Origin of the sequence: Hymenobacter cavernae (genome assembly GCF_014641455.1) — a bacterium.
Classification (GTDB): Bacteria; Bacteroidota; Bacteroidia; order Cytophagales; family Hymenobacteraceae; genus Hymenobacter; species Hymenobacter cavernae.
This window is the reverse complement of the sequence record NZ_BMHT01000002.1, coordinates 855,974-913,644: the sequence shown is the minus strand read 5'-3', so window position 1 is coordinate 913,644 and position 57,671 is coordinate 855,974. Positions and strand designations below refer to the sequence as shown.

The 57,671-nt window shown below is 54.6% G+C and carries 37 protein-coding genes (2 of these 37 running past the window's edge); 20 read left to right on the top strand and 17 right to left on the bottom strand.

The features are described from left to right. The 5 genes from IEX74_RS08110 to IEX74_RS08085 form a co-directional block, all read right to left on the bottom strand. Positions 1-1,355, bottom strand: partial view of a tagaturonate reductase gene (locus tag IEX74_RS08110; RefSeq protein ID WP_188812915.1) — the 5' portion only. The gene continues 169 nt to the left of window position 1, outside the view; only the first 1,355 of its 1,524 coding nucleotides appear in the window; the start codon lies at positions 1,353-1,355; its stop codon lies off the left edge, out of view. Positions 1,356-1,381: 26 nt separating this feature from the next. After that, positions 1,382-3,439, bottom strand: a complete 2,058-nt coding sequence (pelA, locus tag IEX74_RS23160; RefSeq protein WP_229755152.1) for a pectate lyase — start codon at positions 3,437-3,439, stop codon at positions 1,382-1,384. A gap of 25 nt (positions 3,440-3,464) precedes the next feature. Further along, on the bottom strand, positions 3,465-3,806 hold the full coding sequence (locus tag IEX74_RS08095; RefSeq protein WP_188812913.1) for a cupin domain-containing protein: 342 nt from the start codon (positions 3,804-3,806) through the stop codon (positions 3,465-3,467). An 85-nt stretch (positions 3,807-3,891) separates the two neighbouring features. Next, positions 3,892-5,772: a RagB/SusD family nutrient uptake outer membrane protein gene (locus tag IEX74_RS08090; RefSeq protein ID WP_188812910.1), complete on the bottom strand. Its 1,881-nt coding sequence runs from the start codon at positions 5,770-5,772 to the stop codon at positions 3,892-3,894. A gap of 26 nt (positions 5,773-5,798) precedes the next feature. Then, positions 5,799-9,086 carry a SusC/RagA family TonB-linked outer membrane protein gene (locus IEX74_RS08085; RefSeq protein ID WP_188812908.1) on the bottom strand — a complete coding sequence of 1,096 codons (3,288 nt, stop codon included), beginning with the start codon at positions 9,084-9,086 and terminating at the stop codon, positions 5,799-5,801. Positions 9,087-9,645: 559 nt separating this feature from the next. Here IEX74_RS08085 and IEX74_RS08080 point away from each other — a divergent pair. Then, on the top strand, positions 9,646-10,692 hold the full coding sequence (locus IEX74_RS08080) for a LacI family DNA-binding transcriptional regulator (protein WP_188812906.1): 1,047 nt from the start codon (positions 9,646-9,648) through the stop codon (positions 10,690-10,692). A 99-nt stretch (positions 10,693-10,791) separates the two neighbouring features. On the opposite strand, the gene IEX74_RS08075 is transcribed toward IEX74_RS08080, so the two are convergent. Further along, positions 10,792-12,741 carry a glycoside hydrolase family 88/105 protein gene (locus IEX74_RS08075; RefSeq protein ID WP_188812904.1) on the bottom strand — a complete coding sequence of 650 codons (1,950 nt, stop codon included), beginning with the start codon at positions 12,739-12,741 and terminating at the stop codon, positions 10,792-10,794. A gap of 105 nt (positions 12,742-12,846) precedes the next feature. Further along, complete coding sequence (locus IEX74_RS08070; protein WP_229755151.1) at positions 12,847-14,508, bottom strand: glycoside hydrolase family 28 protein; 1,662 nt, start codon at positions 14,506-14,508, stop codon at positions 12,847-12,849. Between the two features lie 435 nt (positions 14,509-14,943). Here IEX74_RS08070 and IEX74_RS08065 point away from each other — a divergent pair, with 435 nt between their 5' ends. The 5 genes from IEX74_RS08065 to IEX74_RS08045 all read left to right on the top strand — a co-directional run bounded on the left by IEX74_RS08065 (position 14,944) and on the right by IEX74_RS08045 (position 20,827). After that, complete coding sequence (locus IEX74_RS08065) at positions 14,944-16,788, top strand: ABC transporter ATP-binding protein (protein WP_188812902.1); 1,845 nt, start codon at positions 14,944-14,946, stop codon at positions 16,786-16,788. Between the two features lie 100 nt (positions 16,789-16,888). After that, positions 16,889-17,404, top strand: a complete 516-nt coding sequence (locus tag IEX74_RS08060; protein ID WP_188812900.1) for a hypothetical protein — start codon at positions 16,889-16,891, stop codon at positions 17,402-17,404. 10 nt (positions 17,405-17,414) lie between these two features. Further along, the gene (gene lpcA / locus IEX74_RS08055; RefSeq protein WP_229755150.1) at positions 17,415-18,008 is read left to right on the top strand and encodes a D-sedoheptulose 7-phosphate isomerase; all 594 of its coding nucleotides are present in this window, start codon (positions 17,415-17,417) and stop codon (positions 18,006-18,008) included. A 119-nt stretch (positions 18,009-18,127) separates the two neighbouring features. Further along, entirely contained in the window at positions 18,128-19,666 is a 1,539-nt protein-coding gene (locus IEX74_RS08050; protein ID WP_188812896.1) for a YifB family Mg chelatase-like AAA ATPase, read from the top strand. Positions 19,667-19,792: 126 nt separating this feature from the next. Next, a complete protein-coding gene (locus IEX74_RS08045) occupies positions 19,793-20,827 on the top strand; it encodes a quinone-dependent dihydroorotate dehydrogenase (protein WP_188812894.1) in 1,035 nt (344 codons plus the stop codon). A 39-nt stretch (positions 20,828-20,866) separates the two neighbouring features. On the opposite strand, the gene IEX74_RS08040 is transcribed toward IEX74_RS08045, so the two are convergent. Then, positions 20,867-21,997, bottom strand: coding sequence for an acyloxyacyl hydrolase (locus IEX74_RS08040; protein ID WP_188812892.1), 1,131 nt, complete (start codon positions 21,995-21,997; stop codon positions 20,867-20,869). A 267-nt stretch (positions 21,998-22,264) separates the two neighbouring features. On the opposite strand from IEX74_RS08040, the gene IEX74_RS08035 reads away from it, so the two are divergent. The 5 genes from IEX74_RS08035 (at position 22,265) to IEX74_RS08015 (ending at position 26,039) form a co-directional block, all read left to right on the top strand. Beyond that, a complete protein-coding gene (locus IEX74_RS08035; protein ID WP_188812890.1) occupies positions 22,265-23,008 on the top strand; it encodes a porin family protein in 744 nt (247 codons plus the stop codon). A gap of 335 nt (positions 23,009-23,343) precedes the next feature. Continuing rightward, positions 23,344-24,099, top strand: a complete 756-nt coding sequence (locus tag IEX74_RS08030) for a porin family protein (RefSeq protein ID WP_188812888.1) — start codon at positions 23,344-23,346, stop codon at positions 24,097-24,099. A gap of 139 nt (positions 24,100-24,238) precedes the next feature. After that, a complete protein-coding gene (locus IEX74_RS08025; RefSeq protein ID WP_188812886.1) occupies positions 24,239-24,901 on the top strand; it encodes a porin family protein in 663 nt (220 codons plus the stop codon). A gap of 256 nt (positions 24,902-25,157) precedes the next feature. Beyond that, positions 25,158-25,313 (top strand): hypothetical protein, encoded by a 156-nt coding sequence (locus IEX74_RS08020; RefSeq protein ID WP_188812884.1) that lies wholly within the window; start codon positions 25,158-25,160, stop codon positions 25,311-25,313. A 51-nt stretch (positions 25,314-25,364) separates the two neighbouring features. Beyond that, positions 25,365-26,039, top strand: a complete 675-nt coding sequence (locus IEX74_RS08015; RefSeq protein ID WP_188812882.1) for a porin family protein — start codon at positions 25,365-25,367, stop codon at positions 26,037-26,039. Between the two features lie 40 nt (positions 26,040-26,079). On the opposite strand, the gene IEX74_RS08010 is transcribed toward IEX74_RS08015, so the two are convergent. From IEX74_RS08010 to IEX74_RS07995, 4 genes are all read right to left on the bottom strand, one after another. Beyond that, positions 26,080-27,444 carry a dipeptidase gene (locus IEX74_RS08010; RefSeq protein ID WP_188812880.1) on the bottom strand — a complete coding sequence of 455 codons (1,365 nt, stop codon included), beginning with the start codon at positions 27,442-27,444 and terminating at the stop codon, positions 26,080-26,082. A gap of 160 nt (positions 27,445-27,604) precedes the next feature. Then, complete coding sequence (locus IEX74_RS23155; RefSeq protein WP_229755149.1) at positions 27,605-28,156, bottom strand: hypothetical protein; 552 nt, start codon at positions 28,154-28,156, stop codon at positions 27,605-27,607. 393 nt (positions 28,157-28,549) lie between these two features. Beyond that, the gene (gene plsY / locus IEX74_RS08000) at positions 28,550-29,188 is read right to left on the bottom strand and encodes a glycerol-3-phosphate 1-O-acyltransferase PlsY (RefSeq protein WP_188812877.1); all 639 of its coding nucleotides are present in this window, start codon (positions 29,186-29,188) and stop codon (positions 28,550-28,552) included. Between the two features lie 147 nt (positions 29,189-29,335). Beyond that, positions 29,336-34,732, bottom strand: coding sequence for a hypothetical protein (locus IEX74_RS07995; RefSeq protein WP_188812876.1), 5,397 nt, complete (start codon positions 34,730-34,732; stop codon positions 29,336-29,338). Between the two features lie 338 nt (positions 34,733-35,070). On the opposite strand from IEX74_RS07995, the gene IEX74_RS07990 reads away from it, so the two are divergent. Beyond that, on the top strand, positions 35,071-35,430 hold the full coding sequence (locus IEX74_RS07990) for a winged helix-turn-helix domain-containing protein (RefSeq protein WP_188812874.1): 360 nt from the start codon (positions 35,071-35,073) through the stop codon (positions 35,428-35,430). An 88-nt stretch (positions 35,431-35,518) separates the two neighbouring features. Beyond that, on the top strand, positions 35,519-38,134 hold the full coding sequence (locus tag IEX74_RS07985) for a TonB-dependent receptor (RefSeq protein WP_188812872.1): 2,616 nt from the start codon (positions 35,519-35,521) through the stop codon (positions 38,132-38,134). Positions 38,135-38,146: 12 nt separating this feature from the next. Here the strand turns inward: IEX74_RS07985 and IEX74_RS07980 are convergent, their stop codons facing one another. Next, positions 38,147-39,139 (bottom strand): LacI family DNA-binding transcriptional regulator, encoded by a 993-nt coding sequence (locus IEX74_RS07980; protein ID WP_229755148.1) that lies wholly within the window; start codon positions 39,137-39,139, stop codon positions 38,147-38,149. A 262-nt stretch (positions 39,140-39,401) separates the two neighbouring features. Between IEX74_RS07980 and IEX74_RS07975 the strand changes: the two genes are divergently transcribed. Then, a complete protein-coding gene (locus IEX74_RS07975; RefSeq protein WP_188812868.1) occupies positions 39,402-41,534 on the top strand; it encodes a beta-galactosidase in 2,133 nt (710 codons plus the stop codon). Between the two features lie 126 nt (positions 41,535-41,660). On the opposite strand, the gene IEX74_RS07970 is transcribed toward IEX74_RS07975, so the two are convergent. From IEX74_RS07970 to IEX74_RS07960, 3 genes are all read right to left on the bottom strand, one after another. After that, positions 41,661-43,337 (bottom strand): sodium:solute symporter family transporter, encoded by a 1,677-nt coding sequence (locus tag IEX74_RS07970; RefSeq protein ID WP_188812866.1) that lies wholly within the window; start codon positions 43,335-43,337, stop codon positions 41,661-41,663. A 142-nt stretch (positions 43,338-43,479) separates the two neighbouring features. Then, complete coding sequence (locus tag IEX74_RS07965) at positions 43,480-44,694, bottom strand: aldose epimerase family protein (RefSeq protein WP_308421115.1); 1,215 nt, start codon at positions 44,692-44,694, stop codon at positions 43,480-43,482. A 511-nt stretch (positions 44,695-45,205) separates the two neighbouring features. Next, positions 45,206-45,826, bottom strand: a complete 621-nt coding sequence (locus IEX74_RS07960; protein WP_188812864.1) for a 3'-5' exonuclease family protein — start codon at positions 45,824-45,826, stop codon at positions 45,206-45,208. Between the two features lie 446 nt (positions 45,827-46,272). Here IEX74_RS07960 and IEX74_RS07955 point away from each other — a divergent pair, with 446 nt between their 5' ends. The 6 genes from IEX74_RS07955 (at position 46,273) to IEX74_RS07930 (ending at position 55,865) form a co-directional block, all read left to right on the top strand. Then, entirely contained in the window at positions 46,273-47,025 is a 753-nt protein-coding gene (locus IEX74_RS07955) for a hypothetical protein (RefSeq protein ID WP_188812861.1), read from the top strand. Positions 47,026-47,075: 50 nt separating this feature from the next. Then, on the top strand, positions 47,076-49,850 hold the full coding sequence (locus tag IEX74_RS07950; protein ID WP_188812859.1) for a TonB-dependent receptor: 2,775 nt from the start codon (positions 47,076-47,078) through the stop codon (positions 49,848-49,850). Then, a complete protein-coding gene (locus IEX74_RS07945) occupies positions 49,851-51,035 on the top strand; it encodes a DUF4249 domain-containing protein (RefSeq protein WP_188812857.1) in 1,185 nt (394 codons plus the stop codon). A gap of 92 nt (positions 51,036-51,127) precedes the next feature. Further along, positions 51,128-52,237: a DUF4249 domain-containing protein gene (locus IEX74_RS07940; RefSeq protein ID WP_229755147.1), complete on the top strand. Its 1,110-nt coding sequence runs from the start codon at positions 51,128-51,130 to the stop codon at positions 52,235-52,237. 17 nt (positions 52,238-52,254) lie between these two features. Continuing rightward, positions 52,255-53,415 (top strand): DUF4249 domain-containing protein, encoded by a 1,161-nt coding sequence (locus IEX74_RS07935; protein ID WP_188812853.1) that lies wholly within the window; start codon positions 52,255-52,257, stop codon positions 53,413-53,415. A 62-nt stretch (positions 53,416-53,477) separates the two neighbouring features. Beyond that, a complete protein-coding gene (locus tag IEX74_RS07930; protein ID WP_188812851.1) occupies positions 53,478-55,865 on the top strand; it encodes a hypothetical protein in 2,388 nt (795 codons plus the stop codon). 79 nt (positions 55,866-55,944) lie between these two features. Here the strand turns inward: IEX74_RS07930 and IEX74_RS07925 are convergent, their stop codons facing one another. Continuing rightward, positions 55,945-57,671, bottom strand: the 3' portion of a protein-coding gene (locus IEX74_RS07925; protein WP_188812849.1) for a T9SS type A sorting domain-containing protein. Its footprint extends 832 nt past the window's final position; only the last 1,727 of its 2,559 coding nucleotides appear in the window; its start codon lies beyond the right edge, outside the window — the gene reads right to left on this strand; its stop codon occupies positions 55,945-55,947.

Here is a 57,671-nt window from a genome sequence, read left to right as displayed (position 1 = left end):
GAGTTGAGGCGCGCCCAAAGGTCAGCAAAATAGCCCGCCTTTTCATCCTGAATAGGATACTCGGCCCCGTTCGCCTGGCCATACCACATATTGTCGCGCTGCTCAGTACCTTTCATAAATAGCAGATAGGCCGCAAAACCTAGGGCCATGCACTCCGGCACCGCATTGAAGCGCTTGTAGTAGTGCATCAGAGTAGGAATATTGCGCATCTGCATCTTCATGGTGTATTGCATGGTGATGGCAATCCAGCGGTGCTCCACGAAGGGGTTGCGGAAACGGTCCATCACCTGCAAGCCAAAGCGTTGCGCCACTTTTTCATCCACCGGATACGGAATACCAGGCAGCAAATCAGCTAACATCAGATTGCTGATAAAAGTACCCAACGTGTCATCTTCCATGGCAGCGCGCACCGCTTCGAAGCCGCTCAGGAAAGCTAGGCCACAGCTTAGCGTGTGCGTGCCGTTGAGCAAACGCAACTTCAGCTCGCGAAACAGATTGATGTCTGGCTGCACCACAACCCCCTTATCGACCTCCTGAAACGACAAGATTGATTTCACCCGCTCATCGCCCTGAATGGCCCACAGCAGGAAAGCCTCCGACATCGTCAGCAGGTCGTCTTCGTAACCTAGCTGCTCGGTGATGGTGCGGTAGGTAGCGGCATCGGGCTTACCCGGTACAATGCGGTCGACCAGCGAGTTACAGCAGGTATTGGCAGCTTCCAGCCAATCCATAAACTCGCTTTCGAGCCCATTGCGGTGCGCAAGCTCCAGCAGGATAGCCTCCAACTTGCTGCCGTTTTCGGGAATAAGCTCCGTCGGCACGATAACCAAGCCCTTCGACTTATCGCCTTTAAAAGCCTGAAAGCGAGCATACAGGAAAGCGAGGAGCTTGCCGGGAAACGATTGTGGCGGCGCCTGATGAATATCGTCGGGCACGAGCTGAATGCCGACCTCCGTGGTATTAGAAATTACAACCTGCAAATCGGGGTTAGCCGCGCACTTCAGGATTTCATTCCACTGGCTTTTCGCCGATAGCACACGGCTAATAGACGAGCAAACGACATTTTCATTTATGGTTTGTCCATCTTCGATACCCCGGATGCAAACCGTGTACATGCCATCCTGCCGATTAAAGGCCTCAATATCGCCTCCGTCGGTCGATTTCACCACAACGATGCGGCCGTTGAAAATACCTTGGCGGTTGGCCTTGTCAATGAGAAAGTCCGGCAAGCCGCGCAGTAGTACGCCGGTACCGAACTGAATTACTTTTTCGGGCAGGTCGAATAGTTTTTCCTCCGGCAATGCCACGGGCGCCTCGGTTAGGCTAGCCTCAAGAGAGCGAGATAAGTGCTTCATTTTGTGATCTTACGCTTGTGCTTTGGTTATAATTTACTGCTGCCTTTTCCCCATTTTTGCTGCCAGGCCGGATAATCTTTGGTCAGCAGTTTCTCGGGCCAGGTACCTAGGTAGAGATAGCCGGCGCGCCGTTCATTCTCTATTTCGGCTAAAGTATTTTTCTTTTCCGAATTCCGCCCCACATAGATGGGTTTGTTGGTTTCCAGATCATAGAAGCGGGCCCAAATGGTAGAACCTGCTTCGGGTACCATCACTCGGTCGCGCCCCGTGGGCTGACTTGGGTCTTTGATGTCTTTGACGGTATAGCCTGAAATCTTCACTTCATTGAGCCACGCCACTGCGCTGTCAATCGATTTTCGGACCTCTGTTGAGGGATTATCAACATCTATCAGAAACTTCACAATCTCCACGGTTTCATCGCCGCTGAGGGAAGCTAGCTCAAAAGCGCGTGCTTTAGCTGGTAGGAGCGTTTTCTCATCATGCTGCGCACACCAAGCAGTGAGCTTACCATTCTGCATGTACTGTGTCTTTAGAATGCAATCAATGCCACGCTCCACCGCTAGCTTTGCCTGCGGTACCAATGCCTGATCAACCAGCGTAAAATCACCTTTTTGCTCCACTAGGTCGCGCAAAATCTGCAAAGCGCGTAGCATCGCGTTGTCGTTGTAGGTGATCTGGTGCCGGTATAAACTGTGATCAGGATAGTATTGCGGAAAGCCGCCATTCGGGTACTGCATCTTCAACAGGTAGCGAATTCCGTTTTCCGCCGCGTTGCGGTAAGTCATGTTGCCGGTGCGATGAGCCGCCGCCAGTAAATAGCGGATTTCGCGGGTGGTAGCGTTGTTGTCGATGGTGGCATCGGGATGGCTCGACTCTTTACGGGCATTCACTTTTTCAGCCACACTAAGCGTATGCTCATAGCTTACTTTTACCCCATCAATGGCTTTAGGCCAACCGCCCACACCGCGCTGAAAGATTAACATGCGCTCGGCAACTGAATCTTTAACTACTGCCACGGGAACAGGAGCAGCTAGGGCTACTGCTTTCTTGTCAATATTCCAGCGGCCGCCAAATGTCCAGTTCGCCGTGATTTGCTTAGGGCTAGGTGCATCAGCCGCTGTAGCTAGGTTGTCTTTGTGCCACGCATAATCCCCGCCTTTGCGGCGGCAATTATAGTAGTACACGCGTCTTCCCCAAAGCGGAGTTCCGGGCCCGGACTTCGCCTGGTAAATATCAGCGTCGGCCATGTTCTTCGGGAAGCGGCAGTTAATTAAGTACAACTGAGACTCCCGATGAAAGCGACCTAGCTTGAAGTTGTCATCACCTTCGAAGGTGCAGTTCTTCAATACCGTCTTTTCGTCTTTGTTGCCCGAGCCATCGTGCCAAATAGCGGCCTCTTGGCTGTGGCAGATAAAGCGGCAGTTCTCTGCGTAAGCCCAGCCACGCGGGCAATAAAAATCGACGCCTCCTTCCATGGTGCAGTCGATGAAGTAATACAAGCCGGCTTCCACGTCCCAGGGGCTTACCGTGTCGCCACCTAGGGCCCGAAACGTACAATGGCGAACAATGAGGCGGATCGTGCCCGGCATCGTCCGAAGCGCCATTTGGTGCCCAGTCTTGCTGATCATTTTTTTACCGCCGGAAGCGGTCGGGCAATCGATAGTTACTTCACCCGTTGCGTCAAAGCCGTAGCTGTTAATGACGGACAGGTTTTCCAGTGTCACATCGGGGCTGTTGCGCATGTTCAGCGTCGCCACACCCCAGTCATTGGCGTGCGACTGGGGGTCGCAGTACCAGGCGTCGCGCGCTTGTGCATTGGTTAAAATTACCCCTTTTTCGCTTTCTCCTTTAAGAGCTAGGTTGTTTTTACCATCAATAAACACCTTCTCGCGGTAGGTGCCATTCTTGATGAAGATGGTCCGCAACTGCGTCGATTGAGCGGGCAAGCTGTTAACGGCTTCCTGAATAGTCCGGAATGCACCCGAACCATCCGATGCCACAATAACTTGTTGAGCCTGAGCAATGGGAGAAGCTCCCACTGTCAGGCTCAACGACAAGATCAATAAATACCAAAATCGCTTCATGCGTGAGGCCAGTAAGGCTAATAGGTTACACGAAATCTTCGCGCATGGGCGTGAATACATCTAATAATACACCTGCTTCCTGACAAAATACTCCGTGCCAGACGTTGGACGGTGCATAGAAAGTGTCACCAGCTTTCAGTGCTCGTTGCTCATCACCGACTACCACTTCAAAAACGCCACTCTCAACGTAGCTCATCTGGGTATGCACATGCTGGTGCAAGGCTCCAACGCTACCAGCTTCAAAAGACACTTTCACCAGCATCAGGCTAGCCTCGTAGGTAAGCACCTTGCGCCGGATACCCTCGCCTACGGTTTGCCAGGGTTGCGCATCGTCTTGCAGAAAGAAGTCGGTTGAAGCAGGAGTCATGAGAAATAAAGTTTCGAACTGTTACTGACTGAGCTACGGAATATTGCCAATGGCAATATTCCGTAGCTCAGTCCAGCTGTTTGCTTTAGTAGCCTTCGTTTTGTACCAGCGCCGGATCGGAGCTGAGCGTAGCCTGCGGAATAGGCAGCAACTCTTTGCCCTTGCCAGGCACGTATTCGGCAGCCAGACCCGAAGCAACACTTATGACCTGAGTTGCCGTTGGAGTAAGTTTGTACACCGTATTTACAGGCTTTGTGTTCGCAACATATTGTGCATCAATCGCCTGCCGCCAGTTCACGCGCGTAGTACCGCTAGGTGCAGTCGTGTTAGTGGGTGAAGGCCGGAAGAATGAGCGGCTCCACTGTAAGGGGCTGGCACTAGGCGTCCGATAGTACATATACAGCGGTACATTCTGGTACGGTGCTTCGCCTTTGGCCATCTTCTCGATGTTGGCTTTCACTTCGGTCAGCTTGGCATCCAACAGGTTCCAACGCAACAGGTCGTACTTACGAATTCCTTCACTACCGAACTCTAGGTAACGTTCGTTCACCAGAGTCTTGAAGAAGTCTTCTTTGCCGCTCAGGTTGAAGCCTGCTTGCGTCAGAGTCAGCATAGCTCGGCTACGGTTTCCGGCGTAAGCACGAGTGCGTACTTCCATCAAAGCATCCTGAGCAGCCTGCGTCGGACCGTTCAGCTCGTTCTCAGCTTCGGCAAACATGAGCAGCACGTCGGCGTAGCGAATGATAGGCCAGTTGTAATCTAGGTAGTTAACGGAGCCGGTTACAGCAGGCGTGTGCCAGTCGCGGCGGAACTTACCGTCGGTTATAGCATTCAAAGCTACACCCGATTGGAAGTTGCTGGTAGCACCTATTTCGTACGTGGTAATCGTGATGTCACGACGTGTATCGGTCGAGTCGAAGGCGTAGAAGTAAGGCGGCGCAATTGTAACAGCGCCCTGCGTAGAGCCATACGTACCCGTCGCATTCCGCAGACGTGGGCCGTTGTAATAACCTAACTTACTACCTGAAGCAACCGTGGCCGTAGCCATACCCACCTGGAACATGATTTCGTTGGCAGGTTCCGGACGTAGTTCGTTGATGCTTTGGAACACCTCTTTAAAAGTGGTATTCAGCTTATGTTCCGTCCGGGCAGTTGGCGTCATCATATCGACGCACTCCTGGCGGGCAATTCGGTAGTAGTCCAAGTAATCGGACGGACGGACCATCTGTCTACCCTTCAATGAGTAGCCTCCACGGAACAGGGCAATCCGAGCGCGCAACGCTTTTACTGCACCTTTAGTAATACGCTCGCTAGCCGTACCAGCACGTGAGCGCCACGGCACGAGCTTCTCAGCTTGTAGCAGATCATCAATTATATGCGACAGCGTCTCATTGCGGTCAATATTGGGCAAGTTGAAATCCTGTCCAGATACGGATGGGGTGTACTGCACCGGTACATCACCCCAGTTACGCACAAGCTCGAAGAGATACTGTGCCCGCAGTGTCAGCGCTTCGCCGTGCAGACGGTGCAGCGCCGCGGTATCGGCCGCTGATCCAGTGGTATAGGCAGCCATTTGCGGAATCTGCTGAATGCAAATATTCGTGCGCTCGACCCCCTGATACAACTGGTTCCAAGGGTTGTTAATTTCGGAGTTGGTAGCAAGAGCGCTGTAGCGTGCGATACTGCGGCGCCCGCCGTCAGCAGCCCCCGATGAACCGATCATCTCATCGGTATCGTAAGGGAAGTACATGCTCAATCGAGTGCCATAACCTTGGTCACCGGAGAGTGGATCGTAGGCACCGATAACAGCGGATGTTGCACCCGCTACTGTGCTGAAGGTATAAGCGGTCGTATTCAGAGCCACTGGCTCCACCTCGAGATAGTCCTTGCAAGAAGACACCAGGCCAGCGGAGCTAGCTATTGCTAGGGCAACGACGGTGGCTCGGAAGGGAAGAAACGATTTCATATATAAGATCGAGATCCGAATAGAAGTTAGAGAGAAAGATTCACGCCGAAGAGGAAGGCGCGGCTGCGTGGATAAGCAGCATAATCAACGCCTGGGGTGAGCGGCGAATTGCGACGGGTATTCACCTCGGGGTCGTAGCCCGTGTACTTAGTGAAGGTGTACAGATTGCTGGCCGTCACGTAGAAGCGCAGGCTCGAAATCTTGGCACGCGAAGTCAACGTCTTGGGTAGCGTGTAACCTAGGGTTACGTTGTTTACGCGCAGGAACGAACCATCTTCTACGGCCCACGAGTGCAAGAAGTAGTTTCGAGTAGGCGTCCAGATTTTAGCCCCTTGGTTTACCTGACGCAGACGTTCCAGTGAGGTAATCTCGCTGCCATCAGCTTCCAAGATACGGTAACGGTCGCTCATAACGTCGAGTAGGTTGCTGAACGAAGTGTTAGCCGTGTTCGATGTAAACTCGATTTTGTTGGCGTTGTAGACGTCATTGCCCAACACGAAGTTGAGGAAGATGCTGGCATCGAAGTTCTTGAACGTGAACTGCTGGTTCAAACCGCCTACTGCTTTCGGGTTGGCGTTGCCGATAACCGTGCGGTCATTGTCATCAATGGTATTGTCACCGTTCAGGTCTTTGAGCTTGATCAGGCCCGGACGCGGCGTGGATTCACCAGTTACCCCTGAGGCATTCACATATGTTTTATCCGGGTTTAGGGTCCAGCTACCAAGTGCACCGGCCGTAGTCGAAGGAGTATAGCCCGTGAAGTCGTCAGCAGTCAGGAAACCATCCGTGATATAGCCGTACATCTGTCCTACAGGCTGTCCAACCCGCGCTACATAGTCAGGAATCAACCTAGCTTCGGAACCAGCCCAGCCGGAAGCAATAGCCGGAATTTCGCGCTGGTCACCACCTAGGCTCTCAATACGGCCGCGGTTGAACGAGGAGTTTGCCGTAGCCGTCCAGGTAAAGTTCTTGTTCTGGATAATTGTAGCAGTCAATTGAAGCTCTACTCCACGGTTGGAAGTTTCACCGATATTCTGCAATTGCGAGGTATAACCTAGGAAGGCAGGGATCGGCTTGTTGAGTAGCAGATCGTGGGTTGTGTTGTAGTAGGCATCCGCCGTGAACTGTACACGGTTATCGAGCAAAGCCACGTCAATACCGATGTTACGCGAAGTCGTTGATTCCCACTTTAGGTTGGGGTTAGCCAAGCTGGTCGGAGCCGATCCGTTCACGATGCTGTGGTTGAGCGCATATGGAGCGCTGCCAGCTTGGAAAAGCTGGTCGTACAGGAAGTCGTTGATGCGGTTATTACCAGCCTCACCGTAGCTCAGGCGCAACTTCAGGTCTGATATAGCGGATACATCTTTGAAGAAGTTCTCACGCGAGATACGCCACGCTAGCGAAGCGCCAGGGAAGATGCCGGTTTTGTTCCCCTTCGGGAATTTAGAAGAGCCATCGACCCGGAACGTACCCGTAAACAGGTACTTATCATCGTAGGAGTACGTCAGACGGCCAAAGCCGGACAGCAAACGGTAATCCTGCGGGATGCTGGTCTGCGGCAGTACAGGCTGCGACGTCTGGCCAGCGGGCAGTACACCTTGGTTAATGTTAGCCAAGGCACGCTCCGCAGTAATGTCTAGCGGCAGAAAGTTCGTCTGGATGTACTGCTGATTGTTACGCTGCTGATAGATTTCTTCACCTAGCAGTACGCCAATAGAATGCACACCTTTAGTAACGCTGTAGTCCAACACGTTCGAGTTGTTGAGCGTATTCTGCGTGGTAGTCGTGATAGTAGCGAAGGGCAACTCAGCGTAGCCACCTGAAGCCTGACGGATCGTAGGCGAGTACTGGCCATTGAACGTGTTCAGGCCGATGTTGGTGATGTCGAAGCCAGCCGTTGAGCGGAAGGTCAGGCCTTTTGCCAGATCAAGGGCAGCGTTAGCGCCAATGTTAACGGTGCGGCGCTTTTCGTTGCGATACTCGTTATCAATCGTAACAATTGGGTTAGACAACGAAGAGTACTGCAAGAACTCTGGGTCGAATGCTGTTGGGTCCAGAACCGTTCCGTTCGCTTTAGGAACAATCAGAGGCTGATATTGAACCGTATTCCGTAGGCGTGATGTCGTGTTGGAGCCGCTGGTAGAAGTGCCGGCGCCGTTTGTACCCTGGTCGTTGAAGCGCATGTTCAGGCCAGCACGCAGCTTCGAGGTAGCTTTCGTGTCGAAGCGGAAGTTCACCAGGTTACGCGTATAATCGGAACCTCGCTGGATACCTTCTTCGGTGTTGCGGGTCAGGCTCAGCGAGTAGGTTGTCCCTTTTACACCGCCTGCAATAGATACGTTGTGTGTTTGTTGGAAAGCGCTGCGGCCAAATACTTTGTCCTGCCAATCAACGAAAGGAGCATTGCGGGCACCATTTGGTCCACTGATCGTATCGCTCATATAGTTGGAGCTACCAAACAGACTCTTAAAGGTTGGTAGGCCGTTGGAAGCAGTGCCAATAATGCGGGCACGCTCGAATTGGTAGTTCAGGTAGTCATCTGGCTTCAGCACACCTAGGGTATTCGTGATCTGGCGGAAGCCAGCGAAACCGTTATAGCTGATAACAGTCTTTCCTTCAACACCCTTCTTCGTGGTGATAATTACAACACCGTTGGCGCCACGAGCACCGTAAATGGCGGTAGCGGAGGCATCTTTCAGTACATCAACAGAGGCAATATCCTGAGGAGCAATTACGCTCAATGCGTTTTCAATCTGAATACCGTCTACTACGTAAAGCGGCGAGTTGTCCTGCGTAACGGAACCACCGCCACGCACGCGCACCTGCACGTTCTGGTTGCCGGGGGTGCCTTCAGCGCTGGTGAGTTGCACACCGGCCAAACGGCCCGTTAGGGCTTCCGCGGCCGAGTTCACCGGAATATCTTTGATCTGCTGAGCGCTAACTGAAGATACAGAACCCGTAACATCGCGGCGGTTTACGGCCTGATAACCAATTACCACAACATCATCCAGTGCCTTAGAATCGGGTGACAATTCTACGTCGATTTTGGTCTTATCACCAACGGGAACATCCTTGGAAACAAAGCCGATGTAGCTAAAGCGTAGTGTAGCGTCGCCGGCCGGGATAGACAGGGTGAACATACCCTCCGAGTTGGTGGTCGCACCGATAGTTGTGCCTTTTACCACGACCGTTACGCCGGGTAAGGCCTCGTTTTTCTCCGTCGACCGGACGATACCCTGAACGGCTCGCTGTTGTGCTGAAGCAAGCAGGGCAACCTGCAACAGCAACAGCATCAGTAATAAATGTTTTTTCATAAAGTAAACGAAGGGTGTGGGACTGAATTAAATTGATTTACTGCAAGGCCTCGGTATCTATTAGGATAGATGTGTGTATGATTCGGATTGTTCTTGGCTAAGAAGCTAGCTTGCTGAACCGGGGCTGATGCAAATAGGGTGAGATTTTCGGGCTAGTAGCGCTAGGATAACGCGTGATAGATAAGCAGTAGAGGTGCGTCAACAATGAGCTTGTGCATCCGCCGTGGCTCTCGCTTCAGTAATTGGACCTAGCCACGAGGCGGAGATACATAGAGGCGGTTGTAGTTTGTAAACGTTTCGAAGAACTCAAGCAGCGTGCCAATACCGACAAATAAAGATTTCGGTTGATAAGATTAGTCCGTCTGAAAGTAAAAAGGAAGAATATTTCAGCTTTTATTCTTGCAAACGTTATCGGGAACGTTGCCATGCAAGCACACGCCAAAAGCTTATTGAAGAAAAAAGTGGAATTTAGGGCTTCGTTCAGGCGTTCAGCCGAAGAGCATAGGCCACGCACCGCGTTTGTTTATTGCATTTTCTCTAGTCTACTACATTCTGCCACTTGAGCAACTTCACTATAAAAGACATTGCCCGGGAGCTGAATATCTCAACCTCTACCGTTTCGCGGGCGTTGAGAGGCAGCTACGAGATAAACCCGGAGACAAAGCGACTGGTAATGGAGTGCGCCGAGCGTTTCAATTACCGGCCCAACCCGATTGCGCTTAGTTTGAAAGGTAGTGCCAGCCGGGCTATTGCGGTCATTGTCCCGCAGATTGCCAATTTCTTCTTTGCACAAGCTATTAATGGCATTGAGGCAATCGCCTACAATCGTGGCTACCATGTCATTATCTTTCAAAGCCACGAGTCGTACGAGCGGGAAGTAGCTAACGTTGAGCAGTCGATGGACCGGAAAGTAGATGGCCTGCTCATCTCGCTTTCCAGCGAAACGTCGAAAGTAGATCACTTAAAAGAAGTGCAGCAGAAAGGGCTGCCGCTTGTGCTTTTCGACCGGGTTTCGCACCAACTACAGGCAACACAAGTGGTAGCCGATAACTTTGGGGGGGCTTTTGCGGCTACCGAGCACCTTATTAAGAGTGGTCGGCGGCGAATCGCACACCTGACGATTCCGCCGTGGCTATCAATCACGCAGGAGCGGCTGGCGGGCTACCGGGCTGCCTTGGAGCAATATGGCTTGCCTTACGACGAGCAGCTGGTGCGCTACGGAACTTTCGGGCCGGATGAGGTAGGCCCCATGGTTGACGAGCTGATGGCGCTGACGCCAACTCCCGATGCTTTCTTTACGGCCAGCGACCGGCTGGCGGTCGGCTGCCTGACCGCTTTGCGCCAACGGCACCTAGGTATTCCGGAGGACGTTTCGCTCATCGGCTTCACCAACCTGAACGTGGCCGACCTTCTGTCGCCTTCCCTCAGCACGGTGGTGCAGCCGGCACAGGAAATCGGGCAGGTAGCAGCGGAGCGGCTTATCGATCTGATTGAACAGAAGCAGAAAGCAGCGCCTGTCAGCACAGTCAAGATTCCGACTGAGCTCATTATCCGCGAATCTTCCAAGCCAGTGAGTAAGCTAAATCCTGTTTCTTACCCTAGCTAAAGCTAGCTTTCTCGCTATAAGTATTGCTATAAAAACCTAGGTCCCCACTTTCCTGCAAGCAGGAAGATGGGGATCTAGGTTTTTATATAGGGAGGCTACTTACTTGGCTGCTTTCTGCTGGAGCAGCCAGGTAGCCAGGTCTTTGCCGGCGTTGAAGTTCTCGTACACGGCCGGAATCTTGCGGCCATCGGTGTACTCGTTATACAGCCACGGGTCGCCGACCACGAACACGGTTCCTTTACCGACTTTGGCCGTAGCCATAATTACGTCGCTGCCTTTGGAGACGAGCGCCTTACCCGTGTTGCCTTGCAGGCTAATAGGAGCCAGCTCTTTGATGTAGGCGGCTTTCGTGTGTTTAAAGACGGCGTTACCGGCCGGAATATCAACGCGGCCCTGCTCGAACTCGCTGCCCTGCACCATGTTCAGGCTCTTCGGAATGAAGCTGAGGCCGAATGCTTTAGCCAGCTCATTGAAGTGCGGGATTTCGCAGTTGGAGGTATCATTGGCCATCATCACGAGCGTACCACCGGCCTTCACCCAGTCGGAAATGGCTTTGATGTCGTTGGCCTGCACGAAGTTAGGTTTGGGGCTCTCCTTCTTGGAGTCGGGGTCCACGATGATGTACACGTCCACGCCTTTCAGCGAAGCCGCCGTTGGCGCAGTCGGAATGGAAATGGTTTTGGCACCTAGCTCCCGGAACTGGTTGCCCCACAGCCAGAAGCCGCCGTGCGTCCGCTCTTCCCAGGTGTAGTGCCATTGCTCCTGCTCACCCGTGACGGGGTTCTTGCGGAATTCGTGGTTGAAGTAATAATCGAGCCCAACGGTCTTGTTCTGACCTAGGTTGTTCTCCTTGGCAATCTCCATCTCGACGCTCGCCAGGATGAACGGGCCTACGCCTTTCAGGTCGTTCTTGCGCAGTGGCTCGCTGAGGTAATACTCGTAGCTGCCATCGCGGTAAGGGTTACCACCCAGGCCACCCACGCTCACGGTGCCATTGAACGCCAGGGCGTTGTTCTCGGTGGCTACAAATGTCTTCAGCAGGCCATCGTAGCCTTTTTGCGCCACGGCGGCGTACTTCTTGTCGAGGTAGCCCATGCGCACGCCTTTTGCCAGCATGTACACAAACATGCTGGAGCCCGACGCTTCGGCGTAGTTGCCTTTGCGTGTAGCCTGGTCAACTACCAGCGACCAGGTACCCGTTTTAGCATCCTGGTACTTAGCTAGCACGGGTGCCAGTCGCTGCACATCTTTGATAAGCTGAGCACGTTGCGGATGATTGGCGGGGAAGTAGTCCAGCACATCAACGAGGGCCATAGCGTACCAGCCCATACCCCGGTCCCAGAAATTAGGCGACTGGCCAGTTTGCTTGTTCGCCCACTTCTGCTCTTTGCTTTCATCGTAGCCGTGGTAGAGCAGGCCCGTCTTGGGATCAACCAGATGCTTCTCAATAAGCGCGAACTGCTTCGCCACATCATCGAAGCCCGCGGGCTGGTTGAAGACTTTGCTGTACTCAGCGTAGAACGGCTCGGCCATGTACAAGCCATCGAGCCACATCTGGTTCGGATACACTTTCTTGTGCCAGAAGCCACCTTCCTTGGTGCGGGGTTGGCCATCAAGCTGCTTGCGCAGCGTTTGGGCAGCTAGCTTGTACTTCTCCTGCGCCGCCTGGCTGCCCTGCGATACCTGAGCTAGAGTCAGCAACGCGTGGCCGGTAGTCAGGTTATCGAGGTTGTAATCTTCCAGCTTGTAGGTCCGGATAACGCCGCCGGGTCGCACAAACTGGTCGATGTCCTTTATAATATACGTGTAGTACTTGGCGTCGCCAGTGCGTTGCCACACTCGCTCCAACGCTTTCAGCATCAGGCCTTGCTCATAATCCCAACGGGCCGTTTTGCGGTTGCCGATGAGAATGGAATCCGGATGCCAGCTGATGAAGGCATCAGCCATGCGCTGCGACATGGTCTGGGCGGGCCCGCTGGTTTGCGCCACGGCGTTTTGACCTAGCCCTAAAAGCAAGGCGGCGGTTAGCAGATGAAAACTCTTTTTCATGGGAGAAAGGTACGTAATGCCTATAACACAGCTTCAGTCTGGGCAAATGCACGACGTCGAAACGCCGTTGCATCTGTCCAGACTGAAGTCCATCAGACAAGAAACTTACTTTTTAGAAACCAGCACTGCTTTCTTCGACACCTTGTCACCTAGCTCTACGTCTTTCTTGGCGGCTTTCGTGTCGGTGTTGGTGAGCTTGATGTTCTTGGTTCGGTCGCCGGTGATGCGCATGAGCAGGTCGGCGCCAGGCGTGTACTTCAGGTTGTCGAAGCTGATGTTCTGACTGTTCTGAATCTCCAGCACCGGCTTCGTTTCCTTCGAAATCAGGGTTACGTTCTTCAGCCGGATATTTTCGGCTTCGATGCACAGCATGGGCTTCGTGCTTTGCAAAATGGCGTTTTCGATGCTGATGTCCTTAACAGGCATCTCGGGCAAGCCGCGCAGCATGATGGCGGTTTCGGCACCGTTGCAGGTTACGTTCTTGATTTCGATGTGTCGGAACGTCGGCGTGCCTTCATTCAGCGGCTCCGCTTTAATAACCGGCGGCGCTGTCGACTCGCCAGCCAGCGGTACGGGGTCTTTAGCCATGTAGTACAGGTCGAAAATAATGGCCTGCCCCACAATGTCCTTCATATCTACCTTGTCGATGAAGATATTCTCGACCACGCCGCCCCGACCGCGCGCTGCCTTGAAGCGCAGGCCGACGTCGGTGCCCATAAAGGTTAGGTTGGAAACGTAAATGTTGCGTGCGCCGCCCGACATTTCGGAGCCAATAACAAAGCCGCCGTGGGCGTGGTACACCTTGCAGTTGCGGATAATGAAGTTTTCGGTCGGCATGCCGCGCTTACGGCCCTGCTCATCACGGCCCGACTTGATGCAGATGCCATCATCGCCCACGTCGAAGGTGCTGCCTTCCAGAATGCCGTTTTTGCATGACTCCAGGTCGATGCCGTCGGTATTCTGACCGTACTCCGGATTCAGCGCCTGCACGTTGCGAACAGTGATATCCTCGCACATCAGCGGGTGAATCGTCCAGGCGGGCGAGTTTTGGAACGTCACGCCTTCTAGCAGAATACGTTTGGAGCTAGCCAACACAATCATATCGGGCCGCAGAAAGTCTTTGATGTCTTCAAAGTCTTTTGGGGTTTGTTTGCCTTCCCGGATGTAAAACGCTTCCGGAATGGTCGAGCCTTTCAACGACTGCGCCGACGGATACCATGTATCCTTTTTATCATTCACCACGCCGCCGGAAGCCGTCAGGCGCTTCCACTCGGTTTCGGTCAGCTTGCTCTTCTTTACGGCGCGCCACGTATTGCCGGCGCCGTCGAACACGCCTTGCCCGGTCACGGCAATGTTTTCGAGGTTTTCACCGTAGATCAAGGCCTGATTACGCACGGCGGCCACGCCTTCCCAACTTGTTTTAATCAGGTGATAGTCGGCGTGGTTGTCACTGAACTGCACGAAGGCTCCTTGGGCCAGGTGCAAATTCACGTTGCTGCGCATCTCGATGCCCGCTGTCAGCCAATGGCCACGGGGCACGAGCACCACTCCGCCACCGGCTTTGCTGCACGCGTCGATGGCCTGCTGGATGGCGGTTGATTTCGTCAGGCCGTCGGGGACGGCGCCAAACTTGGTGATGTTAACGGTGTCTTTGCGAAACTCAGGTGTCTTGACCAAAGGCAACGGTGGATTTGGGCCTGCGGTGGCATCCAAATGCGTCAGCAAACTTCCAAGGACGAGCAGCGCAGACGAGAATAGAACTTTCAAGAGTGGGTTATTTTGAGGTGGTAAATCAGGAAATTGAGCTGATGCCAAGCAGGCCGCTAGTTACTAAGAAACCCAGGATTACATGAGCATCTTCACTCTTCAGAAGGTACTAACAATAGCAGCAATGCTAAGTAGGCGCAGAAACCCCAACGTACAGACAAGCTAATATTCGATTAATGTTAAATCATTAGATCAGTATTATCAGCCTTAATATGTCTACTTATTTGTGCAAACGTTATCGGGAACGTTGCCACATAAGATGGTTCCATATAATACATCGGGCGTATACTCCCAAGAGCTGAAATAAGGCTGCTACAACACTCGTGTAATTTCATTGCTCTTCCGTCTTTATCGACCTAGGCTGCCAGTCTAACTTAGGCCATTCACTGTGGTGCTACAAAGCCGACACGCCGAATGCGCTACCTTTGCGGCCCCATGAAGACGTACCTCCGCATTCTGCAATTTGCCCGACCCTTTACCAGCTTCCTGCCGCAATATGTTGTGTGCACGGTACTGGCTATCTTCTTCGGGCTTGCCAACTTCACGCTTATCATCCCGCTACTCAATGTGCTGTTCAACACCACGGAGCAGCACACGTCGGAGGCGCCGGCGGTGCTACCTAGCTTTTCGCTCTCGACAGCTTATATAAAGGACACCTTCAACTACTTCTTCAGCCAGATTATTGAGTCGCATGGGCGCGTGGGGGCACTCACCTTTGTGTGCTTAGTGGTGGTGGTATCAGTGCTGATGAGCAACGTGTTCCGCTACCTGAGCCTGCGGATTCTGGCGCGGGTACGGGCGCGGGTTATTCGCACCTTACGCGAGGCTTTGTACGTGCGAATCACGCAGTTGCAACTAGGTTATTTCTCCGGCGAGCGGAAGGGTGACCTGATGTCGCGCTTCACCAATGATGTGCAGGAAGTGGAAACCTCCGTGGTGAACACCATGACGGCCGTCATTCGGGAGCCGCTTTCCATCATTGCTTTCTTTGTGCTGCTGTTCTCTATGTCGGTGAAGCTGACGCTGTTTACGCTGATTTTGCTGCCGATTTCGGGCGGTGTGATTTCCACCGTATCCAAGCGGCTGCGGCGCCAAGCTCAGCAAAGCCAATCGACCCTAGGTACGATGCTGTCGGTGATTGACGAGACCCTAGGTGGCATCCGCGTTATCAAGGCTTTTAACGCCCAGCCCTACATTCAGGAGAAGTTCCGCGCCCAAAACGAACAGTACGCCCGCACCGCTCAAAACATCGACAACACCCGCGACCTAGCTTCACCCTTCTCCGAATTTGCGGGCGTGACGGTGGTGGCTGGCTTGCTTTATTTCGGCGGCACTTTGGTGCTCGGCGGCCAGTCGGAGCTGGAAGCGGCGGACTTCATCGGTTACATCATCCTGTTTTCCCAGATTCTAGTGCCCGCTAAGGCGTTGTCTTCCGCGTTCAGCAACATCCAGCGCGGCCTGGTAGCCGGTGAGCGGATTCTGAGCATCATCGACACGGAGCCAACGGTGCGCGACCAGCCCGACGCACGCGTGCTGCCGCCCTTCCGGGAGCAGATTGAGCTGCGCAACCTGCAATTTGCCTATGGCGACCAACCTGTGCTTCAGGATATTAACCTGATTATCCCCAAAGGCAGGACTGTCGCCTTGGTTGGTCCATCAGGCGGCGGCAAATCAACGCTGGCCGACTTGCTACCTAGGTTTTACGATCCCACCGGCGGGCAGATTCTCATCGACGGCCACGACCTGCGCGACTGCACCATCCACTCCGTGCGCGACCAGATGGGCATCGTAACGCAGGAAAGCATTCTGTTCAACGACACCATCTTCAACAACATCCGCTTCAACACCGAAGCCACCGAAGCACAGGTTATTGAAGCCGCCAAAATTGCTAACGCCCACGACTTCATCACGGCCACAGCCGATGGCTACCAAACACTCATTGGCGACCGGGGCTCGCGCCTTTCCGGCGGGCAACGCCAACGCCTGAGCATTGCCCGCGCCATTCTGCGCAATCCGCCCATTCTGATTCTCGATGAAGCTACTTCGGCACTGGATACCGAATCGGAAAAGTTGGTGCAGGAAGCCCTGACGCGTCTGATGCAGAGCCGCACGTCCCTGGTTATTGCCCACCGCCTGAGCACCGTGCAGCACGCCGACGAGATTGTGGTACTGCAACATGGCCGCATTGTAGAGCGCGGCACACACGAGGAGTTGCTGCGCCGTTCGGGCGGTTTGTATCAGCGTCTGAATCAATTGCAAACGAATGCCGCACTGGTGTAAAGAAGGACGTAGCTTTGGGCTCACGCGGAAACCTGCCGCCATCTATTAAGCCCTAATTTGCGTAGTAGGCCTGATTCTGTTCACCCTAGCCCCTACCCTTATGCTTACGCTCAAACGCATTGTCAACGTCGTCGCCATGGTGTATTTGCTGCTGGCGCTGCTGTTTGTATTCAGCCCGGCCACCCGCGACACGTTCGCTTCGGCCCTGGGTCTTAACACGGCAGGCACCATCGGCAACCCTGACAGCGCTTATAACCTGGCTACGTTCTACAACACGCTGTTTATCACCGGTCTGGTTCTGCTGGCGCTGGAGTTGCTTGTTGAAAACGTACACAACCTAGGTTTGCACCGTGATATTTCGCGGCACGAAAGCAAGGTTAACGAGCTGAAAGCCAAGCTCTACGATCATCAGATGGAGCAGCGCGACCGGGAGCTACAGCAGCGCTCCGTCACGGCGGCGCCGGTTGCTGCCCCTGCTCCCACGACAACGCCTGCGTCGCATTCGCCCATGTTTCCGCAGCAGGACCCCGGCCTGGCGAATGCGCCAATGGAGAAGCCCAACGTTATTATTCCACCCGCCCCGGCACCGGGCCACGACAACCGCCCGACGCTGTAATACTCTTTTCGTGACTGTTCCTCTCACCGACCTCATTCGGGCTGAGCTAACTGAAGCCCGCGCCTTACTGGACCGCTTTCTGGCCGAGCCCGAAAACCTAGCTCGCATCAAGCAAGCCGCTCAGCTGATGGCTGCCAGCCTGCAAAACAACGGCAAACTGCTCAGCTGCGGCAACGGCGGTTCACTTTGCGACGCTCAGCACTTCGCCGAAGAACTCAGCGGCCGCTACCGCAGCGACCGCCCGGCCCTGGCCGCTATTGCCCTTACTGATGCCTCCCACATGAGCTGCGTCGCCAATGACTACGGCTACGACTACGTGTTCAGCCGCTACGTGGAAGCCTTGGGCCGCCCCGGCGATGTGCTGCTGGCTATCAGCACCAGCGGCAACTCGCCGAACATTCTGCGGGCCGTGGAAGCTGCGCGCAAGCTAGGTATGACGGTCGTGAGCCTCACCGGCAAAGACGGCGGCAAGCTAGCTTCCCTGAGCGACGTGGAAATTCGGGCGCCGCACACCGGCTACGCCGACCGGATTCAGGAAATCCACATCAAGGTCATCCACATTCTGATTATGCTGATCGAGCAACTGGTCGTGCCAGTAGCTTGATTCCATTCTATAGCGCCAAAAGCATGGCTGACGGCAAATTGCTCAGGTGGGTTATGGGCACGATTTTTCATGTTCTCTTGCGTCCCATTTAGCCTTATTGCTCAGCGCAGTCCTTTTTTATGCTTACGAAAACCTACGGCTCAGCCGTTCAGGGTGTTAATGCCACTACTATCACGATTGAGGTTGTTGTATCGCAGGGCACTTTATTCTATGTTGTGGGGCTGGCCGACAGCGCCATCAAGGAAAGCCAGCAGCGTATTGAGGCGGCGCTGAAGTTTCGGGGCTACCGGATGCCGCGCACCAAGGTGGTCGTGAACATGGCTCCGGCTGATATCCGCAAGGAAGGCTCGGCTTACGACTTGCCTATTGCTCTAGGTATTCTGCACGCTTCGCAGCAGCTCACGACCGAGCAACTCGGCGACTACATCATCATGGGCGAGCTAGCCCTTGATGGCGCCTTACGGCCTGTTCGCGGCGTGTTGCCCATTGCCATTCAGGCGCGTAAGGAAGGCTTTAAGGGTTTCATTCTGCCCAAAGAAAACGCCCAGGAAGCAGCCATTGTAAATAACCTCGACGTAATTCCCGTCGAGACGATGCAGGAAGCCATTGACTTCTTCGAAGGTCGGCTGGAAATCAAGCCGCTGCAAGTCGACACGCGCGATGTCTTTCAGCACTCCGTCAACCAGTACACCGCCGACTTTGCCGACGTGCAGGGTCAGGAGAACATCAAGCGGGCCCTGGAAATAGCGGCGGCCGGCGGCCACAACGTGATAATGATCGGGCCGCCCGGCGCGGGCAAGACCATGCTGGCCAAGCGCTTACCTAGCATTCTGCCCGCCCTGAACATGCTGGAAGCCCTGGAAACCACCAAGATCCATTCGGTAGCTGGTAAGCTAGGCACCAATGCTTCGCTCTTGAGTACGCGGCCTTTCAGAAGTCCGCACCACACGATTTCGGATGTGGCACTGGTTGGGGGCGGCGGCAATCCGCAGCCGGGCGAAATCTCGCTGGCGCACAATGGCGTGCTGTTTCTGGATGAGCTGCCGGAGTTTAAGCGCACGGTGCTGGAAGTGATGCGGCAGCCGCTGGAAGAGCGCCGCGTAACTATTTCGCGGGCCAAGGTCAGCATTGACTTTCCGGCCAATTTCATGCTCATCGCCAGCATGAACCCGTGCCCGTGCGGCTATTATAATCACCCGGAGAAAGAGTGCGTGTGCGGCCCCGGCGTGGTGCAGCGCTACCTCAACAAAGTCAGTGGCCCGCTGCTCGACCGCATCGACCTGCATGTGGAAGTCACGCCCGTGACCTTCGACCAGATGACGGAAACGCGCAAATCGGAGAAGAGCGCCGATATCCAGCAACGCGTCGAAAAGGCCCGAACTGTACAGACAGCTAGGTTTCAAGAATTTCCCGACGTGCATTCCAACGCCATGATGCCGCCTCAGATGGTAAAGGATATTTGTCAGATCAACCAGGCCGGCCGCGCCTTGCTCAAGACGGCGATGGAGCGCCTGGGTCTTTCGGCCCGCGCTTACGACCGCATTCTGAAAGTGGCCCGCACCATTGCCGACTTGGCTGGCGCCGAGGAAATCCGCATCGAGCATCTGGCCGAAGCCATACAATACCGCAGCCTCGACCGCGAAGGTTGGGCGGGGTAAGTGGTGAAATGGTGAGGTGGTGAGTTTGCTGTGATCTTCGTGCGAACAGAATACTAAACTCACCATTTCTACCAACTCACTATTCCACCACCTCGCCAACTCACCTTTCTGTAGCTTTGCGCTGCTATGTACAAAGCTGTTATCAAGCCGCTGCTGTTTCGCCTGGATGCCGAGCGGGCGCACCATTTTGTGTTCGACAACCTGAAGCGGACGTTTCGGGTGCCAGGCACGGCGGCGCTGATGCGCGGCCTCTACGATTATCAGCATCCTAGCTTAGCTCGGGAGGTATTTGGCCTAACGTTCCGGAACCCGATCGGCTTGGCGGCAGGGCTGGATAAGAACGCGGTGCTCACTGACGAGCTAGCCGCTTTAGGTTTCGGGTTCGTAGAAATCGGAACGGTGACACCGAGGCCGCAGCCCGGCAACCCGGCTCCGCGCCTGTTTCGCCTGCCGGAAGATGAAGCCCTGATCAACCGCATGGGCTTCAACAACGAAGGCGCAGCGGTGGTAGCCGAGCGCCTTCATCGGCGTCGTTCCAACATCATCATCGGCGGCAACATCGGCAAGAACAAAGACACACCCAACGAACAAGCCGCAACTGACTACATTGCTTGTTTCGAGAAGCTGTTTGAAGTAGTCGACTACTTCGTGGTTAATGTATCGTCGCCGAATACGCCTAACCTGCGCCAACTACAAGAGAAGGAGCCGCTTATCCGGCTTCTGCAACAAGTACAGGAGCGCAACCTAGCCAGGCCCAAGCCCAAACCGCTGCTGCTCAAAATTGCACCCGACCTCACGGATGGTCAGCTCGATGACATCCTGACCATTGCCCGTGAAACGCAGCTCAGCGGCCTTGTGGCAACCAATACGACTATCAGCCGCGCCGACTTACAAACGACAGAGTCGCGCGTGACAGCGGCTGGTGCGGGCGGGCTGAGCGGACGGCCGCTGCGGCAGCGCGCCACCGAAATCATCCGTTACCTGCACCGTCGCACCGACGGCGCCTTGCCAATTATCGGTGTGGGCGGCATTCACTCGGCTGCTGATGCGCAGGAAAAGCTAGCTGCCGGCGCGGCGCTGGTGCAGCTTTACACAGGCTTTATCTATGAAGGACCGGCCTTGGTGAAGCGGATCAACCAAGCGTTGGTCAAGCAACGCTAGGTTCTAGGTGTCAGCTGCCAAACGCCGCAGAGGCTAGCTTCAGAGCTTCACGCCTACTTTCCACTCGATTACGTCGGCGGCGCCGCGGTGCACTTTCAAATCAACGGCGCCAAAGAGCACATCCGTAAAGTGGTACTTCAACCCGAGTCGCTCGTAGTAGAACTTGTTGGATTTGTAGGGATTGTAGATGTAGAAACCTAGGTGCGACACAACAGCCAGCCGCCCGAAGAGCAGCTCGTGCCCGACCAGCAGGCCTGCTTTTTTCACGTCGGGCAGCCGTTCACCGGCACGGACCGTATCGCGCAGCTCGGCACTTAATGAACGGTCGTAGAAGCCCTCAACGCCCACCAGCAGGTTACTCTTGCGATTCATACGGCGCCCGATAATCGCCGATACTGAGTTGACCAGGTACTTACGCTGATCCGATTCATTACGCTGCTTGTAGCCTAGGCTGGTGCTCAGGTTCAGGAAGTTGCGCCCTACGTCAATTGGCTTATCATCGGTGGCAGGCAGCATGGGCCGGAAAGGCCGCTGCTGGTGATAGTTGAGGCCCAGCACCACCGACGGCAGGTTGATGCCGAAGTTAGGCTTGGTCGTAGCGCCATTGGAGTAGTGATTCAGACCTAGCCCCACCAGCAAACCTAGGTGCTCCGACACCGCCAGATCGTACTCCACCCGCATTTGCAGCGTCGCATTCAGGTGGGAGCCGATGATAGTGTTCTTGTGGTTGGTTTCCTGGCTGAAATCATTGGTAAAATAGCCCAGTCCCGTGCCCAGCCGGAAGTTTAGCTCCTGCCGTGCGGTGCGCAGGAAGGTTTTGTTCAAGTAAATACTAGCTGCGTACGATTGCCCCAGCACCGGATTGTGATAATCATAGTACACCAGCGCCAACCCTATTTTGGGGTAGCGGTACCACGCGTGCCAGGGTGCTAAGCCAGTTGTTTGCCGCTGCACATTCAGCTCAAAGCCAGTTGGGTGTGATACAGCCAAGTGCTTCACGGCTGGCGTGTGCGCAATGATAAAGCTTCCTTGTGCATATGCCCCCACGATAACCGGCCTGGCCGGCACAGAGGCAGTTGGCTGCGCTCTTCCCCACAACGGTACGCCCAGCAACAAGCCGAGTAATAACACGCCCGCAAAGAGGAGACGAAAAGAGGATAATTGGAGCATAGCCAGATAAGCAATACCCCAAAAATAACGAAAGCTACCGCGCGACGTTGCGGAAACGTGCTGTCGAGCCTTCCGCGATAAGCGGTTATGTGTTACTACGTTGTCGGAAACAGGACCTCGAGTTTAAGTATTTTTTACAAATTAATTACAAGCTAAGCCGCAACATTTTATTTTTTATTACGCTATAGACGCCCATACCGCACGCTCGTGGTTTATCTCAACTGTGCGTTGCTCTTGGTTATTGTCTTTCAAGTTTATCTACGCTTTATGAAAAAGCTTCTCTCTCTCACGCTGGCAGCTGCTGCCTCTGTTTCTTTAGTTCACGCCCAAGATGCGGGTGGTTTCCGAATTGGTGTGAAAGCTGGTGCTACCTACTCGAACGTTTCGGGTGATGACGTTTCGCAATTTGCGGGCTCTGGCTACAGCACTTCTATCGGCGATTATAAGGTAGGATATAATGCAGGCGTTTCGCTGAGCATCCCACTCAGCAGCGACGGCTTCTTCTCTCTGGCTCCCGAGTTGCTCTATAACCGCAAAGGCTACGAAATTTCGTCAACTCAGAAGACAGGTTTGCCCGCCAACGTTTCCAAGATCGAAAGCGAGCAGCAACGTGTATTACACTACATCGACCTGCCTATTCTGGCCAAAATCAACGCTGGCGGACTCTTCTTCGAGCTAGGTCCGCAGGTTAGCTACCTGTTTGGCTCGCGCGTGAAAAACCAGACGACGACCAAGTACACCAACGGCGATAAAGACAAGACCGAAGACCGCTCGGAATTTGTCGACTATCTAGGTGGCATTCGTAAGGAGAAGTACAAAGGCGATTTGTCGAATGTTGATATCAGCGGCGTGGCCGGTGTAGGCTACATGACCGACGGTGGCTTTAGTGTTGGTCTGCGTTATGCCCGTGGCTTCAACTCGCTGATTGATAGCAAGGACACAGACAATGAGCCGAAAGCTTTCAACAATGCCTTCACCCTGCAAGTCGGCTATCTGATTCCGACTAAGTAAGCAGAACCTAGCTTCGAAAAGCACTAAAGTCAGGGAGCGGGTTGTCATATGGCAACCCGCTTCTTAGTGCTAATAAGCACCTATTAAATGCATTTAATATTCTCATTACCAATTAATTAATTTAATTAATTAATCAACTATCGTCTCATTTCAGGCGTATAAAGCCAAGTTCCTTCCCTAGTGCTTTATGCACTCACGAAGGATACAAATTGCTCAATCTGCTCTAATCAAGATTACATAGGAAAGACACTTTACGCTCATTCTCACGCATGCACTTCGGAGCCAAATTCTGCGCCCGAAATCAACTGGTGTCTTTCAAGTTTACCTGCACTTTTATGAAAAACATTGCCTTAATTGCTGTATTTGCCGCAGCTAGCACTTCCCTGGCACAAGCTCAATCAGGCCCGCGCCTTGGCATCCGTGTTGGCGGAACACTTTCTACTATCGGCGGCAAAAATGCTGACCAGGTAAGAGGCTATAGCGGCGACCTGAACTACAAGCTAGGTTACAACGCTGGTATTTCTTATCAGCTTCCGCTGAGCAGCGACGGCTTCTGGACCCTGGCGCCCGAGCTGATGTACAACCGCAAAGGGTTTGAGCGTAGCTATGAGGCTAAGTCGAACTTCACGACCAACGCAGACGTCGATCAGAGCCGTAGCGCAAGCCTGGAAAAGTTTAAGTACGAGAACAAACGTGTTCTGTCTTACATCGACCTGCCTATTCCCGTGCGTATCAACACGGCTCCAGGTGGCTCGGGCTTGTATTTCGAGCTAGGTCCGCAAGTAGGTTATATGGTTGCCTCGAAGGCTGAGACTACTAAAGAATACAAGTATACTGCAACCAGCGGTGTTGCAGATTACAAATCAGAGTCGGGTGCTGATAAGGCGAAAGAAGACCTCGCCAGTTTTGACATTGGCGCTGTAGCTGGCCTAGGTTACCAAACGGCTGGTGGCTTCAGCATCGGGGTGCGCTACAACCAAGGTCTTAAAACCTTGTTCGATACGAAGGATGTAAGTGCGAAGAACGAACCGAAAGCATTTAACCGTGCTTTCACCGCTCAGGTTGGGTTCTTAGTTCCTTGGGGTAAATAACTTGCGGCTTGATATGGAAACAAAGAATGGACTGCTCGTTACCTGACAGTCCATTTTTTGTTGAGATCAATCCCGGTTTACGTTAGCCGCTATGGCCCTTCAAACAAGTGGAGTTGTACCATTCTTACTATTCTCACCCATGAAAAAGCTTCTTCTCGCAGTATTCACCCTGCTGCTCGTTACTTCCATTTCGTCCTTTGAAGCCCGCGCCCAAGGTGTACGCCTCGGCATCAAGGCCGGAGCCAACTTATCTAACCTTTCGGGCGACCTGGAAGATGAGGATAGATTCCAGAATAAAACGGGTTTCGTAGGTGGTATCATGCTAAACGTGCCCCTGCTGGCTGATAACTTCCTGTCGCTACAGCCGGAGTTGCTGTATTCGCAAAAAGGCTTCAAAAACGATGGCTCGGCCTTATTTGGCTCGTACCGCTACGAAGGCAAAGCTAACTACAACTACCTCGATTTGCCGGTGCTGGCTAAAATCAAAGCCGGACCGATCTTCTTCGAAGCCGGTCCGCAGCTTAGCTATCTGCTCAACCGCAAGGATGAAACCCGGCGTTTCTTCAACGGCTCGCAGATCGATTACACAGCCACTGAGCAAGACCTCGACAATGTGAACCGCTTTGAAATAGGCTACGCGGCCGGAGTTGGCGTGCAAGTGCTAGGTGCTATCCTCGACGTGCGCTACAACGGCTCCTTCACGGACTTCACCAAAAATGGCTACCAGGGCGACGACCTGCGCAACGCCCGCAACTCGGTGTTTCAGGCATCCCTGGGTTTCCTGTTCCCGAGCGGCAAGTAGCCGTCCTTCATCCACTCAGGCAAAACGCCTGGTTCTCCGTCGAGAGCCGGGCGTTTTGTTTGTTCTCTATCGGTGAAAAGGCTGCTGCGGTCGATTATGAGTCACGGTGCGGGGCGGCGGCGCCTACCTTGGCGCTTGCACTCCTGCCCTGGTCGGACCCTTATCTTTCTTCATTTCCGCTCCATTTCGCCCGACCTAGGTTTGCAGCTCCTTTGCTTTACTCTTCTGAATTTCTGTTGGCCTCAAAGCAGGCGGCATGGCCTCGCAGCTGGCCGGCAAGGCTGCTGATAAAAATTACTACAGCACCAAGTACGGCGGTCAGGGCGGGTTGGTGCTGAACGTGAGCTTCCTCAATAAAGGTTTACCGGGCATTGCACACCTGTTGCGAAAACGGCTGGCACGTAATGCGTAGTTTTACCTACTATTTTCCAGCTCCTCGCTTCCGATGTACCTAGCTTCTCCGATGAAAACGTTTCTGGTATCTGTGCTGCTGATGGTTAGTCTGGCTTTGCCGGGGCAGGCGCAGCGCTTGCGGCTGGGGCTTAAAGCAGGCGCCAACCTAGGTAACGGCGTGGGGAAAGATGTGCAGCAGAGCAAGCTACGCTTTGCCTATCATGGGGGTCTGACGGCCAATATCAGCCTGGGTCTGCTAGGCGACAGTGTGCTTTCTTTTCAGCCGGAAGTGCTGTATTCTATCAAAGGCGACCAGGCTACCGCCACCGATTCGTCCATCAATTCGTCGCTCACCTACATTGATGTGCCTTTGCTGCTGAAAGCCAACATAGCAGGCCTGTTCTTCGAGGCCGGCCCGCAGATCAGCTTCTACCGTTCCTCGGGGCCGGTTACGTTCATCGATCCTGCTACTACCACTACAGTTTCCAAGACCGGGTACGGTGTGGCGGTCGGCTTTGGCTACCAGGACCCAGGAGGGTTTAACGTGGGCTGGCGCTATACCCGCGGCCTGAGCGCCATTGAGAAATCTATTCCGAACCCTACGGGGCAAGGCAGCACCACGCTCCGGATTTACAACAGCACACTACAGTTCTACGTGGGTTATCTATTTGGCGGCAAGAAGAGTAAGCCGCGGGCTCCGGAAAAGGAGCCTGCCTCGGAAGCCAAAAGCCCGGCGCCTAAGTAGCGCCGGGCTTTTTTGTTGTTCACGAACCTAGGTCTTGCTGCTACTTGCTGAAAGCCGCCGCGTAGTTCTGGTAAAACAGCGGAATCGTTTCGATGCCTTTCAGGAAGTTGAAGACCCCGAAGTGCTCGTTAGGCGAGTGAATCGCATCCGAATCGAGGCCGAAGCCGAGCAGCACGGTATCAATACCTAGCTCCGATTTGAACATGGCCACAATCGGGATGGAGCCGCCGCCGCGAGTAGGCACAGGACGCTTGCCGAACGTCGTTTCCATGGCATCGGCAGCGGCCTTATAAGCCACCGAATCGGTAGGCGTCACGACCGGCTCGCCGCCGTGGTGGGGGTGTACTTTCACCGTGACACCCTCGGGCGCGATGCTGGCGAAGTGCTTCTGAAACAGCGCCGTAATCTCGTCGGAGGTTTGGTGTGGCACTAGGCGCATCGAGATTTTGGCGAAAGCCTTGGAGGCAATAACCGTTTTGGCGCCCTCGCCGGTGTAGCCGCCCCAGATGCCGTTCACGTCCAACGTCGGACGGATGCCGATGCGCTCTACAGTCGTGTAGCCTTCTTCGCCGTAGGTGGCCGGCAACCCGATGCTTTGCTTGAACTCTTCGTCGGAGTGCGGCACCTGGTTTAGCTCGGCGCGGTCGGCCTCGCTCAGCACGTCCACGTTGTCGTAGAAGCCGGGGATGGTGATGTGGTTGTTCTCGTCGTGCAGGCTCGCTATCATCTTGCACAGCACGTTGATGGGGTTGGCCACGGCACCACCGTAGAGGCCGGAGTGCAGGTCGCGGTTGGGGCCGGTTACCTCCACTTCGTGGTAGCTCAAGCCACGCAGACCTACCTCGATACTGGGCACATCGTTGGCAATCATGCCTGTGTCGGAGATGAGGATAACATCGGCCTTGAGTTTCTCCTTGTTCTCGCGCACGAAAATACCTAGGTTGCTGGAGCCCACTTCCTCCTCGCCTTCCACCATCACCTTCACGTTGCAGGGCACGCCGCCGTTCTGCATCATCACCTCGAAGGCTTTTACGTGCATGTACACTTGGCCTTTGTCGTCGCAGGCACCGCGGGCGTAGATCTTGTCGTCTTTGATAACGGGCTCAAACGGGCCCGAGGTCCACAGCTCGTAGGGGTCGGCGGGCTGCACGTCGTAGTGGCCGTACACCAGTACCGTGGGTAAGCTAGGGTCTACTATTTTCTCGCCGTACACAATGGGGTTGCCGGCCGTCTGGCACAGTTCCACGTTTTCCAGGCCAACTTCTTCGAGCCGGGTTTTGAGGTAGTCAGCAGCCTTCAGCACGTCGCCGTGAAACTTAGGATCGGCCGAAACGCTCGGGATACGTAGCCAATCGATCAACTCCGTAAGGAAACGGTCTTGGTTATCTTGGAGGTAGGAAGCCATGCGGCAGTAGCGTTAGTTAGAATCTGGGGTAAAGGTAACTAAGCTGGTGGTTGGTGGGAATAGTTGCTTAACTACCATAAGGCTTCTATCATATTTGGCCTAACAGTTACACAACGATACTAGTCAGAAGTCGTTGATCAATAAACGCTATACTACTTTACTATTTACCTGATTTTTTACTAATTAAATTCTGTAACGCTTTTGAAACTTCAGAATCATCTTTAAGCGCTTGTGCTAATCGCTCCGATAATTCGGATAATACGACTCTAACACTAGTAGCTAACTCTAAACATTCTTCATCACTATGACCGTGCAAACCTTCACTAAGAGCTGAATGAAGTAAAGCCAAAGGATTATGCCCATTTATTAGTAAGCTTTGCGGTAATGCAGCTTTAATCATAGTTAAAGCTTTTGTAAACTGCGTCTCTTGTATAGCCTGCTTGAGCTGTTTAATTGTTTCTTCTTCAGAACCTATCTTTTCAGCTACTTTGACGATTTCATTTAGTATCCTATTTTTTTGATTTTCAACGACCCTCCTATAATATGCGAAAGCAACAATGCCTAATCCTTGGTTTTCACAAGTCCTTCCTTTGAAAAACAATCCTCTATCTGCTCCAACCATTTTCAATAATTTATTGGAAATATGAGGCCCAAATACAGGAAGTTCTCCAAACTTATATGCAGTCCCTTTTTTAAAACCAGGATCATACAAACTAATATTTTCGTCTTCTTCTATACTTTAAGGCTAAGGAATATGTTCTTGTCGTATATCTACAATTTGAACATTGATAGCTTATATATAAAAAGCTATGATCTTCGGTTTTAAGATACTCATTGCCCTTTTCTATACGACGAAAGAATCTAATACCATTACATGATTCATGATCACAATAAATCCTTATGTCACATTTATTTAATTTAGTATTTTCCTCTAAGTATGCAGCCCTATTATCAAGGATTCCTAAATCAGGAACTTCAACTAGCTTTCCAGGTGGAATACTTTCTAGAAACTTAGCAAAATCAATTGTCAAAAGCTTAGATACTGCGTTGCTCTGATCATTACTCATATGAAGGCATCTTGTTTATGAGAATATAGTAATGCACGCTACCGCCGTCCAAACAACGGCACCCGGCTCTCCGTACCAGCCAACAGCCGCTGGATATTCGCCCGGTGCGTATAAATCAGCAGGCCGGCCAGCACAAACCCGAAGATGAGCAGCAGCGAGTTGTCGGGGCGGAACGGCGGCAACAGCTGCAACAAGGCAAAAGCTAGCCCCGCCGTCATGGAGGAGAGCGACACGTAGCGCCAGATAAAGAGCATGATCAGGAACACCAGTAGGCACACGCCCACCGTGAGCGGCGCAATAGCTAGCATCATGCCCAGCACCGTTGCCACCCCCTTGCCGCCTCGGAAGCCGGCAAAGATGGGGTAAATGTGACCTAGCACCGCCAGCACACCACAACCTAGCTGAAAATACAGCAGCTGGTCTTCCTGAATCGCACCCTGCCCTAGCATTACCTGCGCCAGCGAGGTGGCAGCCCAGCCTTTCAACACATCCACGGCCATTACCAAGGAGCCCGGCTTTTTGCCCAGTACCCGGAAGGTGTTAGTGGCGCCGGCATTGCCCGAGCCATGCTCCCGGATATCGAGGCCGAAGAAACGCTGCCCAACCCACAACGCCGTGGGAATGGAGCCAAGAAGATAGGCCGCGACAAGCAGGCCAAGTACACCGGGGAAGTTCATAGCAGAAGAGGGCGGGCTAGGGTGGGTGGTCAAATATAAGAGTCTCCAGGAGCCTTATACGCAATTTTACGGTTGGCGTAGAAAGCTAGGTTCCGAAGAAGCTGCACGCAAAAAGCCCCGCCGCGGAAACCGAGCGGGGCTAGGTGGTTATTCGCCGAAGGGGTCGTCTCCGCCCTTCTTCTTTTTCTTCTTTTCTTTTTTCGGGTCTTCCGTGGGCGCGTCGGCCGGCGGGGTGGCTTCTTCTACTTTTTCTTCTTTCTTTTTCTTCTTGCTTGTGTCTTCAGCCGGAGCGGCGGGCGGCGTAGCGCCGGTATCGAAGGCGCTACCGGCTTCTTCCTTGCCTTTCTTTTTCTTCTTGCCGGTTTCCTCCATGGGCGCGTCGGCCGTTTGCGGAATTTGCTCTACTTCTTCGGAGTCGCCCTTGCCTTTCTTCTTCTTTTTCTTGCCGCTCTCCTCCATCGTATCGTAGTTGTTGCCGCTGCTCACAACGGGCGCCGCTTTCTTGCCTTTGTTATCCACGTTGTACTCCTTGCGGAAGTGCACCAGATAATCCTGCACCGTCTGGTCATCACCTAGGTAGAAGCCGTACTGCGTGGCGGTGTTGTAGTCACCTTTGGCTTTCAGGCCGATAATCTCGTCGAAAGTACCGTGCTGGGCTTTGGCCAGCAGCACATTGTTGGTGTACTTGATGTAGTACCAGGTCAGTGGCTCCGCTTCCAGGTACAGCTCCACCGCGTCGCCGGTAGCCTCTTTCTTGATTTCGATGTAGCCGTCGATCAAGGCATTAATGTCTTTTTTGCCCACGCTCGCCAGGCCAATCTTGCCGACCGAATACCACGCTTTCTGCTTCTCCGACCAGCGCAGATCCACTTTGTTCAGCACCAGCGTGTGCAGGAATTTCGACGACACCTTCTGCAAGGCCACGTAACCGCTCTTGCGTGTGGCGTAGTTCTGCACCTCCTTGTTGCCGATGAACTCGCCCATCTTGTAGAGCTGCGCCTGCGAGCCATCTAAGGCTTCCGGCGCGCCCTTCGTGTTGCGGGCAATGTCATCGGCCATGGCCTCAACGGCCTTCTCCGGCATGTTGATGTCGAAGGCCAGGAAGGTATCGAGGGCGTACTTGTTGCTGTCGGGCTTGGCGGTACCTAGGCCTGCGGCCGTCAGCGTGTAGTCTTTGTTGGAGTTGATCAGGTTCAGCTTGCCGCGTAACGTCACGGCGGCCGACGAGTCGGCAAAGGTCATTACATTTCCTTCGTAGATATCTGGATTGTTCGGATCAATGCGCGAGATGGTGAACAGGTGCTTCTTGGCGTCGAAGGTCAGCGCGCCATCTACCGTGAACAGGTTCATGTCCGTCACGTCGGGTTTGGTAGCCACGTAGAGCGGGTACAGCTTCGAGGTGGTGCTGGACACGAACAGACCCGTGTGCATGGGCGCACCATCCTCCGTCTTGGGCTCTAAAATCTTGATCTTTAAGGCTTTAGGGTCAATACTATCCTGCACGGCAAACCACTGAGAGGCATTGGCATTCTTGCTAAACTCTAGGCGCGACTGCCCATCGAAGGTGAAGCCGCGCTGCTGCGAGTTCAGGGCCACGTTGCCCCGGTACGCGATGCGCGGAGCCAGGTGGAACTTCTCCGAGTCGGCTACTTTGGCAATAGCCACAGTTGGCGGCGCGAAAGGCTCGTTGGTATCTCCGCTCTTTTTAGCGCGCAAGAAACCCTTTCCGCCGCCCTTACCCGCCTGGGCCAGCGCCCCGCGTGTAGCCGCTGCCGAATCGACGTTGAAGCTCGAAAACTTGATGGCGAATGAATCGGCGGTGGCGTTTTTGTACTTGTAAAGGGCCGTACCGGTGAAAGCCGTGCGCGATTGAATGGTGATTTCACCGTTGTACAGGTTGTGGAACTTCGCTATCGAGTCCATCACAATGCCGGCGTTCTTAAAGCCCCGCATCTGCGCACCGGCCATTACGTACACCTTGCTGCTGTCAGGCATGATCCAAGCGTCGGCGGCCGCAATGTAGGGCACCCCGCCCGCTATCAGGCGGTAGCGGCTCAGGTCGTACTGGCCGGTAGCCGCCCGGAATTTCAGGCCGTGTTGTTCGGGCTTCGTCGAGTAGAAGTAAGAGCGGGAAGAGTCGGCGCCGGCGGCTACGCGCAGCTGCACGATTTTCTTCTTGAAGTCCCACTTGCCGCCACTCAGTGTAGTTTTGTATTCCGAGTAAGGCAGGTCGATACTCGACTTATTGTCGCCTTCTTCCCGCGCAAATTCGGTACTGCCGCCTTTTACATCGTAGCTAAAGGCCACGTTGTTAGCCGTCAGGGCCGGCTTGTTGGCCTGCGCCGACTTGATACTAAAGGTGGAGCGCTTGCCCGAGTAGCTGGTCGGCTTGAAGGCAAACTGCGGGGAGCGGATGAACGACTGCGGGCCGTCCATGCGCCCGTCGCCGTAGAGGCCACCCGGCGTCAGGATGGTGGTGCCTTTGAAGCTGTAGGCGTTGGCGTACATCTTCATCGGCTGGCCATCGCGCTGGGTGCTCAGGTACATCGAGTCGGCTTTCACCACCCACTTCATCTGGTAGCCGGGCAGCAGCGAGACGTTCGTAAACTCAACATTATTGAGCGGCCCTTGGGCAATAATGCCCGTTTTACCCACCGTCACGACGGAGTCTTTGTAGAAGATAAACTGCTCGCTACCAAAGGTACCGGTCAGGTATTTCAGGTCGCCCATGCTTTGCAGACCGCGGTTGCTCATGCGCACTTTATTGAAAATGCGCCCTTTGCCGCCGTATACCGGGAAGCCTTCCTTCGGCAAATCGTAGTTGAAACCTAGGGCACCATCATCCTGCAACGAAAGCTTGGTCTTGAACTTCGGCATGATGTTGCCGGAGTTGAACGTGCCGGCAAAGCCAATAGCTGAGCGGTTTACGTTGTTGAGCGAGTCAATCTTGAAGGGCGGAATATCGAAGTAGATCGTGGTATCGTAGGCGCCGCCCAGCACCTCGGGGTTGTTGAAGAACACGTAAGCACCCGTCGACGCATCAAACGACGGATAGGCACCTAGCTTTTTGCGGCCCGATTTGTTGTCGGGTCGGTTGATGAAGAGCTTACCCGACGATTGTTTGTCTTTGTTTGTGAGCGTGAAGTCCTGCTCGCGGCGGGCGCGCATTACCGAGCCTTTCGAGCCTTTGCCCTTCACGATAATAGAGTCAATCTTGGTCAGCTCGATGAAGAAGCCGTCGTAGTCAAACTTAAACTCTTTGCCCTTGAACACGAAAGCCGAGGCCACCACCGTACCGTTGAACTGCACGCCCCGGTTTTTCTGAATCCGGATGATGCTGCTGTCCGGCTTCACGTACACCGTGATGGAGTCATCGGAGAAGTTGAAGCGGTCCACGCCGCGCACGATCAGGTCGTTGTTGTTCAGGTTGAGTGTGGCGTTCTTCCCCGATGGCGACAGTGACTTGATGGCAATATGGTCGTAGTCCTTCTTGCCCCGCGACGACACCACGTAGTGCGTGGCCTTTGGCAAGAGGGTAATCTGCTCCGTCTGTGGGTTCCATTGCACGTAGCTGTCGCGGGCTAGCCCGGCCACCGCTGAGCGCACGTTGGAATCTTTCAGGTTCAGATCCTGGCAAAGATCCTGCACCGTAAACCGCTTCACATTGCCATGATTCTGGCTGTAGCCCACCACCATCTGCAAGGGGTGCAGCTTGTTGATGGCCTTGATCTGCTGGTAGCGCGTGTTCGTGTAGAATTCTTTCGACTCGAAGTTAGCCGTCACCTGGTTCTTGGCCGTCAGAATGGCAAAGTCGATGTAGGGTGTGCGCAGCGGCCACGTCAGCATTTCCGTTGAGATTTCCATCTGGTGATAGGAATCGACGTAGGGCGTGGTTTTGTAGAGGCCACTTTCGCGGGTCAGCTGCAATACTTCGCCTTTCTTGGCAAACTTCAGCTTCACGCCGGGGTGCGTGAGCGAGTCAGCTTTGTCCTGGAAAATCGTGACGGAAGCGCGGTCGGCTGTGATGATAGAGTCACCTAGGGTGTAAGCGCGGGAGGCCGCCCGGAACTTCGTTTTGCCGTCAACATCCACGAAGATGCGCGAAAGCGACTGGTCGAGCGCCGCGCTCAGTGTGCGCCCGCCCGACATGGAAAAGCCGCCGTAGTAGCGGATATTCTGGCCGATGTTCTTGACCCTGGCATCGTTGGTGAGCGAGATAAAACGCGGATAGCCCGTATCGGTAGCTCCTGGCTTTTTCTTCAACCCTTTGTAAGACAGCGCACCCTGAATGGGCGCTTCCAGCACGGCCGGATACGTGAGCGTAACCGGCTGCGCCGTAAACTCCGGCTTGTTCAAGTCAAAATCGTAGCTGGTGAGGTCGGCCGTGACGGGGTTGCCCTTCACGCTCCAGGCGTATTGCCCGCCCTGCCCCACGAAACGGTGGCTGGAGGCCACCACGATGCCACTCGTTTTATGCAGCACGATAGAGTCGCCGCCCGTTGCCATGTACAGGTCCGCATCCTTTATCACGAGCACCGGCCCGCGGGTCGGGGGCGCCATGTACGTGTCGTAGCTGACGGCTGGGCTAGGTTCTGGTTCGGGCTCCGGTTCCGGCTCGGGCGCTTTGGCGGGAGTAGCCGCCTTGGCCGGTGTTTTCACCGGCGCTTTGGCTACGGGTTTCTTCTTGGGCGTGCCCCAGCCATCATCGTTGCCCCAGCCGCTGCTGCCGCTGCTGCCCGAGTCGCCCCACAGGTCGCCGGTATCCCAGCCGCTGCTGCTTTTCTTTTTGGGAGCCGGCTTGGCTACGGGTTTGGCGGCCTTGGCGGGAGTAGCTTTCGCGGGCGCTGCCGGCGTCGGAGCGGGTGCTGGGGCTACTGGTTTCGGCGGCACGATAGGCACGGGCGCCGGCAAGGGGTTATCTGTTTCGTTGTAAGCGAAAGAGAACGTGCCGCCCGCCACGCGCAAGGTGCTGTAGCGCGAGTTATACAAAGCTCTGGTAGTCAGAAATTGCGCCGTGCTGTTCAGGAACTTCTCCGCGTCGGGACCGGGGTCTTTCTCTACGGTTTTGCTGATCACATCCAGCAGCTCATCCATCTGCTGGTCGCTGAAGGACTGCACCATAGCGGCGGCCGTAATGCTTTTGAACAGCGACTCAAAGTGAGGGCGCGGCTTGAAGTGCTTGGTGAGCATCTGCTGCGACAGAGCCACAATCTTGGCTTGTTGCGTGGCAGTGAGCTTGTTGCTGGCCCATAGCTGCTGCATTTTCGCGCCGCTGGCTTTGGCGGCAGCGCTGTTGCCGATAGCCATCATCGCCTGCACATCGGTGATGAACTGCTCCGGCTCGCTCGACAGCTTGCCTGTGAAGTGCGCCACCGCAGGCGTCGCGGCCGGCGCCTGTTTAGACGCTTGGGGCTTGGTTTGCTGCGCCCACGTTGGAAAACCTAGCCCCAGCAACACTACACAAACCCATCGAAAAGCAGGATGCTTCATACGAATTCCGTCAAAACCTAATAAGACGGCTACAATTTCGGAAAAAAGGGTCATACTTTGAATGGAAAGACCTAAAACCGTTTTCTAGTGTAATCAGGCACATTTTTAACTATATAAGCCCGATAAAATATAGCATGTTGCGCAGACGTCCTCACCACCCGGTCTAAGCTAAGTACAATAATATCTACTTACTGTATCGTAATGAAACGCGCCGATGGCACTTACATTGTGTTCGCCTGCGCAGAGTAGGCGTTAGCATTTTCCAAGCCAGTATTCCTACTGCGCGGGAAGTAAAATATGGGGCTAGCTTCCGCTATTTGCCGATACCAAATTCTAATCTGTAGCGTAGTAGCTACCGTTTTCACCGATTTTAGCCGACCTTAAACACTCCTATGAAAGATCTTCTACTCGAAAACCTAGCTTTTACCCTGAATGGCCGCCTCTGGATTGAAAGTACCAACGACCGATTTCTGGGCATCGGCCGCCTCGAACTATTAGAGAAGATTGACGCCTACGGCTCTATTTCCAAAGCGGCGCAGGCTATGGGCATGTCTTACAAAAAAGCCTGGGACTTAGTTAGTTCGATGAACGCGCAGGTGCGCACGCCCTTGGTGATGACACAGGCCGGTGGCAAAAAAGGCGGTGGCGCCGCTCTTACGGTCGAAGGCAAACAGGTAGTGGAGATGTTTCGGGGTATGCAGGCTAGGTTTCAGCAGTTTATGGAACAGGAAGCTGATCTTTTGAAGGCATAGCTCGCCGGCCAAACACGTTATATTTTTTCATACATAACGAAAAAACCTAGGTACCGTAAGCGGAGCCATACCCCTGCTTTTCGTTTGTATGCACCAACGGCTACTGCTGTATTTTCTGGGTTTGCTGCCTGCGTTGCCGGTGCGGGCACAAGTCTCCCCTACTCGCCGTGCCTCTCTTAAGCCTGCGGTTGACACAATTTTCACAACCAAGAAGCATGCACTGAGTGAGGTAGTTGTGTCCGCCTCGCGCGTGCAGGAAAGCATCTTGCAGTCGCCGGTGACGGTGGAGAAGCTGAACGCCCGTGCGCTGCGCCTGACGCCCACGCCCTCCTTCTTCGATGCCCTTGAAAACGTGAAGGGCGTGCAGGTGATTACGCCGAGCCTAGGTTTCAAAGTCATCAATGCCCGGGGCTTCTCCAATACTACCAATGTCCGCTTCGTGCAGCTCGTGGATGGCATCGACAACCAGGCGCCGCACATTGGCGGGCCGATTGGGAACGCACTCGGGCCAAATGATTTAGATATCAACACCGTTGAGATTGTGCCGGGCACGGCTGCCGCGCTTTATGGGCTGAATGCCATCAACGGCTTAGCCAACTTCACGACCAAGAACCCCTTCTCGTTCGAAGGCCTGAGTGTGCAGCAGAAGACTGGCCTCAACCACGTAAACGACCCGAATACGGGCGTGAAGCTGTACTCCGAAACGAGCGTGCGCTACGCTAAGGTGCTAACGCCGAAGCTAGCTTTTAAGGTGAACGGCACCTTCAATCGGGGCTACGACTGGATTGCCAACGACCAAGCCGACATAAACTCCAGCGGGAATGCTACGACGGGCTTGTTTGGTGCCGAGAATCCGGCCCGCGACCCGGTGAGCAGCTACGGCAATGAGTCGTCGGATCGCAGCACGCTGACGCTGGGTGGCAAAAGCTACTCGGTGGCGCGCACGGGTTACAACGAGAAGGATGTGACGGATTATCAGCTCCAGACCATTAAGGCCGACGCGGTGCTGCACTACAAGCCAGGTAGCGAAACCGAGTTGGCCTACACCTACCGCGTGGCGGTGCTCGACAACATCTACCAACGCTCCAACCGCTTTCGGCTGCAAGACTACCGCTTGCAGCAGCACGCCGTTTCGCTCATGGGCCCGGTGGTGCAGGCGCGCGCTTACCTGACGCGCGAGAATACCGGCCAATCGTACAATCTGCGCTCGATGGCCGAGAACCTTGACCGCAGCTACAAGCCCGATGCTGTTTGGAATCAGGATTATACGAAAGCCTGGAACGCCGCCACGCAAGCCGGCCAGACGATAGCCGAAGCGCATGCCACCGCCCGCGCTGCTGCCGACCTAGGTCGCTATCAGCCGGGTACGCCAGCCTTTAAAGAGCAACTTAAAAAGCTGCAAGACATCAACAACTGGGACCAAGGGGCTGCCTTGCGCGTGCAGTCGGATCTGATTCATGCCGAGGGTCAGGTGAATATTGGCGAGGCATTGCGCCGGAGTAGCAATTCCTTTTTGCCAGCATACATCGACCTACTGGTTGGCGCCGACCACCGCACCTACGTCATCGTGCCGGATGGCAATTATTTTATTAATCCAAACCCCGGCAAAGATCCGCTCAACGACAACCTGACCTACAGCAAAACGGGCGGCTTCGTGCAGGCCAGGGCGCGTTTGTTGCAAGACAAAGTACGGCTCACCGCCACGCTGCGCGCCGATAAAAACGACTACTTCAACACTCGTTTCAACCCTAGGTTTACGGCCGTGTACTCGCCCACCCAGCAGCACAATTTTCGGGTGAGCTACCAGAGCGGCTACCGCTTTCCGAGCTTGTTTGAAGGTTTTTCGAACGTGAACAGCGGACAGGTGCAGCGAGTGGGCGGGCTGCGGGTGATGTCGAATGGCGTGTTTGAGAACAGCTACCTGCGCACCAGCATCGATGCTTTCACGGCCGCCATTGCCAACGATGTGAACGTAAATAAGCTGAGCCGGGCGCGGGCGATTGAGAAGAACCAGGGTTTGCTGGTGAAAAACCCCTACACCTATCTGAGCCCCGAGCACATCAAGTCGCTGGAGCTAGGCTACAAAGCCGCGCTGCTACCCGGCGGTCGGCTGCTGCTCGACATTGATTTCTACTACAACACCTACCGCGACTTCATCGCGCAGGTAGAGGCGTACGTACCCAAGACGCTGAACCCTGATTCGACGGCCATTTACCTCAGCAACCGCAACGGTCAGAACCGCTACCGGCTTTGGACGAACTCCCAAAGCAAGGTGAACAACTACGGCGGCAGCGCCGGCCTGCGCTATGAGCTAGCCGGCGGCTACCTGGCCGGCGCCAACGTCACCTACGCCCGCCTCGACCGCACCGCCAACGGCGACGGTCTGGAAGACGGCTTCAACACGCCGCGCTGGGCTTACAACCTGAGCCTGGGCAATGAAAACGCCTACAAGAACCTAGGTTTCGGCCTGAACTACCGCTGGCAGACGCGCTACTACTCCCAAACGTTTCTGGTGAACGGCGACGTGCCCGCCTACGGCAACCTTGATGCGCAGCTCAGCTACACATTACCCGCACCGAATCTACGCTTCAAGCTAGGAGCCACCAACGTGCTGAACCACTATTACTACTCGTTTTTGGGCGGACCTAGCATCGGCGGGCTGTACTACATGACCGTGACGTGGAGCCTCCCAAACAATAGCTAACAGCTGACGCTATTACGTTCGCAGCGACGACTCCCGCACCAGCAGTTCAGGCTGAAGCACAATGCGGCGCGGCGAGAAACTTCCTGATCTGTCTTCCAGCATTTCCAGGAAGAGCTTTACTGCCGATTGCCCCATCTGCTCGCAGCGCTGGTCGACGGAGGTAAGCCTAGGTTCGGTGAGGGAGGTGAAGGTTTCGTTGCTGAAACCCACCAGCGCAATATCCTGCGGCACTCGGATCTGGCGGGCTTTGAGCACCTGCATGGCCCCTACTATGGAAAAGTCGCTGGAAGAAAACACGGCATCCGGCGGCACATCAAGGGCCAGCAGCTTCTCCATGCCTTCGGTCCCGTCTTCGGTTCGCATGTCGCAGGTGTATACGAGCTGCTCATCGAGCGGCAGGCCGTGGGCGCGCAGGGCGTCGAGGTAGCCGCGGTGGCGGTTCTTATAAATGTTCAGGTGCTGCGGGCCGGCAAAATGCGCAATTCGCTGGCAGCCTTGCTCAATGAGGTGGGTAACGGCCTGGTAAGCACCCAGGTAGTCGTCGATGATGACGGAGCTGACGTTGAGGCCTTCCAGCACCCGATCGAAGAACACCAGCGGAATAGCCAAGTTGTCCACCTTATCGAAGTGCTTGAAATCGTGCGTGTTGCGTGCCAGCGAAACGAGGATTCCCTCCACTTGCGCGTTCATCAGCGACTCGATGTTCTTCCGCTCATTTGCCACATTTTCATTCGACTGGCAAATCATGATGTTGAAGCCCGACTTGCTCGCCACCGTCTCGATGCCGTGCATCACGGACGAGAAAAAATGTCCTTCGATGTGGGGCACCATCACGCCGAGCAGGTTGCTACGGCCTTTGCGCAGCGCCGCCGCCAAGTGGTTCGGCTGGTAGTTCACTTCCTTTGCCAGCTGCCACACGCGTTTGCGCGTGCTTTCGCTGATGCTGGTGTGGTTGTTCAGCGCACGCGAAACCGTGGAAACTGAGATGTTCAGTTCCTTAGCCAAATCTGCTATCGAAGCTCGGTTAGTTGCCAAATGGTTGCGGTTATCGCACTAAAAAGACAAACGTTTGCATAAACCTATCAAGGTTTTACTAGATTTCAAATGCTTAGAAGTCTTTCTTCCTGCTCTGCTGCTTTCCCTTCTTGGCGAGCAGCATCTACCTAATGGACCTAGGTTCTAAACCAGAGCTAATTTCGCTTCTTTCAGCTCTTTTCACCTGCTCTTTCCTCCTTTCACCACCTTCTTCTAAAGCGCTATTCTACTAATGACCGACTTCTTCCGTTCCCGACTGCTGAGCAGTTTACTCTTGATGCTGGGCACTTTCTTTTGTGCCCACGCGCAACCGATTGCATCGAAAAACAAAGCAAATACAACCTTTTTCAAGGACGCCGATATGATGACCATTGGGGTGTACTACTACCCCGAGGCGTGGCCGGAAAGCCAATGGGCCCGCGACTTTGCCAATATGCGCAAGCTCAACCTGGAGTTTGTGCACATGGGCGAGTTTGCCTGGGGCTTGTACGAGCCCGAAGAAGGCAAGTACACGCTCGATTGGCTGGAGCGCGCCGTGAACCTGGCTGCCAAAGCCGGCCTGAAAGTTATTCTGTGCACGCCGAGCGCCGCGCCGCCGGCCTGGCTCGCCGAAAATCACCCCGAAATACTAATGGTAGACGCCAACGGCCGCCGCATGCAGCACGGCACGCGCGAGCAAGGCAACTGGAGCTCGCCCGTGTTTCGGCAGTACGTGGAGAAGATTAATACGCAGCTAACCAAGCGCTTCGGCAAAAATCCGGCGGTAATCGGCTGGCAGATTGACAACGAGCTGAGCCATTACGGCAAGCAGTTCTCGTACGACGATTTCAGCCGGGCTAGGTTTCAGGCGTGGCTGAAGCAGAAGTACAGCACCATTGACAACCTGAACCGGGATTGGGGCAACGTGTTCTGGTCGCAGCTCTACCAGAACTTCGAGCAGGTTCGCATTCCGAATGAGCAGGAGTTGGTGGCTACCTCCAACCCACATGCGCAGCTAGACTTTCAGCGCTGGTTTGCCGACGAAGCCGCTGATTATATCCGCTTTCAGGCCAACACGCTCCGGCAAAACAGCCAAAACCAGTGGGTCACGACCAACTTCATGTCGATGCACCGCGACGTGAACCCGAGCCTCAACAGCCGCGACCTCGATATGACGACCTGGACCGTGTACCCCGTGCACGGCGACTACGAGAACAGCACCCTAGGTTTCCGGCTAGGCAACGGTGCCGCCCTCGGTTTCATGCACGATTTTGCGCGCACGCTCAACGGCAACGAAGGCGTGATGGAGCTGCAACCGGGTCAGGTGAACTGGGGCGCCATCAACCCGCAGCCGCTGCCGGGCGCCGTGCACATGTGGATCATGCACGCCTTTGGGGCCGGCGCGAAGCTCATCTGCTCGTACCGCTACCGGCAGCCGCTGGCCGGCAGCGAGCTGTACCACTATGGCTTCGTGGGCACCGATGGCGTGACGCCGCTACCCGGCGGCCAGGAATACAGCCAGGCCATGCAGGAAGTTAACCAGCTACGCAAGCTGCGGAAAGCCAACGCCAAGGAACCGGCCGCTTACGCCGCACGTCGCACGGCCTTCCTCTACAACTTCGACAACCGCTATGACCTGGATAATCATACGTCGACGACACGCTGGAATACGATGGGCCACTTGTTGCGCTACTACCGGGCCCTTAAGACCCTAGGTTGTCCCGTCGATGTGATTACCGAAGACCGGGATTTTTCACGTTACAAATTCCTGGTGGCGCCCGCTTATCAGCTGCTGGATGAAAAGCTGGTGTCCCGGTGGACCAAGTACGTGCAGGATGGCGGCCACCTCATTCTCACGGCGCGCACCGGCCAGAAAGACCGTCGGGGCCACTTGTGGGAAGGGCCGTGGGCGGCACCGATTACTGAGCTGATTGGGGCCAAGTTCAGCCCGCAGGCGTTCGACCTACTGCCCGGCGAGCTGAAAGGCAAAGTCACGGCGCAGGGCAAAACGTATGAGTGGGGCTCGTGGGGTGAAAGCCTGCTGCCGGCGCCCGGCACCCAAACCCTCGCTACGTACGCCGATCAGTTTTATGCTGGCAATACAGCCGTGGTATCGCGCAAGCTAGGTCGCGGCACCGTGACGTACGTAGGCGCGGAGTCGCTGGCCGGCGACCTGGAGCGCGATGTGCTGCGGAGCGTGTACACGGCAGCCGGCACGCCCGTGGAGAGCTTTGCTGATCAGTTCTTTGTGGAGTGGCGTGACGGTTTTTGGGTGGCGACCAACTTCACTTCACAGCAGCAAACGGCGCCGGTACCCGCCAGCGCCAAGCTTATCATCGGCAAGAAAGAAATGGAGCCCGCCGGCGTAACGGTGTGGCAGGAGTAAGCCTGTAGAACGACCCGCAGGAAGGCGTAAGCCAAGCCGGAGCTTCGTGCTACAAGCTCTACCAACAAAAAGCCCCGCCTGCGGAAGCAAGCGGGGCTTTTACATCGGAGGACCTAAAAGCTAGGCTTACCAGTAGAACGTGTAGAGCGCCGTAACAATAATCAGCACGATAACGGAGCCGATAGCGAAGCTGCGGTTGGTGCGGAACATGCTGCTGTCGATTTCGAGGCCATTGGTTTTTACGCCCTGGCTAGTCTGAACAAGGCTAATAAGGATCATACCGAGAACACAGAAGATGAACACGAAGCCCATGCGGTCTAGGAACGGGATTTCGTACACCCCATTAACCGGCACGGCGAAACCTAGCGGCGACAAGAACGACAGATCCATCATGATGGGTAGGAACTTGAGCAATACCGAAAGCAGGAAGCCGCCAATAGTGGCAAACAGCGCAGCCGCCGACGTAGCTTTCTTCCAGAAGAAACCTAGGATGAACATGGCAAAAATACCCGGCGACACGAAGCCCGTGTACTCCTGAATGTAGGTAAAACCGCCCTTTTCAATGCCCAAGTGCGGAGCGAGCAAGATGCCGAGCAGCATGGCTACCACCACCGAGATTTTACCCACGGCTACCATCTTCTTCTCCGAAGCGTTCTTGTTGAGGACTTTCTTGTAAATGTCGAGGGTGAAAATCGTGGCGATAGAGTTGGCTTTACCGGCCAGCGAAGCCACTACGGCGGCCACGAGTGCCGCAAACGACAGACCTTTCAAGCCTACTGGCAAGATGTTGAGTAGCACTGGGTAAGCACGGTCGGGTGCTACTTTTCCGTCCAACATCATTTCTGAACCAAACACATTTTGCTTGAAGAGTACGAAGGCTGCGATGCCAGGCAACACCACGATTACGGGCATCATAATCTTCAGGAAAGCTGCGAAGAGCAAGCCGCCACGAGCCGTGGGCAGGTCAGCACCCAGGGCGCGCTGCGTAATGTACTGGTTGCAGCCCCAGTAGTTGAGGTTCACAATCCAGAGGCCGCCGAGCAGCACCGTCATCCCTGGCAGGTCGATGTAGTTGGGATTGTTCCGGTCCAGAATCATGTGGAAGTGGTCGTTGGCCTGCGAAGTGAGCAGGTTAAACCCATTTATTGCTCCAGTTGTACCGTAATGCTCGGCTACTAGGTTGAGCGCTAAGTACGTGGTAGCCAAGCCACCCAGAATCAGGAAGAACACCTGAATAACATCGGTGAAGCCGATAACCTTCATGCCTCCCAACGTGATAATCACGGCGCAGATGGCAAGTCCATAGATGCAGACGTCGATATTCAGGCCCGAAACGCTGCTGGCAGCAATAGCACCTAGGTAGAGAATAGAGGTCAGGTTGACGACTACGTACAGCGCCAGCCAGAAAATGGCCATAATCATGGCTACCGTGCCATTATAGCGCTGGTGCAGGAATTGCGGCATCGTGAAGATGTGGTTCTTCAGGTACACTGGTATGAAGAACGTTCCTACAATGATTAGCGTGACGGCCGCCATCCACTCGTAGGCTGCAATAGCAAGGCCCATCTTGAAGCCCGAGCCAGCCATTGCCACAAACTGTTCAGCTGAGATATTGGAGGCGATGAGCGACGAGCCAATAGCCCACCAAGTCAGGGAGCCCTCCGCCAGGAAGTAATCTTTGGAGTCACCTTCCATCGTGCCATCATGGCCCGTTTTGCGTAGGTAAATCCATATACCGTAACTCGCTACTATAATGAAGTAGACGAAGAATACGATGTAATCAAGGGTTGCGAGTTTATTCATTGAACAGGAGGGTCATTGGGGCCGGCCCACCATCGGCGTTAGAAAGCAAGGAGTGGAAGTAGTAGCTGGAAGATGAATGAGGACCATGACCTAGCTTTTGAGGAGCCAGCCAGTAGCAGTCAAACTTAACTGTTTTTAGGCGCTACTTGCGCACGCCGAAGCGGTAAACCGTGGTGGAGTGCAGCGTGTCTCCGGGCTTCAGGATCGTGCTTGGGAACGTCGGCTGGTTGGGCGAATCGGGGAAGTGCTGGGTTTCCAGGCAGAAGCCATAGTGCTTGCCGTAGGTCACATCGCCGGTGCCTTTGAGCGAGCCATCGAGGAAGTTGCCAGTATAAAACTGCACGCCGGGCTCGGTGGTCATCGTTTCCAGGGTGCGGCCGGAGGTAGGCTCGTACACCGTAGCCGCCAGGTGCAGACCATTGCCGCCGGCGTTATTCAATACCCAGTTGTGGTCGTAGCCGCCGGGCACCTGCGCAATCCGCTCGCCGATAGTGTGCGCCGTGGTGAAGTCGAAGGGGGTGCCTTTCACCGGCTTCAGCTCGCCGGTCGGAATCAGATCCTTGTCTACTACTGTGTAGCGGTCGGCGGGCAGTGTCACTTCGTGGCTCAGCACGTCTTTGTCCTGGCCGTAACCTAGGTTGAAGTAGCTGTGGTTGGTCAGGTTGACGGGCGTGGCCTTGTCGGTGGTGGCGGCGTAGTCAATCTTCAGCTCGTCGTTGTTGGTGAGCGTGTACACCACCGTCACGTTGAGGTTGCCGGGGAAGCCTTCCTCGCCGTCCTTGCTCAGGTAGGTCAGCTTCAGCGTCTGGCCGTCGGAAGATGAGCCCGGCTCGGCTTGCCACACCACTTTGTCGTAGCCTTTCAGGCCGCCATGCAGCGTGTTCGGACCGTTGTTCTTGGCCAGCGTGTACTCTTTGCCGTCTACCGTGAACTTGCCACCCTTGATGCGGTTGCCGTAGCGGCCGATCAGGGCGCCGAAATACGGACCGGCTTTCACAAACGCGGGGCTCTGGTAGCCGCTCACGTTGTCGAAGCCCAATACAATGTTGCCTAGCTTGCCTTGCTTGTCGGGCACCAGCAGGCTCGTGACGGTGCCGCCATAATTCGTAATTGTAGCTTTCAGGCCATGGGCGTTGGTGAGCGTGTAGAGCTGCACCTCCTGCCCATCGGTCGTTTTGCCGAAGGAGGCTGAGGTTGGCATGTTCGATGAAGAAGTGGTAGAAGTTTGGGTTGAGTCGGCAGTAGCGCTGGTGCTGGTACCGGCCTGGTCGGCGGGCTTCTTTTGGTCGCAGGCGGCGAGCATAAGCAAGCCGGCCAAGCCCCCGGTCAGGATTCCGGAGCGATGAAAAACGGTCATGGAGGAGAAAAGAATAAGATAAGGTTAGGTTGGAAGACGCGCTAAGTACCTAGCCTGTCGCCGGTTACATCCGCATCAGAGCAGACCAAGATGGACCAGGCAGCAGGTTGTAGCAACTTCTTTGTTTGGGCTTTTTAAAGGTTATACCTAGGTTCAGGGCCGCAGCAGTTCTTCGGGCAGGCAGTTGCTTACTGCCCTTTTCCGAAGCTAATGCGGCTTGTTGTAGGTAATGGGACGGTAAAGTATAAATTCCTGCTCAATGCCGCAATCGTTTGCACTTTTTATAGGAGGGAAAGGTGCTTTTACCAGATAGCCGATCCGTCCTTTTTGCCTTCTCTTTCGCGTCCCAAATGACCCAGTCCCAGCGGGGCGACACCTAGGTTTAAACGACCGGTGCCGCCTCGCTGGGACTGGGTCGTTTCTATATAGCGCTTTTCCTTACCGATATGCTGCCCCATTGGGACCAAGCTCGCCTGACTTAATCCTACCAAGAACCCCAACCTAGCTCCGCTCACTCCGCTTCTTCTGCCGGGGCGGCGGGCAGCTGCTGATACAGCGGTAGCTCGTAGAAAGGCCGCAGCAGCTGAATAACATCCAAGGCATCGGCCAGGGCCTGGTGCGCCACCGTCTGGTCGGCGAAATGGGCGCGCGCCTTGCAGATGGTCATGGTGGGCAGGCGGTTATCTTTTCGCCAGTTCAGGTAGAAGGCGGCGGGGTCGAGCATGGCCGGCTCGGCCCGTACCAAGGTGCCCCAGCCCGGCAGCTGCCGCAAAAACAGCAGATCGAACGACGCTATGTTTTTGCCGGCCATCGTCACGCTTACGCAGTCTTTCTTATCCGGCTTGAAGCCTTGCGCCAGCAGAAACTCGCGCAGCTGCGGCAGCAGTTCCCCGGCCGTGCAGCATTCTGGGTTTGGTCCTTTCTGGGACAGCTCTTCCAGCAGGCGCGCATTCAGGGCCAGAGCGCCGGCCGTGCCCACGTATTCGGGGTGGCGCACGAGGCGCCGAAAGCTAGGTAGCTCGGCCAGCGGGCGCAGGTGTTTGGTATCTTCCACCACGGCGGCCAATTCAATAATCTGGTGCCGCTCGGGGTTGCCGCCGGTCATTTCAAGGTCGAGGGAGATGTAGCGCATACCCTGACGCTGTACGCGGACGCGTAGCCGGGTGTTGACTTCCGGCCCAGATTCTCTGAACCGAACCTAGGTAGCCAGCGGCGCGGTCGAAGTACTGTAGGAACGCGCCACGGCGCGTTCGTCGTGGGCCGTTGTTGAACGATGCCGCTTCGCACCTTCTGTGGGCACGTCGCCCGGACCAGAACGCGCCGTGGCGCGTTCCTACAGTACTTCGCCAGCCTGGGTAGCCTCAACTCAAATAACAAAAAGTGCATTTCGTTAAGGGCATAGTTCTACAGTCTAATCACTTTCATACATTTAGCGTTCTAAGATATCTTATAATTATAGCGGCATGCTGCGGGCCACCCGCTGCCCATGCCACAGATTTATTTTTAGCTGCTATATAGTTCATAGTCACGCATCTATTCCTTCGTCATCACATAGCCAGCGTTCCTCTATCTACCCTGATGAAAATTCGTAATATCACTGTTGGCTTGCTCCTTCTGCTGGGTACGCTTGCGGGTAGCCAATCAGCCCTGGGGCAAACGGCCAACGCGCCGCTCGCCGCCGCCCTCAGCACCGCGCAGCAGCAGTACAATGCGGCTTTCAAGGGGCACCCGCAACTCTACAACGGCCCCGAATACATCGACTACGCCAAGCGCTACGCGAAGCGCACGGGTCACCAGTTTTTTCTGTCGCCCGACAGGCTGCCCGGCAGCGTCGATTACAACGACCATCAGTTCACGGAGCTAAACCTAGGTTATGATGTCGTGCTTGGCCAGGTTGTGCTTCAGCACGCTACCAGCCCGCTTACGTTGCGCCTAATTAACGAGAACGTCCGCTCTTTTACTATTGGCAGCCAACGTTTTGTGCGCATGACGTTCGACAGCACGGCCGCCAACCTGCTCAGCACCGGGTACTACGAAGTGCTGGTCGACAGCAGCACCCAGCTGATTGCCAAGCGGGCCAAACGCATTCAGGAGAAGATAGATCAGGGCACGGTCAATGTCGAGTTTATTCCGGCTGATCGGCTATTCATCCGGAAAGCCGGTGTGTATTATGCCGTCAATAAGAAGCGCTCCGTCACCAAGCTATTCGCCGACCGCGGCAAGGAGGTACAGAAGTATATTCAGGATAACAAGCTGAAGTTCAAGAAGGCCCGCCGCGAGGCCGATATTGTGCAGCTTACCCGCTACTATGCTGGCTTGGCTCCGCAATAGCGCGGCTACCTAGGTCAAAGTCCTATTCTTTCCGTTGTGCCAGCCACTTTATGAAGCATCTCTATTCCTGGTTTGTCTTTTTATTATTCCTCCTGGCTAGCCTCACGAGCAATGGGCAGCAAGCAGAGAAAACCATCAGCGGCAACTTCAGCCACGTACCGTTCGAGCAGTTTGCCAGCCAGCTAGAGGCCCAGACCAAGCTGCGCTTCTACTTCAACCCCGCCGCCGTCGACAGCCTTTTTATTACGCTGCAAGCGCAGGATGTGCCGGTGCGCACTGCCCTGGAGCGCGCCCTGCAAAACACGCCCTTTCACTTCGCCATCGACGACGAGAACCGGGTTTTCGTTACAGCCGGCGTCACGCTGGAACCTAGCTTACCCGATAGCTTTTTCCGCTCGGAAAGGGAAGGCAACCTAGCTAACAATGCCCGCACTACCGAGAAAGCGCCCGCCAGTGCGCCGGGCCGCTCGCGCTACGTGCGCGAAGCCGAAGCCAAACTGTATGAAATCGGTAGCGGCAGCGTGCGCGGCGGCAAAGTGACGCTAGCCGGTCACATCCGCGAGCTGAAATCGGGGGAGCCGGTAATCGGCGCCACCATCTACTCCGAAGCGCCGTCGGTGGGCACCAGCACCGATCAGTTTGGCTACTACTCGCTCACGGTGCCCGCCGGGCGATACGACCTGAAAATCCGCGGCATCGGCATCAAGAACACCCGGCGCCAGGTGATTCTGCAAGGCGATGGCAAGCTGGAAATAGAGGTGGAAGAAGACATTACGCCACTGAAGGAAGTGGTAATTGAGGCTGAAAAGGACAAGAACGTATCGGGCATGCAGATGGGCCTGGAAAAGCTGGACATCAAGACCTTGCGTCAGGTGCCCACTGCCTTCGGCGAAACCGACATTCTGCGGGTGGTGCTCACGCTGCCCGGTGTGAAATCGGTGGGAGAAGGCAGCACCGGCCTCAACGTGCGCGGCGGCGCCACCGACCAGAACCTGATTCTGTTCAACGGCACCACCATCTACAATCCGTCGCATTTGTTTGGCTTCTTCTCGGCCTTCAACCCCGATATTTTGCAATCGGTGGAGCTGTACAAGAGCGCTATTCCGGCCAAATACGGCGGACGCTTGTCGTCGGTGCTGGAAATAAAGACGCGCGAGGGCAACAAGAAGAAGTTTTCCGGCTCGGGCGGCATCGGGCCGCTCACCAGCCGCATCACCTTCGAAGGACCGATCATCAAAGACAAAAGCGCCTTCATCATCAGCGCCCGCACCAGCTATTCCGACTGGATTTTGCACCGCTTGTCGAACAACTCGTTTCGGCAAAGCGCGGCGTCTTTCTATGACATCAGCGCCAACATCAGCCATCAGCTGAACGAGAAAAACTCGCTCTACCTCACCGGCTACCTCAGCGCCGACCGGTTCCGGCTCGCCAGCGACACGACGTATCAGTATCGCAATCAGACAGCTAGCTTGAAGTGGCAGCACAACTTCAACAACAAGCTCTACAGCGTCTTGACCGGTGCTTACAGCCACTACGCCTACGACATCACGAGCGAGAAAAACCCGGTCAATGCTTCGCGGCTGAAATACGGTATCAAGCAAACCAGCCTGCAAGCCGATTTCAGCTACTTCCCCAGCTCCAAGCACACCGTTGATTTTGGGGTTAGCTCGCTGGTCTACAACATCTCGCCCGGCAGCCTGACCCCGAATGGTGAAAATTCTCTAATAGCTCCCGATATCCTGGCCCGCGAGCAAGCCGTGGAAAGCGCAATTTATGCTTCCGACCGGATTGATTTCACCCAGCGCCTTTCGCTTTCGCTCGGGTTGCGCTACTCACTCTTCAATGCCCTAGGTCCGCGCGACGTGTACCAGTACACGCCGGGCGTATCGCGCACCGAAACCAGTATTATGGATACGGTGCGCTACGGCTCGGGCAAGGTATTGGCCACGTACCACGGGCCGGAATATCGGATGTCGTTGCGCTACGGCCTGACGGACAACTCGTCGGTGAAAGCTAGCTATAACCGTACTCGGCAGTACATCCACCAGCTTTCCAACACCGCGTCCGTGTCGCCGGCCGACATCTGGAAGCTCAGCGACGCTAACATCCGCCCGCAGGTCGGCGACCAGTACTCCATTGGCTACTACCACAACTTCCGGGCAAATACCATCGAGGCGTCGGTAGAAACCTACTACAAATCGCTGCACGACTTCGTGGATTATAAGAGCGGCGCCACGCTCATCCTGAACCATCACATCGAGACGGACATCGTGAATGCGCAGGGCAAGGCTTACGGCGTGGAAGTGCTGGTAAAGAAGCTGACGGGCAAGATCAACGGCTGGGTGAGCTACACCTATTCCCGCTCGCTGGTGCGGGTGAACGCCGGCACCCCGGCCGATAGGATCAATGGCGGCCGCTACTACCCCAGCAACTTCGACAAACCCCACGATTTCACCCTGATCGGTAACTACCGCTTCAGCCGGCGCTTCAGCTCTTCCCTGAACTTCACCTATAGCACGGGCCGCCCTATCACGCTGCCCTTAGCGAAATACTACATAGCTAATTCATTGCGCGTGTACTACTCCGACCGCAATGCCTACCGCGTACCCGACTACTACCGCGCCGACCTAGCTCTGAATATCGAAGGCAACCACAAGGTGAAAAAGCTAGCCCACAGCTCCTGGACCCTAGGTGTGTACAACCTGACCGGGCGGCAAAATCCTTATTCGGTGTACTTTAAGTCGGAAAACGGGCAGATCCGGGGCTACAAGCTCTCCATCTTCGGTCGCCCCATCCCGACGCTCACCTACAACTTCAAGTTCTAGATGCGGGCTTCTCTCTTTTTTGTTCGCGTAGCGCTGTTCTGGGGCATACCCCTGCTACTTCCCGGCTGCATCGAGCCTTACATGCCCGCTGCCATCAGCTCCCCGCAAAGCTACTTAGTCGTCGATGGCTGCATCAACAGCCAAGGTGTCACGACGATTAACCTCTCGCGCACCTACGACATAGTCACCCAAACGCCACCGCCGGTAGAAACCAAAGCTACCGTGGCGATTGAGCAAGAAGATGGCCCGCACTATCCTGTAAACGAAAGCACAACCAAAGGCACCTACACCTCGCCTAACCTGACCCTAAATACTGCTAAGAATTATCGGTTATTTATTCGCACAGGGGCCGGGCAGGAATATGCTTCAGCCTACGTGCCGGTTAAAACCACCCCGCCGATCGACAATGTCGCTTGGCGTGCTACGGATGCTGGCCTAAACATCTACGTCAACACGCATGATGACACAAAAGCTAGCCAGTACTACCGCTGGGAATACGAGGAAACCTGGGAAATCAAGCCGCCTTATTCACCCATCGTAGAATATAAAAATAGACAGATACAGGATATCACTACCTTTTTTCCAGCCACATGTTGGGGCAATAACCAATCTACTGCTATCCAGATAAGCAACACCACGCGCTTGACCCAAGACGTCGTCTCTGATTTCCTGATCTGTTCATACCCTACTACATCAGAGCGGCTACGCAGCAAATACAGTATTCTAATTAAGCAACATGCCCAGACTCAGGAGGAGTACCAGTACTGGGAGTTACTTAAAAAGAATACCGAAAACATTGGCACCCTGTTCGACCCACAGCCCGCTCAGCTGACCGGCAACGTTAGGTGCCTCAGCAATGAGACGGAACTGGCGATGGGGTTCGTAGGCGCACACTCCCTGGAGAAAAAGCGAATCTTCATCAGTCGGATGGACTTGCCCCAGAAGTGGCTTATCCAGTCGGGTTATGAGAGTTGCGTGCCCCCCGACACTATCTTTCTTACTAAACCCTTTCCGCCACCTCCGCCCGCCGTAACCCTACAATCTTACTTTGGCAACCCCAACTATCTTCCTATTTATCCTGTCTATGACCAGATGGGGGCAATAATCGGTTATACAGCTCAGTCACGTGACTGCATCGACTGCCGCACGCGCGGCACGGCCTTGCGACCTAGCTTCTGGCAATAACTACTGGCCAAATGCGTACTATCCTCCCTGCAACTCGAGTCTTGCTATGCTGGTGCTTATTGCTCCTTCTCCCCAGCTGTATCGAGCCTTACATGCCAGATGCCATTAGTTCTACGAAGCGCTACTTAGTTGTGGATGGCTTTATTAATAGTAGAGGCATTACAACCATCAAGCTCTCCCGCACTTACGATATAAGCTCCAGCACCACTTCGCCGGTAGAGACTCTAGCTACTGTATCAATTGAGGAAGAAGGAGGGCAGCGCTACCTGCTGCGTGAAGGTAGCACCAAAGGCACCTACACCTCGGCGAACCTAGCCTTGAATACAATCAAGAACTACCGCCTGCTCATCCGTACTACAGCTGGCAAAGAGTATGCGTCCGACTATACACCAGTCAAAACCACACCACCAATCGACAACGTCACTTGGCACCCGACAGATACAGGCTTAGGCATTTACGTCAATAGCCATGATGACGCGAATGCAACGCAGTACTACAAGTGGGAGTACGAAGAAACCTGGGAAATTATACCGTTGCTTTCTCCCCAGCTTGAATATAAAAACAGTATCATACAGGAAATCACAACTCTCTTCCCTAAGGTATGCTGGAGTACTGCCCAATCTACAGACATCAAAATCAGTAGCACCACCCGCTTGACCCGGGATGTCGTCTCTGATTACCTACTCCGCTCATTCTCAACTACTGCTAACCAGTTCCGGTATAAATACAGCATTCTGGCAAAGCAATATGCTCTGACACCGGAGGAGTATAATTATTGGGCATTACTTAAGAAAAACACCGAGAACATCGGAACGCTGTTTGACCCACTGCCTGCCCAGATTACCGGTAACGTTCATCCACTCAACGATGAAGCCGAACTTGCCTTAGGCTATGTTGGGGTTCGTTCAGTGGAAGAAAAACGAATCTTTATCAGCCGCTCGGAGCTGCCCGCTAACTGGAACGTCTTGACTGGCTACGAAGTATGTGTGCCCCCTGATACCATTTATATTGACCGGCCTAAGCCTCCTCCTCCTCCTGTCGCAGATATCTTACGCTCGGCTTTTGGTCTAGGATCAAGTAGCTGGCCTCTTGCCCCTGTTTACGATGGATCTAACACGCTTATAGGCTACACGTCTGCGACCCTAGATTGTGTAGACTGCCGCAGACGCGGCACGGCTGTGCGACCTAGTTTCTGGCAATAATTTCTTGTTACCTCTCAATGTATACCTTAGCCGTGCTTGTTCGTGCATTATCGCTCTGCTGCTTGGTGCTGCTACCGGGCTGCATCGAGCCTTACATGCCCGAGGCTATCAGCTCTACCCAGAGCTACCTGGTAGTGAATGGCTTTATCAACAGCCAGGGCAGCACCAGCATCAACTTGTCGCGCACCTACGACATAGCGGCCAAGACTCCGCCTCCGATAGAAACCGGCGCTACTCTCGCGCTTGAGGAGGAAGGTGGCACGCGCTACCCGTTGCGCGAAAGCACTATCAAAGGGACCTACACGTCGGCTAACCTAGCCCTGAACTCCGGCAAGCAGTATCACCTGCTCATCCGTACGGCAGATGGCAAAGAGTATGCGTCCGACTACGTTCCGGTGAAGACCACCCCAGCCATCGACAACATCAACTGGCAGGCGTCTGAGGCCGACCTGGCTATTTACGTCAACACTCACGATGACACCAACACGACCCAGTACTACCGCTGGCAGTACGAAGAAACCTGGGAAAGTCGACCTGTTCTGGCTCCAAACATAGAGTATCTGAATGGTGAGATACAGCCGCTAAGAACATTCTACCCCTTAGTGTGCTGGCAAAGCGACAAATCGACGCCCATTCTGGTGAGCAACACAGTTGCATTACAGCAAGATGTTGTCTCCCAATTTCTCCTGCGTTCTTTTCCGAACACCACGAATCGGCTGCGCCATAAGTACAGCATCCTGGTGCGGCAGCACGCCCTGACGCGGGAAGAGTACCAGTACTGGGCGCTGCTGAAGAAGAACACCGAGAACATCGGCACGCTGTTCGACCCGCTGCCGGCTCAGCTCACGGGCAATGTGCACTGCCTCAATGATGAGTCGGCGCTAGCCCTAGGGTATGTCAGCGCCCACTCTGTGCAGGAGAAGCGCCTCTTCATCAGCCGCAATGAACTGCCCAACTGGTGGCCGCTGCAATCTGGCTACGAAGACTGCGTTCCGCCAGATACGGTCGAGAATTTCCCGCCAGACTTAGCCCAAAGGTTCAGTAGTCGCCTTTTCCTGCCCGTGAATACAGTATTTGACCCTAAAAACGGTTTGATATCAGGATATACATACACGGTCCTGGATTGTATCGACTGCCGCAAGCGCGGTACCGACGTGCGACCTAGCTTCTGGCAATAACTTCCCCCTTACGTTCTATCCTCTCCCCGATGACTATTGGCAAAAGACTACGCCTTGCTGGCATGACTACCAAAGTCCTTCTTTTCCTATGCTTTTGGCTAACAGCCACCGGGACTGCCTACAGCCAGGGTGGCGCATTAGACAGCCTAGGTCGGCGGTTCGGACGCTATCAGCAGGCAGCTCTCCACGAAAAGCTTTTCCTGCACCTAGATCGGCCGCTTTACCTCAGCGGCGAAACGATGTGGTTTAAAGCCTACGCCGTAGATGGCACTTCCTGTAAGCCTCTACTGATGAGTACGGTAGCCTATGTGGAAGTACTCGACAAAGCGAACCGACCCGTGCTGCAAGGCAAGATCCCGCTGAAGCAAGCCAGCGGGCAGGGCTCGTTTGTGCTGCCGGCGTCATTGGCATCGGGCGTGTACACGGTGCGGGCCTACACGGCCTGGATGCGGAATTTTGGCCCCGAGTACTATTTCCAAAGCCCCGTAACTATCATTAATACCTCGACGGCCTCGGGTGTAGCCGTCAGCAAAGATTCGACAGCCTACGACGTGCAGTTCTTCCCGGAAGGCGGCAATCTGGTGCAGGGTCTCAGTAGTAAGGTGGCCTTCAAAGTAACCACCAAAGCCGGCACCGGTGCCGCGGCAGAAGGCAAGCTGCTCAACCAGAGCGGCGCCGTCGTAGCGACCTTCAAAACCCTGCGCTTCGGGATGGGCAATTTCACGTTCACGCCCCAGGCCGGCACCACCTACACGGCCCAGCTCACCCTAGCTAACAAGCAGGTAGTCAAACGCAAACTCCCGCCGGTGTACGAGCAGGGCTACGTGCTGCGCCTGGAAAGCCGGGGCGCCAATGCCTTAGCCTTATACGTCAGTGCCACGAACACACAGCCCGAAACGGTTTTCTTGCTGGCTCATTCGCGGCAGCAGGTAGTGGTGGCCGTTAAAGGGCAGTTGCTTAATGGTCAGGCCATTTTCCCCGTTGATGCAAGTCAGCTGGCCGATGGAATTTCGCACTTCACCTTGTTCAACGCTGACCAGAAGCCCGTGTGCGAGCGGCTGTACTTTCAACCGCCTAAAACCAAGCTTACCATTAACGCCCGCGCGGATAAAAGCCAGTATACCACGCGCGAAAAGGTATCTGTGGACCTAGGTGCCGTGGCGGCGAACACCCAAGCGCTTACTGCGAATATGTCGATGGCCGTGTACCGGCTCGATTCGCTGACCACGGCTCCTACCACCGACATCAATAGCTACTTATGGCTGGCTTCGGATCTAAAAGGCACGGTAGAGCACCCGGAATATTATCTGACTGCCACCAGCCCGGAAGCCGCCGAGGCCGCCGACAACCTAATGCTGACCCAGGGCTGGAGCCGTTTCCGGTGGGAGCAGGCCCTGGCGCCTATGCTGGCAGCCTTCCCGCACCTACCCGAGCTACATGGTCCTTTGGTGCAGGGGCGGCTTACGCAGGCGGGCACCAACCAGCCCGTGAAGAGCATACTGACCTACTTGTCGTCGCCCAGCCGGTTGATCCGGCTCCAAAGCGCCCTGAGCGACGCCGATGGCAGCGTGCGCTTCGAGCTAGGTGATCTGTATGGCGCCAAAGAAATCATGGTGCAAACGGACCCGCAGCAGGACAGCACCTGCCGGATTGAGCTTTTCAACTCATACTCTTCGCAATACGCCCCCGCCGCAACACCTAGGTTTGCGCCACTCATCCGCTTCCAGCAGGATTACGCCAAGCGCCACTTCCAGAATCAGGTGCAAAACGCCTTCGCCGATAGAGCCCGCAACCGCTACTTGGCTCCTGTGGTTGATAGCCTGGCTTTTTACGGCAAGGCTGACGAAACCTATCTGCTGGATAAGTACACTCGCTTCAAGGTATTGGAAGAGGTGATGCGCGAATACGTGCCGGGCGTACTGGTCCGCATCCGCAAAGATGGCTTTCACTTTCTGGTGGTAGACCGCCTTACCAGGTCGACGTTCAACGACAACCCCATGGTGCTGCTCGACGGCGTCCCGATCTTCAACGTCAACAAGATCATGGCCATGGATCCGTTGAAAATTCAGAAGCTGGAGGTAATTACCAGCCGCTATTTTCATGGCTTGGCCGTGTACAGCGGCGTGGTAAGCTACACCACCTACAAGGGCGACCTAGAAGGCTTCAAGCTCGACCCTAGGGTACTGGTGCAGCAGTACGAAGGCCTGCAAGGCCAGCGCGACTTCTACGCCCCGCGCTACGACACGCCCCAAGCCACCCAAAGCCGCCTACCCGACCTGCGCAACCTACTGTACTGGAACCCGGCCATCACGACCGGCACGGCTCCTACCAAGCTTGACTTTTACACCGGCGACCAGGCCGGGCGGTATATGGTGGTGGTGCAGGGCTTGGTTTCCAATGGGCTGGCGGGCAGTGCTAGCTTTACCTTTGAGGTGAAGCCTACGTTGTAGAACTTGTTGCCGTATCCTAACAGTAGCGCCCGCAAGCTAGTGCAGCTTGCGGGCGCTACTGTTAGGAAAGCTATACTGATTACTGGATTACCACCCGCCGTGTCACTGGTCCATCGGCATAGTTTACGCGGAGCAGGTACACGCCCGGGGTTACTTGGGGGATAGCCAACTTCATAGCTGTTTCCTTCACTTGATATACTACTACTGTTCTTCCAGTTACATCTATCAAAGAAATAGATTGAGGTTTAGAGACAGCATCTACTTTTACTGTAAGCTGATCATGTGCCGGATTAGGGTACACCATAATCTTGACTTGATCAAGGGCCTCCTTCGTGCCCGTGACAGTGGCCGGCTGGAGCTTCACCACTCCCATAGCCAAGCGGCCATTTACCTGTGTGAAAGCACCGCCTACCAGGGTTGCTCCATCGGGCAGAACCAGAAGCGTCCGGACACTAGCAGTTTGACCAAGGGTACTTGTGCCGAAAAAAGTAGTGTTGAAGCTATTATCTAATCGTCCATTAGAGTCTAACCGAATAAGGTTATACAGAGAAGACGTTGAGTTGCTCGCTAGCTTAAGCTTTCCACCAACTAATACTTTATCGTCGGGCTGAACAGCCAGACAGGTAACACCAATTTCTGTAGCTGCTCCTTCGTACCCTTCGATTGGTGCAGAGAAAACCGGGTCAATGGCTCCAGTAGGCACAAGGCGGTATAGCACATCATTCTGCACCCCGTAGCTATAAAACACTGTCAGGTAGCTCCCGTTCGATTGCTGAGCCGACAAGCTAAGGCTTCCAGTAGCTATACTTCCTGGCACAAAGGCAAAGGTTGGGTCTGGCGCACCAGTGGGTAGTAGCCTTGTTGCTATCGGCTGGTCGGTATTGGTCATACCAATGCAGGTGATTTTACCATCTGCCTGCAAGAGTGCCGATACGCCTCGTAATTCACTTACTGAAGTTGGGTTAAAGCTAGTATCCACGGTACCATCAGGGAGTAAGCGGATTAAGTGCTTACGGCCTTGCGCGTCTGAAAACCAACCACCTACCAATATTCGCCCATCTGGTTGAAGCGTTAATAGTGAAATAGCGGTGGAAGTGTAACTGGGAGGTGGACCAAGCGTCATGGAGAACTCCACATCCAGTGAGCCATCTACATTGAGACGCTGCAAATAAATCTGTTGTGGACTACCATATTTCGATACTCTTCTAGCTAGCAAAACTTTACCATCTGGTTGGCCAACCAGATGCGTTATTATACCACTGTTATCCTGGTTGCGATAAGAGAAAGTAGCATCGGGAGTACCATCAGGCATCAGGCGAGCTAACTTGTCTGTTAGAACGGATCCAACTGTTTGGAAGTCACCGTTCACCAGCAACTTACCATCCGGTAACCGAACTATTTTACTGACCGCACTCGGCTGTTGCAGCAAAGGCGCAAAACCAGGCACTACAGCGCCCGTTGATTCTAATAGCGCCAAGCTCCGGCGTTGTCCATTGAAATTCCAGAAATAGCCTCCTACCAATAGCCGTCCATCTTCCTGAAGACGCAAAGCTTGAATTACTTCATCAGGCCCATCACCTATTTGGAAGGACGCATCTTGGCTGCCGTTGGCTTCCAGCCGAATTAGTTTGGTCGTATTGAGCGGTAAAGTATAGCGCGACTGAAGCGCTGCTACTATTTTTCCGTCCTCTTGCAGCACGAGGCGCTGCACATTAACTCCACTCATGCTGGCATCCAACTTAAAAGTTTGATCAGGACTACCATCAGGCAATAACCGGACAATACTGCCGGTAGATGAGCCAAATA

Bases quoted from the DNA above. Each gene is read 5' to 3' on its own strand.
- IEX74_RS08010 (WP_188812880.1), bottom strand. From the start codon at position 27,444: ATGGCTTCCTACCTCCAAGATAACCAAGACCGTTTCCTTACGGAGTTG.
- IEX74_RS08060 (WP_188812900.1), top strand. From the start codon at position 16,889: ATGCTTACGCTCAAACGCATTGTCAACGTCGTCGCCATGGTGTATTTG.
- IEX74_RS08040 (WP_188812892.1), bottom strand. From the start codon at position 21,997: ATGCTCCAATTATCCTCTTTTCGTCTCCTCTTTGCGGGCGTGTTATTA.
- IEX74_RS08045 (WP_188812894.1), top strand. From the start codon at position 19,793: ATGTACAAAGCTGTTATCAAGCCGCTGCTGTTTCGCCTGGATGCCGAG.
- IEX74_RS08090 (WP_188812910.1), bottom strand. From the start codon at position 5,772: ATGAAATCGTTTCTTCCCTTCCGAGCCACCGTCGTTGCCCTAGCAATA.
- IEX74_RS07990 (WP_188812874.1), top strand. From the start codon at position 35,071: ATGAAAGATCTTCTACTCGAAAACCTAGCTTTTACCCTGAATGGCCGC.
- IEX74_RS07970 (WP_188812866.1), bottom strand. From the start codon at position 43,337: ATGAATAAACTCGCAACCCTTGATTACATCGTATTCTTCGTCTACTTC.
- IEX74_RS07950 (WP_188812859.1), top strand. From the start codon at position 47,076: ATGAAGCATCTCTATTCCTGGTTTGTCTTTTTATTATTCCTCCTGGCT.
- IEX74_RS07940 (WP_229755147.1), top strand. From the start codon at position 51,128: ATGCCAGATGCCATTAGTTCTACGAAGCGCTACTTAGTTGTGGATGGC.
- IEX74_RS07965 (WP_308421115.1), bottom strand. From the start codon at position 44,694: ATGACCGTTTTTCATCGCTCCGGAATCCTGACCGGGGGCTTGGCCGGC.
- IEX74_RS07975 (WP_188812868.1), top strand. From the start codon at position 39,402: ATGACCGACTTCTTCCGTTCCCGACTGCTGAGCAGTTTACTCTTGATG.
- IEX74_RS08075 (WP_188812904.1), bottom strand. From the start codon at position 12,741: ATGAAAAAGAGTTTTCATCTGCTAACCGCCGCCTTGCTTTTAGGGCTA.
- IEX74_RS07945 (WP_188812857.1), top strand. From the start codon at position 49,851: ATGCGGGCTTCTCTCTTTTTTGTTCGCGTAGCGCTGTTCTGGGGCATA.
- IEX74_RS08065 (WP_188812902.1), top strand. From the start codon at position 14,944: ATGAAGACGTACCTCCGCATTCTGCAATTTGCCCGACCCTTTACCAGC.
- IEX74_RS07995 (WP_188812876.1), bottom strand. From the start codon at position 34,732: ATGACCCTTTTTTCCGAAATTGTAGCCGTCTTATTAGGTTTTGACGGA.
- IEX74_RS08030 (WP_188812888.1), top strand. From the start codon at position 23,344: ATGAAAAACATTGCCTTAATTGCTGTATTTGCCGCAGCTAGCACTTCC.
- IEX74_RS08095 (WP_188812913.1), bottom strand. From the start codon at position 3,806: ATGACTCCTGCTTCAACCGACTTCTTTCTGCAAGACGATGCGCAACCC.
- IEX74_RS07955 (WP_188812861.1), top strand. From the start codon at position 46,273: ATGAAAATTCGTAATATCACTGTTGGCTTGCTCCTTCTGCTGGGTACG.
- IEX74_RS08020 (WP_188812884.1), top strand. From the start codon at position 25,158: ATGGCCTCGCAGCTGGCCGGCAAGGCTGCTGATAAAAATTACTACAGC.
- IEX74_RS07985 (WP_188812872.1), top strand. From the start codon at position 35,519: ATGCACCAACGGCTACTGCTGTATTTTCTGGGTTTGCTGCCTGCGTTG.
- plsY (WP_188812877.1), bottom strand. From the start codon at position 29,188: ATGAACTTCCCCGGTGTACTTGGCCTGCTTGTCGCGGCCTATCTTCTT.
- IEX74_RS08050 (WP_188812896.1), top strand. From the start codon at position 18,128: ATGCTTACGAAAACCTACGGCTCAGCCGTTCAGGGTGTTAATGCCACT.
- IEX74_RS08015 (WP_188812882.1), top strand. From the start codon at position 25,365: ATGAAAACGTTTCTGGTATCTGTGCTGCTGATGGTTAGTCTGGCTTTG.
- IEX74_RS07960 (WP_188812864.1), bottom strand. From the start codon at position 45,826: ATGCGCTACATCTCCCTCGACCTTGAAATGACCGGCGGCAACCCCGAG.
- IEX74_RS08025 (WP_188812886.1), top strand. From the start codon at position 24,239: ATGAAAAAGCTTCTTCTCGCAGTATTCACCCTGCTGCTCGTTACTTCC.
- IEX74_RS07930 (WP_188812851.1), top strand. From the start codon at position 53,478: ATGACTACCAAAGTCCTTCTTTTCCTATGCTTTTGGCTAACAGCCACC.
- IEX74_RS07935 (WP_188812853.1), top strand. From the start codon at position 52,255: ATGTATACCTTAGCCGTGCTTGTTCGTGCATTATCGCTCTGCTGCTTG.
- pelA (WP_229755152.1), bottom strand. From the start codon at position 3,439: ATGAAGCGATTTTGGTATTTATTGATCTTGTCGTTGAGCCTGACAGTG.
- IEX74_RS08035 (WP_188812890.1), top strand. From the start codon at position 22,265: ATGAAAAAGCTTCTCTCTCTCACGCTGGCAGCTGCTGCCTCTGTTTCT.
- IEX74_RS08085 (WP_188812908.1), bottom strand. From the start codon at position 9,086: ATGAAAAAACATTTATTACTGATGCTGTTGCTGTTGCAGGTTGCCCTG.